The organism is Psychromonas sp. SP041, assembly GCF_000470315.2.
Classification (GTDB): Bacteria; Pseudomonadota; Gammaproteobacteria; order Enterobacterales; family Psychromonadaceae; genus Psychromonas.
This window is the reverse complement of the sequence record NZ_CBRF02000015.1, coordinates 57,672-105,372: the sequence shown is the minus strand read 5'-3', so window position 1 is coordinate 105,372 and position 47,701 is coordinate 57,672. Positions and strand designations below refer to the sequence as shown.

At 37.0% G+C, this 47,701-nt stretch carries 39 protein-coding genes and 3 tRNA genes; 24 read left to right on the top strand and 18 right to left on the bottom strand.

Going from position 1 to position 47,701, the window contains the following annotated elements; genetic code table 11:
* Nucleotides 1-215: 215 nt before the first annotated feature.
* Nucleotides 216-1,628 carry an alanine/glycine:cation symporter family protein gene (locus SP041_RS10300; RefSeq protein ID WP_137297702.1) on the bottom strand — a complete coding sequence of 471 codons (1,413 nt, stop codon included), beginning with the start codon at nt 1,626-1,628 and terminating at the stop codon, nt 216-218.
* Nucleotides 1,629-2,362: 734 nt separating this feature from the next.
* On the opposite strand from SP041_RS10300, the gene SP041_RS10295 reads away from it, so the two are divergent.
* Nucleotides 2,363-3,982 carry a GGDEF domain-containing protein gene (locus tag SP041_RS10295; RefSeq protein ID WP_137297701.1) on the top strand — a complete coding sequence of 540 codons (1,620 nt, stop codon included), beginning with the start codon at nt 2,363-2,365 and terminating at the stop codon, nt 3,980-3,982.
* Nucleotides 3,983-4,106: 124 nt separating this feature from the next.
* Here the strand turns inward: SP041_RS10295 and SP041_RS10290 are convergent, their stop codons facing one another.
* Together SP041_RS10290 and epmB are read right to left on the bottom strand one after the other, a co-directional pair.
* Entirely contained in the window at nt 4,107-4,427 is a 321-nt protein-coding gene (locus SP041_RS10290; protein ID WP_137297700.1) for a hypothetical protein, read from the bottom strand.
* A gap of 133 nt (nt 4,428-4,560) precedes the next feature.
* Nucleotides 4,561-5,577: an EF-P beta-lysylation protein EpmB gene (gene epmB, locus SP041_RS10285; protein WP_137297699.1), complete on the bottom strand. Its 1,017-nt coding sequence runs from the start codon at nt 5,575-5,577 to the stop codon at nt 4,561-4,563.
* A 29-nt stretch (nt 5,578-5,606) separates the two neighbouring features.
* Here epmB and efp point away from each other — a divergent pair, with 29 nt between their 5' ends.
* Nucleotides 5,607-6,176 carry an elongation factor P gene (gene efp, locus SP041_RS10280; RefSeq protein ID WP_137297698.1) on the top strand — a complete coding sequence of 190 codons (570 nt, stop codon included), beginning with the start codon at nt 5,607-5,609 and terminating at the stop codon, nt 6,174-6,176.
* Nucleotides 6,177-6,285: 109 nt separating this feature from the next.
* On the opposite strand, the gene frdD is transcribed toward efp, so the two are convergent.
* The 4 genes from frdD to frdA all read right to left on the bottom strand — a co-directional run bounded on the left by frdD (nt 6,286) and on the right by frdA (nt 9,712).
* Nucleotides 6,286-6,687 carry a fumarate reductase subunit FrdD gene (frdD, locus tag SP041_RS10275; protein ID WP_137297697.1) on the bottom strand — a complete coding sequence of 134 codons (402 nt, stop codon included), beginning with the start codon at nt 6,685-6,687 and terminating at the stop codon, nt 6,286-6,288.
* A 10-nt stretch (nt 6,688-6,697) separates the two neighbouring features.
* Nucleotides 6,698-7,087 (bottom strand): fumarate reductase subunit C, encoded by a 390-nt coding sequence (locus SP041_RS10270; RefSeq protein ID WP_137297696.1) that lies wholly within the window; start codon nt 7,085-7,087, stop codon nt 6,698-6,700.
* A gap of 79 nt (nt 7,088-7,166) precedes the next feature.
* Nucleotides 7,167-7,940, bottom strand: coding sequence for a succinate dehydrogenase/fumarate reductase iron-sulfur subunit (locus SP041_RS10265; RefSeq protein WP_137297695.1), 774 nt, complete (start codon nt 7,938-7,940; stop codon nt 7,167-7,169).
* Between the two features lie 2 nt (nt 7,941-7,942).
* Complete coding sequence (gene frdA, locus SP041_RS10260) at nt 7,943-9,712, bottom strand: fumarate reductase (quinol) flavoprotein subunit (protein WP_137297694.1); 1,770 nt, start codon at nt 9,710-9,712, stop codon at nt 7,943-7,945.
* 220 nt (nt 9,713-9,932) lie between these two features.
* On the opposite strand from frdA, the gene epmA reads away from it, so the two are divergent.
* The 3 genes from epmA (at nt 9,933) to SP041_RS10245 (ending at nt 11,541) form a co-directional block, all read left to right on the top strand.
* On the top strand, nt 9,933-10,913 hold the full coding sequence (gene epmA, locus SP041_RS10255; protein ID WP_137297693.1) for an elongation factor P--(R)-beta-lysine ligase: 981 nt from the start codon (nt 9,933-9,935) through the stop codon (nt 10,911-10,913).
* A gap of 40 nt (nt 10,914-10,953) precedes the next feature.
* Complete coding sequence (locus tag SP041_RS10250) at nt 10,954-11,181, top strand: hypothetical protein (RefSeq protein WP_137297692.1); 228 nt, start codon at nt 10,954-10,956, stop codon at nt 11,179-11,181.
* Between the two features lie 99 nt (nt 11,182-11,280).
* Complete coding sequence (locus tag SP041_RS10245) at nt 11,281-11,541, top strand: DUF4404 family protein (RefSeq protein WP_137297691.1); 261 nt, start codon at nt 11,281-11,283, stop codon at nt 11,539-11,541.
* A 193-nt stretch (nt 11,542-11,734) separates the two neighbouring features.
* Here the strand turns inward: SP041_RS10245 and rpsT are convergent, their stop codons facing one another.
* A complete protein-coding gene (gene rpsT, locus SP041_RS10240; protein WP_028867309.1) occupies nt 11,735-11,995 on the bottom strand; it encodes a 30S ribosomal protein S20 in 261 nt (86 codons plus the stop codon).
* Nucleotides 11,996-12,301: 306 nt separating this feature from the next.
* Here rpsT and murJ point away from each other — a divergent pair, with 306 nt between their 5' ends.
* The 13 genes from murJ to glnB all read left to right on the top strand — a co-directional run bounded on the left by murJ (nt 12,302) and on the right by glnB (nt 28,413).
* Nucleotides 12,302-13,861 carry a murein biosynthesis integral membrane protein MurJ gene (murJ, locus tag SP041_RS10235; protein ID WP_137297690.1) on the top strand — a complete coding sequence of 520 codons (1,560 nt, stop codon included), beginning with the start codon at nt 12,302-12,304 and terminating at the stop codon, nt 13,859-13,861.
* Between the two features lie 109 nt (nt 13,862-13,970).
* Entirely contained in the window at nt 13,971-14,915 is a 945-nt protein-coding gene (gene ribF, locus SP041_RS10230) for a bifunctional riboflavin kinase/FAD synthetase (protein ID WP_137297689.1), read from the top strand.
* 25 nt (nt 14,916-14,940) lie between these two features.
* Complete coding sequence (gene ileS, locus SP041_RS10225) at nt 14,941-17,775, top strand: isoleucine--tRNA ligase (RefSeq protein ID WP_025564874.1); 2,835 nt, start codon at nt 14,941-14,943, stop codon at nt 17,773-17,775.
* A gap of 93 nt (nt 17,776-17,868) precedes the next feature.
* Nucleotides 17,869-18,411: a signal peptidase II gene (gene lspA / locus SP041_RS10220; RefSeq protein ID WP_051368561.1), complete on the top strand. Its 543-nt coding sequence runs from the start codon at nt 17,869-17,871 to the stop codon at nt 18,409-18,411.
* Nucleotides 18,401-18,883, top strand: coding sequence for an FKBP-type peptidyl-prolyl cis-trans isomerase (gene fkpB, locus SP041_RS10215; protein WP_025564872.1), 483 nt, complete (start codon nt 18,401-18,403; stop codon nt 18,881-18,883). The genes lspA and fkpB overlap by 11 nt, the downstream gene beginning before the upstream one ends.
* Before the next feature lie 117 nt (nt 18,884-19,000).
* A complete protein-coding gene (ispH, locus tag SP041_RS10210) occupies nt 19,001-19,945 on the top strand; it encodes a 4-hydroxy-3-methylbut-2-enyl diphosphate reductase (protein ID WP_025564871.1) in 945 nt (314 codons plus the stop codon).
* A gap of 278 nt (nt 19,946-20,223) precedes the next feature.
* A complete protein-coding gene (locus SP041_RS10205; protein ID WP_025564869.1) occupies nt 20,224-20,739 on the top strand; it encodes a GspH/FimT family pseudopilin in 516 nt (171 codons plus the stop codon).
* Nucleotides 20,740-20,741: 2 nt separating this feature from the next.
* Complete coding sequence (gene pilV / locus SP041_RS10200; protein ID WP_025564868.1) at nt 20,742-21,233, top strand: type IV pilus modification protein PilV; 492 nt, start codon at nt 20,742-20,744, stop codon at nt 21,231-21,233.
* Nucleotides 21,221-21,982 (top strand): PilW family protein, encoded by a 762-nt coding sequence (locus SP041_RS10195; protein WP_025564867.1) that lies wholly within the window; start codon nt 21,221-21,223, stop codon nt 21,980-21,982. The genes pilV and SP041_RS10195 overlap by 13 nt, the downstream gene beginning before the upstream one ends.
* A gap of 4 nt (nt 21,983-21,986) precedes the next feature.
* The gene (locus tag SP041_RS10190) at nt 21,987-22,469 is read left to right on the top strand and encodes a PilX N-terminal domain-containing pilus assembly protein (RefSeq protein ID WP_025564866.1); all 483 of its coding nucleotides are present in this window, start codon (nt 21,987-21,989) and stop codon (nt 22,467-22,469) included.
* A gap of 7 nt (nt 22,470-22,476) precedes the next feature.
* Nucleotides 22,477-22,896 carry a type IV pilin protein gene (locus tag SP041_RS10185; protein WP_037049388.1) on the top strand — a complete coding sequence of 140 codons (420 nt, stop codon included), beginning with the start codon at nt 22,477-22,479 and terminating at the stop codon, nt 22,894-22,896.
* A gap of 17 nt (nt 22,897-22,913) precedes the next feature.
* Entirely contained in the window at nt 22,914-27,500 is a 4,587-nt protein-coding gene (locus tag SP041_RS10180; RefSeq protein WP_025564864.1) for a PilC/PilY family type IV pilus protein, read from the top strand.
* Between the two features lie 574 nt (nt 27,501-28,074).
* Nucleotides 28,075-28,413 (top strand): nitrogen regulatory protein P-II, encoded by a 339-nt coding sequence (glnB, locus tag SP041_RS10175; protein WP_025564863.1) that lies wholly within the window; start codon nt 28,075-28,077, stop codon nt 28,411-28,413.
* Between the two features lie 139 nt (nt 28,414-28,552).
* On the opposite strand, the gene SP041_RS10170 is transcribed toward glnB, so the two are convergent.
* The gene (locus SP041_RS10170) at nt 28,553-29,344 is read right to left on the bottom strand and encodes an outer membrane protein assembly factor BamD (RefSeq protein ID WP_025564862.1); all 792 of its coding nucleotides are present in this window, start codon (nt 29,342-29,344) and stop codon (nt 28,553-28,555) included.
* A 158-nt stretch (nt 29,345-29,502) separates the two neighbouring features.
* Here SP041_RS10170 and rluD point away from each other — a divergent pair, with 158 nt between their 5' ends.
* The 3 genes from rluD (at nt 29,503) to clpB (ending at nt 34,105) form a co-directional block, all read left to right on the top strand.
* Complete coding sequence (gene rluD / locus SP041_RS10165; RefSeq protein WP_025564861.1) at nt 29,503-30,483, top strand: 23S rRNA pseudouridine(1911/1915/1917) synthase RluD; 981 nt, start codon at nt 29,503-29,505, stop codon at nt 30,481-30,483.
* A 9-nt stretch (nt 30,484-30,492) separates the two neighbouring features.
* A complete protein-coding gene (gene pgeF, locus SP041_RS10160; protein ID WP_025564860.1) occupies nt 30,493-31,233 on the top strand; it encodes a peptidoglycan editing factor PgeF in 741 nt (246 codons plus the stop codon).
* Between the two features lie 295 nt (nt 31,234-31,528).
* Complete coding sequence (gene clpB / locus SP041_RS10155) at nt 31,529-34,105, top strand: ATP-dependent chaperone ClpB (RefSeq protein ID WP_025564859.1); 2,577 nt, start codon at nt 31,529-31,531, stop codon at nt 34,103-34,105.
* A 209-nt stretch (nt 34,106-34,314) separates the two neighbouring features.
* Here the strand turns inward: clpB and nagA are convergent, their stop codons facing one another.
* Nucleotides 34,315-35,469 (bottom strand): N-acetylglucosamine-6-phosphate deacetylase, encoded by a 1,155-nt coding sequence (gene nagA / locus SP041_RS10150; RefSeq protein WP_025564858.1) that lies wholly within the window; start codon nt 35,467-35,469, stop codon nt 34,315-34,317.
* A gap of 94 nt (nt 35,470-35,563) precedes the next feature.
* Nucleotides 35,564-36,364, bottom strand: coding sequence for a glucosamine-6-phosphate deaminase (nagB, locus tag SP041_RS10145; RefSeq protein WP_025564857.1), 801 nt, complete (start codon nt 36,362-36,364; stop codon nt 35,564-35,566).
* A gap of 264 nt (nt 36,365-36,628) precedes the next feature.
* Between nagB and nagE the strand changes: the two genes are divergently transcribed.
* Together nagE and glnS are read left to right on the top strand one after the other, a co-directional pair.
* Nucleotides 36,629-38,095, top strand: coding sequence for an N-acetylglucosamine-specific PTS transporter subunit IIBC (nagE, locus tag SP041_RS10140; RefSeq protein WP_025564856.1), 1,467 nt, complete (start codon nt 36,629-36,631; stop codon nt 38,093-38,095).
* Nucleotides 38,096-38,437: 342 nt separating this feature from the next.
* Nucleotides 38,438-40,099, top strand: coding sequence for a glutamine--tRNA ligase (gene glnS / locus SP041_RS10135; protein ID WP_025564855.1), 1,662 nt, complete (start codon nt 38,438-38,440; stop codon nt 40,097-40,099).
* A gap of 205 nt (nt 40,100-40,304) precedes the next feature.
* Here the strand turns inward: glnS and SP041_RS10130 are convergent, their stop codons facing one another.
* The 4 genes from SP041_RS10130 to SP041_RS10115 form a co-directional block, all read right to left on the bottom strand.
* Nucleotides 40,305-41,000, bottom strand: coding sequence for an exonuclease domain-containing protein (locus SP041_RS10130; RefSeq protein WP_037049379.1), 696 nt, complete (start codon nt 40,998-41,000; stop codon nt 40,305-40,307).
* On the bottom strand, nt 41,000-42,844 hold the full coding sequence (locus tag SP041_RS10125; RefSeq protein WP_025564853.1) for a DUF294 nucleotidyltransferase-like domain-containing protein: 1,845 nt from the start codon (nt 42,842-42,844) through the stop codon (nt 41,000-41,002). The genes SP041_RS10130 and SP041_RS10125 overlap by 1 nt, the downstream gene beginning before the upstream one ends.
* Nucleotides 42,845-43,080: 236 nt before the next feature.
* Complete coding sequence (locus SP041_RS10120; protein ID WP_025564852.1) at nt 43,081-44,799, bottom strand: sodium:solute symporter family protein; 1,719 nt, start codon at nt 44,797-44,799, stop codon at nt 43,081-43,083.
* Between the two features lie 15 nt (nt 44,800-44,814).
* Nucleotides 44,815-45,078, bottom strand: coding sequence for a DUF4212 domain-containing protein (locus tag SP041_RS10115; RefSeq protein ID WP_025564851.1), 264 nt, complete (start codon nt 45,076-45,078; stop codon nt 44,815-44,817).
* A 555-nt stretch (nt 45,079-45,633) separates the two neighbouring features.
* Between SP041_RS10115 and SP041_RS10110 the strand changes: the two genes are divergently transcribed.
* Complete coding sequence (locus SP041_RS10110) at nt 45,634-46,797, top strand: PilT/PilU family type 4a pilus ATPase (protein ID WP_025564850.1); 1,164 nt, start codon at nt 45,634-45,636, stop codon at nt 46,795-46,797.
* A gap of 506 nt (nt 46,798-47,303) precedes the next feature.
* Here the strand turns inward: SP041_RS10110 and SP041_RS10105 are convergent.
* The 3 genes from SP041_RS10105 to SP041_RS10095 form a co-directional block, all read right to left on the bottom strand.
* Nucleotides 47,304-47,380, bottom strand: a tRNA-Asp gene (locus SP041_RS10105).
* A gap of 64 nt (nt 47,381-47,444) precedes the next feature.
* Nucleotides 47,445-47,521: transfer RNA gene (locus SP041_RS10100), tRNA-Asp, on the bottom strand.
* Between the two features lie 74 nt (nt 47,522-47,595).
* A tRNA-Asp gene (locus tag SP041_RS10095) sits at nt 47,596-47,672 on the bottom strand.
* Nucleotides 47,673-47,701 lie beyond the last annotated feature (29 nt).

The window sequence follows — 47,701 nt, the reverse complement described above, 5'->3', positions numbered from 1 at the left end:
GCGCATAGGTCAGTTGTTTATATGTTTTCATTGTTGCACCTCTTGCCGGAGAAAAAGCGATAAGCATATCTTCAGCTGATCGTCTTTTCTACCAATTCAAGTTATGCACTTATGATCTGAATCCAAGACTTAAATAAGAGGTTCTAATAACTGATTAAATAAAACCAGAGAATCCATTGCTCTGGTTTTATTTATAATAGAAGCTAAGTAAGGAGTTACTTTTTAGCTTCCCATATTCCTGGCTCTATTTTCTTATCTAACTCTGGCATTTTAGTACGGTCGAACGTAGGTACTTTGCCCGCATTAAGTTGCTGGTTGTAATCTTTCGCTAATTTAATGACTTCATTAGACAGTAATAAAATAGCGATAAGGTTAACGATTGCCATTAAGCCCATCGATACATCAGCTAAAGACCAAATAACACTATTACTCTGTGTTGCACCAAACAAAATCATACCCAGCACTGCAATACGTAAAACGATTAAACCACGTGTATTTTTATGTTGTAAAAATACTAAGTTTGTTTCTGCGTAAGAGTAGTTTGCAATGATTGAAGTGAAGGCAAAAAATAACAATGCAATCGCAACAAAAGAGCCACCCCAGTCACCGACTTGGATGTCCAGTGCACGTTGTGTTATTTCAACACCGCCCATTCCAGAGAATGACTCTAAGCCACCTGATAACAAGATAATCGATGCTGTTGCTGTACAGATAATAATAGTATCGATGAAAACACCCAACATTTGTACATAACCTTGTGAAGCAGGATGTGGCGGATAAGGAGAAGCCGTTGCTGCTGCATTAGCGGCACTACCCATACCTGCTTCATTCGAGAACAATCCACGTTGAACACCGGTCATGATCATTGCACCAAATGCACCACCGGTCGCTTCTTGCCAACCAAAGGCTGAGTCAAAAATAAGACCAAAAATACCAGGCAGTTCAGTGATGTTAATTAGCACAACGTAAGCAGCGATAAGTAAGTAAACTAATGCCATTGCTGGCACAATTTTTTCAGCTACTTTTGCAATACCACGAATACCAGTAAAAATAACGGCTGCCGAAATAAGCGCTAAAACAATACCGACAGTTAATTTATCAAATTGGAATGATTCATGTAATGCGGCTGTAATTGAGTTTGCTTGCACAGCATTAAATACTAAGCCAAATGCGATAATCAGGAAGATAGCGAATAAACTACCCATCCAGCGTGCATTTAAACCACGTTCCATATAATAAGCAGGACCGCCTCGGAAGTTGCCTTCTTCGTCGTGTACTTTATAAGCTTGAGCCAGTGTACTTTCAGCGAAGCTGGTTGCCATCCCTAATAATGCAATTAACCACATCCAGAAAATAGCACCTGGACCACCTACAGTAATAGCGATCGCTACACCTGCTAAGTTACCTGTCCCTACGCGTGCTGCTAAGCTGGTGGATAATGCTTGGAAAGAAGAAATGCCTTCTTTGTCGGACTTGCGACTTCCTTTCATGACCGTAAAAGTATGAAAGAAATGACGGAATTGAATAAAACCTAATCTTATTGTGAAATAAATCCCTGTTCCGATTAATAAATAAACGAGGATTTGCCCCCATAATAAACCATTCAAAGTATTGAGAAGCGATAACATAAGGATACCTTTTTATTATATTGCGCGAGTCCCTTTAAATTATTAAAACGCAATTGGATAATGAATAAGCGCGCGATATTAGCAAATATCATGTTGTTTTGCTGATTTTTATAATTGAAAGGTAAATTGCTTAATAAAGCGCTTATTATTTGCTCATACTGCTTCGTTTCAACCCGCTTTTAATCGTCACTGCTAACTTAAAGAACGAACTTTTAATCTTTACAGATGATTAATATCATCAGCCAAATAAGAGGATTTATTTAAACAAGTTTTGGTGATTAAAAGGGGAGTACTTTACGTCATATTTAAATAATACATTTTATATTTGGGCATAAAATTGAAGTAGTCGCATTAAGATATATTCAATTAAATATTTGTTTTTATTATAAATATTTGATTTTATTTGTTTTTTAGCTTGTTAGGTGAAAATGGAAGCTTGATGCTATTTCAAAATGTATTAAATTTATTTTTATTTCATTTTCTAGTTTAATACCTCTAATTTGTTGGCTTTATTTGAAAGTGTTTACTAACTTTATTTTGTTTTTTTAAAAGTGAATCATTGCAATTAACTCAGAAGTTATTATAAAAATATCAGTGATGATCATAATTTACTCAGTTTATTTGATGTTTAATGTATAATCATTTTTCATCTGATTTAATTGGCGCTTTATTTATTTATTATTTTATAAGTTTAGGTAACAGGAAGCCAATAAGAAATTAAGCTCAAGGAAGATATGCCTCGATTACGACATAGATTAAGTTTACGCGTAGTTACGCTGACGATTATGCTAGCAATTATGACTGCGATAGTAGGAGTTTCTGGCATTCTGTCATTAAAAGAATTTCAAGAAGACTATGGAAAAGTAAAAGATAACAACTTTGAAATGCTGCTCAACATGACAATGCTGAAAGTACAAAGTAATGAAGTGCTTACTGCCACTACCGATATGTTCTTAGCTGAAAATGAAAGTGACCTACGACGATTCAATCTTTACATCAAAGATAGAGCTGCTTGGATAGATCAATTATCAGAAGAGTTGGCTAATCGAGTTGATAATGCTCAAGAGTTGTTTCTTTTGAAGTCCCGTCTATATGAACAAGTTAAAGATATTTCTGATGGAATGTTTAAAAAAATAGCGTTGTCAGAGGCGTTATTAATTGAATATAAAAAAGTAGAAACCTATAAGCGTTTACAAATGAAAGGCGGTAACTCAGAGATTGCGTTGATGGCTGATAATGTAATGTCCCTGTTTAATTCAATGGACCAGAAAAGTTTATTGAGCCAAGAAAAGCCGACTATAGAAAAAGTTAAACAATTTATTTTACCGCTTAAAAACACCATTTCAGAACAAGAATATAATCAATTATCTACTTTGTTTCTGGATACTCCTTCTTTAACGTCTACTTATCAACGCTATTTAGTGCAACTCGAAGTGCTCAATGTACTGAAGTCAGAAAATGCGCAACTGAGTCAATTAGTCACTTCTGTGACTGGTGAAGCTATTTTAGCGGCACAGAAAAGCTTTTTGAATAATTTGAATAAAGTAGAAGAAAAAATAACGGTCCGTAAATCTCATTTATATCTGCTTTTGTTTGCCTCTTTTATCATTACATTAATGTTAGTGTTATTGCAGATAGGCTTTTTACGTCGAGTACATCTTATTCGTAAAATAATTGATGCGGGCGATGCTAAAAATCAATTTCAAATTCCAGTTAGTGGACGAGATGAAATTAGTGAAATGGCGAAGTCAGTTAAAAAATATATTCAAGAAATATTAGAAAAAGAACAACAAGTTACTGAAACCAATAAAAAGCTAGAGCACTTGGCGATGCATGACGGATTAACTAATATTTATAATCGTCGCTATTTCGATGCCAATCTTGAGCAAGAGCATCTTCGCTATTTACGTTATAAAGAGCCTTATTGTTTAGCGATGTTAGATTTAGATCTCTTTAAAAGTATTAATGATACTTATGGGCATGATATAGGCGATAAAGTGTTAATCGATTTTACGAGTCGCGTTTCTAAACAACTTCGTGAAACCGATCTCTTTGCTCGCTTAGGTGGAGAAGAGTTTGGTCTGTTAATGCCTCGTACTTCTGAAAGTAGTGCGCTTATTTTGATGGAGCGTATTAGAGGTCATATTAATTCTATGCCGTGTATTGCCGATGATTTCCATATTGATTTTTCTGTCAGTATTGGATTAGTTGAGGTGCAAAATATTGATGACATGCATGATGTGCTAAAACAACTAACGTTGGCCGATAAAGCATTATATGATGCGAAGAAAACTGGGCGTAATAGGGTGTGTGTGTATCAAGGTGAGCCGTTGATTACTCACCAAATAGCGTAGTCATTTATATCGCTATAGTTAAATATACCTATCTAACTAATGATTCATTTCACTCTTTAAGTCGCTATTTAAGTGACTATTTATAAGTAACTATTCAACTAGTTACTTAATAGTTTTTAAATAGTTATTTCGTTTTTAAATTTTCTTTAAAAGCATTCAACATTTTAAATAATAATTCAATTTTAACGACGATAGCAGGTAATTGCTTCATGTAATGTTCTTCTGTATCTGTTTGAATCGCTTGTAAATCTGCTGCTAATTCTTCTACATACGGTAAAAACGTATCTGCATGTTTTGTAAATGGCGTATCGTCTGCAAAAATATGTGCAAAACCTGCCGTTTTTTGTTTACGTAATTCACTTAATGCTTGGTCGGCATCTACCGCTCGATGGTAAATGATTTTAATGTTTTCTTGAAGCTGTGCTTGCACGCTTTCTTTGCTCATCATTGTCTCCTGTGCAATTTAGTCATTTAACTTAGCCATTTAACTTAGTCACTTAACTTAGTCACTTAACTTAGCTATTTAACTTAGTTATTTAACTTGGCTATTTAACTTGGTCATTTAATAATATTGGTCATTATAACGAATGTATTAAGGTTTTGCTTTGTTGTCCTGCAATTTCTCTACTTAAGCGCGGTACTAAGTAACCGGGTAGTTCGCTTTGCATGGCTTTGTGTAATTGCTGTGCTTGTTTTTCAACGATATCAAAATGTGCCGCACCTTGGACTTTATCAAGTAAAAATAGGTAATAAGGCAGAATATTAACTGAAAATAAAGCTTCACTGAGTGCGACAAGCGATTCAGCATCATCATTCACACCTTTTAACAGTACGCTTTGGTTCAATAGCTGGATGCCAGCTTGATGACAGCGTTGCATCGCTTGTGCAAAGTCATCGTCAATCTCTTGTTGATGATTAATATGCAATACTAAGACGATTTTGAAGCGGCTTTGTTGTAAACGATCGGCCAGCGCTTGAGTGATACGAGAGGGGATCACGACAGGTAATCGAGTATGAATGCGTAAACGTGTTAATTGTGGCAACGCTTCTAGTTGCGTTAGTAATTCAAATAACTGTTTATCTTTACTCATTAGTGGATCGCCACCACTGAGGATCACTTCATTTACGTCAGGATGTGCTTGTATATAATTAATAATCTCGACTATCTGAGATTTGTTAATATTATTATCAGCGTAAGGGAAATGACGTCTAAAGCAATAGCGGCAATTGATCGCGCATCCTGTTTTTAAAATGAGTAAAACACGGCTTTTATATTTGTGTAATAAACCTTGTTGATTGTTGTTTTGTTCTACTAATGGATCCGTTGTAAACCCCGATACTATCAATTCTTCGTCGTTAATCGGTAGGACTTGTTTTAATAAAGGATCGTTAATATTACCTTTTTGCATTTTCTTTATGAACGGTAAAGGCACCAACATTGGGAATTGTTTTCTAGCAAGTTGACTAATTAGGTCATTTTCCTGCTCAATCTCCAATATTTCCAATAGTTGTAGTGGATTTTTAACCGCATTCGCGAGTTCCTTTTGCCATGTTGGCAAGTCAGCGGTATTATTCACGTTAATTATTTCAGGCATTTTTTATCAGTTTAGTAATAGAGGTTATAATGGCAACATATAGTACCAGTGATTTTAAAGGCGGGCTAAAATTCATGCTCGATAATGAGCCATGTGTGATCATGGAAAACGAGTATGTTAAACCTGGTAAAGGCCAAGCATTTAGTCGTGTTAAATATCGTAAGCTAATATCTGGCAAAGTGGTAGATAAAACATTCAAATCAAATGAATCAGTTGAATCTGCTGATGTCATGGATTTCGACTTAGCTTATCTTTATAACGATGGTGAGTTCTTCCATTTTATGGATAACGATACATTTGAACAGATTGCTGCTGATGCAAATGCAGTGGGCGATATGGACAAATGGTTAGTAGAACAAAATATTTGTACTATCACTACGTGGAACGATGCACCGATTGCTGTTATGCCACCTAACTTTGTTGAGTTAGAAGTGACTGAAACAGACCCAGGTCTTAAAGGCGATACTGCTGGTACTGGCGGTAAACCAGCTACGTTATCAACAGGCGCGACTGTACGTGTTCCTTTATTCATCCAAATTGGTGAAACCATTAAAGTTGATACACGCAGCGGCGAATATGTTGGTCGTGTAAAAAAATAAGTGATTGAATGCATTAGCGATTGTTAATGTTTCATCGAAAAAGGAAAACCAGCATTCAGCTGGTTTTTTTATGTGTGGTGTTTTTTAATCATCGTCATATTAATGCAGGCTACTGAGTTAGCATTTGCAATAATAAGGTAAAAACAAACACACTGACGGCGAATGCGAATCCATAGCAAATCACCTGTTGCCAATCTCGACCACGCTTAATGCCAAGGTCATGTAGTGAATGAAAGATACGGTGTAGCGTATGCCATAAAGGTAATGCGACTAATACCAAGATGATAGCGGCGCCATACCAACTACTGGCAAATCCGTGTAACTTATCGTAACTTAGATGGTCAGCATCAATGATCCCTAATGGAATTAATAACCCTGTCACTAATACCATTACTGGTGTTAGAAATGCAGTTAACATGCCGCCTGCACCAAATAGCCCCCAAAAGACAGGTTCATTTGAGCGAATATATTTTTTCTCTTGTAATGCATTGGTTGTTGGTTGAACGTTCATGGAACCTCCTTTAAAGCATGATGACGATTAAGCAAAAGATAGTAACAATAGTAAATGTTATGTAGTGACCCGCTACAATCAATTTTCCATCTAATGGTTTACCTTTGATATAAAGGTCGACTGCTTTCGGTGCTAATGAAAACCAAGTAATGGTGTGGTACAAAGCAATCAATAGCACTAGTAGATGGAAAACGATTGAAACTGGGTGTTGTAAGGCACTTAACCAAGCATTGAAGGCTTCTTCTCCTTGGCTTAAACGGAAAACTCCCCAAGCTAAGATAAGGCTATAGAGTGTGATGAAAATACTGCTGCCTTCTCGAATCATATATTTACTGTAAAATATGTTTTTTAACCACCAGTCATTGTTCATTTCACGTCGATAAGGTTTACGTTTACTCATTTTATTTACTCCAAAATAACGTCACGTCAAAAGCATTCGCTTCTTTGTGGTCTCTAATATTAGCAATGTACTTGTCACATTAATCAGGTTTGAACATGCCAATTAAGTAGTCTTTACTGCTTTCGACTTTTAATAATTGGATAGCAGCAGCGGGGTCAACTCCCTTAGGGCAAACTACCGAGCAATAACCAACAAAAGTACAGGACCAAACGCCTTGTTCTTGGTTTACTATTTTCATTCGTTCAGCGCTACCTGCGTCGCGGCTATCACGGTTATATCGTGCTAATAAAGCTAAGGCGGCGGGGCCTGTAAAACTTTTATCTAATCCATATTGTGGGCAAGCCGAATAGCAGAGGCCACAGTTAATGCACATGGAGAATTTTGCGTATTTTTCCATTTGTTCAGGTGTTTGTTGGTAAGTGCCTTCCGATAGACATTTCTCATCACGTTCAGGAATAATGTAAGGTTTGATTTCTTCTAGTTTTTTAATGAAGTCATCCATCACCACCACAAGATCGCGTTCAATTGGGAAGTTAGCTAAAGCTTCAAGTGTCACTTTCTGTGGGTAATAATCTCGTAGGAAAGCCTTACAACCTAGTTTTGGTATGTTATTAACCATTAACCCGCAACTGCCGCAGATAGCCATTCTGCAAGACCATCTGAAGCTGACACTACTATCTAAATGATCTTTAATATATTGCAGTGCCTCTAAGATCGACATATCGGGGTGGTAGGGGATTTCAAACCCTTGTGGAAACGGTTTTTCATCTTGTTCTGGACGATAACGAAGGATCTCTATTTCAATGACTTTATCGACGACTGCTTGTTGAGCATGAGTAGCTTGAGTTGACATGATCATTTCTCCTTCGTTTCAGAAGCTGCACCGTATACTCGTTCAGCAGGTTGGCTTCTGGTGATAGTGACATCGGAGTATTTTATAATGGGTGCTTTATCCGCTTGATAGTAGGCTAATGAGTGTTTTAAGAAATGCACATCATTGCGTGTATTAAACTCATCAATACGTTGATGTGAGCCACGTGATTCTTGACGAGCAATCGCACTATGGGCAATCGCTTCTGCGGTATCTAATAAATAACCTAACTCAATGGCATATAAAAACTCTGTATTGAAGACGCTGGATTTATCATTTATTTTAATGTGTTGATAACGCACTTTTAATTCAGCTAATGTATCAATCGTTTTCTGCATTGAGGCTTGTATTCGATAAATACCAACACCTTCTTCCATACAGTCGCCCATTTCTTGGCGTATATCGGCCATTTTTTCGCTGCCATTACTGTTTAATAAGGCTTCTGTTCTAGCGATGATCTTTTGTGCTTTTTCTTGTAGTGGCTGGGTAGCTTGATGTTCTGTTTGTTGCGCATACTCTGCAGCTTGTTGACCTGCTAATTGGCCAAAGACAGCGAGTTCTGACAGTGAGTTTGACCCTAAACGATTTGCGCCATGTAAGCCGACTGAAGCACATTCTCCAATGGCATATAATCCCGTTAAGCTGGTGGCTGTTTTAGCATCAGTTGCAATACCGCCCATCGTATAATGCACGGTTGGTCGAACTGGGATTGGTTCATGGACAGGGTCAACACCGACATAAGCTTTAGCGAGTTCTCGAATAAAGGGTAAGCGCTCATTAATTTTAGCTTTACCTAAATGACGTAAATCGAGATAAACCACATCACCTCGGTCGCCAGTGATCACATTGCCTTTTTGTTGTTCTTGCCAGAAGCATTGGCTTATTTTATCTCTTGGGCCTAATTCCATGTGTTTATTTTTAGGCTGTCCAAGGGGCGTTTCTGGGCCTAGACCGTAGTCCTGCAAATAGCGGTATCCATTTTTATTGATTAATACACCGCCTTCACCACGGCAACCTTCCGTCATTAAAATGCCTGAGCCGGGTAAACCCGTTGGGTGGTATTGTATGAATTCCATATCTCGCAATGCAACACCGTGTCGGTAAGCGAGAGACATTCCATCTCCAGTGACGATGCCGCCGTTAGTGTTATAGGTATATACTCGACCTGCACCCCCGGTGGCCATGATCACTGATTTTGCTTGAATTAGTTTTGCTTCACCTTCTGCAATATCAAGAATGACCACGCCTTGAATTTTGTTATCTTCAACCACTAAATCAAGACAAAAGTGTTCATCAAAGCGTGTTATTTTAGGATGTTTAAGGGAGGTTTGGAAAAGCGTGTGTAGAATATGAAAACCACTTTTATCAGCGGCAAACCAAGTCCGTTCTTTTTTCATTCCACCAAAAGCACGAACATTAATATTGCCGTCGGCTTTGCGGCTCCAAGGGCAACCCCAATGCTCTAATTGAGTTAATTGCTTCGCTGCGTTTTCGACAAAATATTGCACTACATCTTGCTCGCACAACCAGTCACCACCTGATACGGTGTCATCAAAGTGTTGATCTAATGAATCACTGTCTTGTACTACGCCTGCTGCACCGCCTTCAGCTGCAACAGTGTGACTACGCATGGGATATACTTTGGATATAAGCGCGACATTAAGCTGTGGGTAGTTTTCAGCGATTTCTATAGCCGCTCTTAACCCTGAACCACCTGCACCGATAATAGCGACGTCTGTTTTGATTATTTGCATAATTTTCTCCAACAAAATGACAAACTGCTTAATATTTAGTCTATCAGTTAGCTTGGAGAAAACTTTGATCGAAACAGGGTAAAATTAAAACTTTCATCGGCAATATAAATTAAGGGATTAGCGAGTAAATAAAATGCTTTAAACATGCTTAAGTTGGAGCAGGATAGATTCCAGAAACCGCAAAGGTTAGGTAAACTAGGCTTTTAAAAAAGGAGCTCCAATGAACTGGTTACCAAGTGCTTCGCTGGCACAATTAAGTGCGCGTGCGGTTATGTTAAAAACGATTCGAGATTTTTTTAGCGACTTACAAGTATTAGAAGTTGAAACGCCTTCTCTCAGCCAAGCCGCAGTGACGGATGTACATCTTCAATGTTTTAAAACGCAGTTTGTTGGTCGTAATATTAGTGATAAGCCGTTAGTCGATGGTGGTGTGCCATTATATTTACAAACCTCACCAGAGTTTCAGATGAAGCGTTTATTAGCGGCTGGTAGCGGTTCAATTTATCAAATATCAAAAGTATATCGAAATGAAGAATCGGGACGTTTTCACAACCCTGAGTTTTCTTTGTTAGAGTGGTATAAAGTAGGCTTTGAGCATCATCAATTAATGGATGAAATGGCGACGTTATTAATGTTGATTCTAAACTGTAATACACCGAGTCGTTGTAGTTACCAAGAGGCCTTTTTATCTATTTTGCAAGTTGATCCATTAACGGCAAGTATCGAAGAGCTGAAGTTAGCAGGCGCACATTTGCAGTTAGGTGACGTGCTTGATAATGAAACAGATAAAGATACGATTTTACAGCTGTTATTTTGTATCGCGATAGAATCTAAAATAGGGCAAGACGAACCTTGTTTTGTTTATGATTTTCCTGCCTCACAAGCGGCTCTCGCTAGAATTAATACACAAGATGATCGTGTTGCTGATCGTTTTGAGGTGTATTATAAAAGTGTTGAGTTAGCGAACGGCTTTCATGAACTCAATAACAGTGAAGAGCAATTAAAGCGTTTTCAAGCGGATAATCAATTACGAGTAACGATGGGCCTACCGGAAATGCCGATAGATCATAAATTTGTCGCTTGTTTAGATCATTTACCTGATTGTGCAGGTGTCGCTTTAGGCTTAGATAGATTGTTAATGCTCTCTACTGAACAAAAGCACATTAATGATGTATTAAGCTTTAGTGTTGATAATGCGTAAACGTATTACATTAAAACCGTCGATAAGATAAGGGATTAAAATGGCAAGGTTATGGCTAACGGATAAAAGCTATCCTATTTGGAGCTATGTTTTACGTATTGCTTATTGGTTGATGGCGATTTATTTATCAAGCCTGTTTTTGCAAGCTTATCAAGATCAAAGCTGGTTTAAAGTTGGGTTGATAGTGATCAGTATTTTGTTTGTGATCATCTTTTTAGTGTTCACTCGTTTTATCGACCGATTTTTAAAGGTGCCTGTAAAGGACTGATGCTACAATGAAAATAAGCAGTTTAAGTGTTCAGTGTAGAAATGCTTACCACTTAATCATGTTTCGTATCACTATCTATTATTTAAAACTGAGGTGTGTATGCCAATCAAAAAAGTACAATCTGAATTTAAGAAGTTATCTGATGTGTTATCTGAAGGTTTAGTTGCAGATGAATGTACCGCAGGTGAATTACAAAAAGTACATGACCAATTACAACAAGCTATTATGTCTGGTGATCCTGCTCAGTTAATTCGTGATAAGAAAATATCACAACAATTATTAATGTTTGAAGAAACAAATCCAGTTGTTGGTAAAGTTGTTAAAGATTTAATGAATGCATTATCAGGAATGGGTATTTAATTGAGCTCTACCTTTTGTGAAGTCTTTCTTGAAAGGTAGCTTTTTAAGATTTGATATTGAAAGTGAATATTTAAAACTAAATATACACAGCTAAATATACAAAAGAAGTAAATTTGAAAATATAGACATAAAAAAACCGACACTAGGTCGGTTTTTTAATATCTTAAAAAAAAGGCAGATTCTTAAATAAGAATTAAAGCGCTTTAATTTTAGCAGAAAGACGGCTTTTCTTACGAGCAGCCATGTTTTTGCTGATCAGACCTTTAGTTGCGTAAGCATCTAAAACTGATTGTAATTTAACGAACTCAGCTGTAGCTAGTTCTTTGTTTGCAGCTTCGATTGCAACAACAACTTTCTTGATGAAAGTACGCATCATTGTACGACGACTTGCATTATGTTTACGGCTTTTTTCAGATAATAAAGCACGTTTTTTAGCAGACTTGATATTAGCCAAGACCTTAACTCCTAAATTCTGTATAACAAGGGATAATCAAAGGTCGTGGAATATGCCTTGTAACACGTATATTGTCAAATGGTTTCTTATTAACCAATAAAATAACTGGTAACGAACCAGGTGGATGGTTAAACTGCGCGCATTTTATACTCAACCCATTACAGATGCAAATGAAGAGTCGAATGTTTTGACGATATATTGCCTGTTAAATCTATTAAATTTAACTAAAGCGTGTATTTTATCATTCTGAATCTCATCTTTTAATACGTTGAGTCTTATTCCATCTTTGCCTTTAGGAAATCAAGTGTGAGTAAAAAGCTAATAAAATCAGGCATGATCGTAAGTTCTATGACCTTAGTCTCTCGCGTTTTAGGGTTAGTCCGCGATATTGTTATTGCAAATTTGATGGGAGCAGGAGCCGCAGCAGATTTATTTTTCTTTGCTAATAAAATTCCTAACTTTTTACGTCGTTTGTTTGCAGAAGGTGCATTTGCACAAGCTTTTGTTCCTGTATTAACCGAATATGAAAAAACACAGTCACGAGATAAAGTAAAAGAACTCATTTCTGCTGTTTCAGGTACTTTAGGTACTATTATCACCGTTATTACCATTTTAGGTGTTATCGGCTCTTCGGTTATTACGGGGTTATTTGGTTTTGGCTGGTTTTTAGAATGGTGGAATGGTGGTCCTGAAGCGTATAAATTTGTATTAGCGTCAGACATGTTAAAAATTACTTTCCCGTATTTATGGTTTATTACGTTTACTGCCTTATCAGGTGCGATTCTTAATACGTTAGGGAAGTTCGCTGTCGCTGCGTTTACACCGGTATTTTTAAATATTGCGATTATTTCCTGTGCTGTGTTTCTCTCTCCACAACTCGCTCAACCTGAAATTGGTTTAGCGATCGGTGTATTCATCGGTGGTTTGATTCAGTTCTTATTCCAAATTCCTTTTTTGAAAAAAGAAAAATTGTTAGTGAAACCAAGTTGGCAATGGCATCACCCTGGCGTTGTTAAAATCCGTACCTTAATGATTCCTGCTTTGTTTGGGGTGTCAGTGAGCCAAATAAACCTGTTGTTAGATACGTTTATTGCCAGCTTTTTACAAACGGGCTCTATCAGTTGGTTATATTACGCTGATCGTTTATTAGAGTTTCCGTTAGGGCTGTTTGGTATTGCGATTGCGACGGTTATTTTACCAAGCTTGTCTTCTTCTCATGTTAATAAGTCTGCTGAAGGTTTTTCTAAAACCTTAGATTGGGGCATTCGCAGCGTGTGTTTTTTAGGTTTTCCTGCGATGTTAGGTTTAATCGTGTTAGCAGAACCCATGTTGCGTGTTTTATTTATGCGTGGCGAGTTTGATATGCAAGATGTCAGTATGTCGGCGATGAGTTTATGGGCTTATGCCAGTGGCTTATTAAGCTTTATGTTAGTTAAAGTCCTCGCGCCAGGCTATTACTCGCGCCAAGATACCAAAACACCGGTTAAATTTGGTGTGATAGCGATGGTGAGCAATATGGTGTTAAATGTCATCTTTGCTGTGCCTTTTGGTTATGTTGGGTTAGCGATTGCCACGTCATTGTCTGCTACGTTAAATGCTGGTTTATTATGGTTTGGCCTCTATAAGAGCGGTGTTTACCAAGTACAGAAAGGCAGCGTGGCTGTATTAATTCGAATTATCGCATCAGGTTTAGTGATGGTTGCTGCTTTGTTGTATATGACACCAAGTCTTGTCATGTGGGCGGGTTTTGGTTTACTTGAATCAATCATGCAATTAATCGCTTTGATTTTAGGTGGTGCAGCTATCTATTTAGTGAGTAACTTTATTTTTGGATTACGACTAAAGCATTTTAAGGTAAGTCGTTAGAATTAATCTTAAATCGCTAAAATGAAAGCTGATTACTTTGCAGCCTTAATATATAATCAGCTCTTTTATATTTTCAACGCTATTTTTGGCAATTAATTATGACATTATCATGGAATTAATACGCGGAATTCATAATCTACAGCATCAACCACAAGGTTGCGTGTTAAGTATTGGCAATTTCGATGGCATTCATCTTGGCCATCATGCTGTTTTGTCTCGCCTGCTAGAGGAAGCTAAACGCTTACAAGTGCCTGCGACGGTCATGACCTTTGAGCCTCAACCTGCTGAATTGTTTGCAGGTAAAAATGCACCTGGTCGATTAAGCCGTTTACGTGATAAGTTCGTACAACTTGAAAAATTAGGTTTAGATAGCTTACTGTGTGTGTCTTTCACGCATAAATTTGCGAATCTTAGTGCGAATGATTTTATTGAGCAGTTATTAATTAAAAAATTAAATGTTAAATTCCTAGTGATTGGTGATGATTTTCACTTTGGTTACCAACGTTTAGGTGATTTTGCACTGCTAAAAGAAGCAGGCGAAAAATATGGCTTTGAAGTTGTTGATACAAAAAGCCTGTCGCAAGATGCTTGTCGTGTTAGTAGCACTCGTATACGTAGTGCATTAGCAAAAGGGCAATTACAACAAGCAGAGCAAATGCTAGGTAGAAAATATAGTATTGCTGGCCGTGTTGGACATGGTAAGAAGTTGGGCCGTACAATAGGTGTTCCAACTGCAAATTTATTTTTAAAGCGTCGCGTTTCACCTGTTTCGGGTGTGTTTGTTGTGTCAGTACTGGGTGTTGGTGAAGAAAGTATTGGTGAGCAAGTTTATCGTGGCGTTGCAAATATTGGTTGTCGTCCGACCGTTAATGGTGAAAGGCAACAATTAGAAGTGCATATATTTGAGTTTGAAGGCGATTTATATGGCCGCCAGCTTGAAGTGTTACTTGAGAAAAAATTACGTGATGAAGTGCGTTTTGATTCATTCGCGGAACTAAAAGTACAGATTGATAAAGATATTCAGCAAGCTAGAGAATGGCATCAGCTTAATTAATAGAACGTTAGATGGAATAAAACCGATGAGTGATTACAAAAGTACATTAAATTTACCAAAAACTGGTTTCCCGATGCGTGCAAACTTGGCTAATCGTGAGCCTAACATGCTTAAAAATTGGTACAAACAGGATCTTTACGGAAAGATTCGTGCTGCCAAGAAAGGTAAAAAGACATTTATTCTGCATGATGGTCCTCCTTATGCAAATGGCGATATTCATATCGGTCACTCGGTTAATAAAATTCTAAAAGATATTATTGTTAAATCTAAAACATTATCTGATTTCGACGCGCCTTACATTCCTGGTTGGGATTGTCACGGTCTGCCTATCGAGCTTAAAGTTGAGCAAAAGCATGGTAAGCCAGGTAAAAAGTTAACCGCTGCTGAATTCCGTGTTAAGTGTCGTGAATACGCTGCGCGTCAAGTTGACGGTCAACGTAAAGACTTTAAACGTTTAGGTGTGTTAGGTGAGTGGGATAACCCATACCTAACGATGAACTTTAAAACGGAAGCAAATATTGTTCGTGCATTAGCGAATATCATTAAAAATGATCATCTACACAAAGGTTCTAAACCTGTTCATTGGTGTACAGATTGTGGTTCTGCATTAGCGGAAGCTGAAGTTGAATATGAAGATAAATTATCGCCAGCCATTGATGTTGCCTTTAATGCCGTTGATAGCGATGCGCTACTTGCTTGTTTTGATAAGCAAGCTGACGACTTTGGTCAAGGTGTTATCTCAGCAGTTATCTGGACAACAACACCTTGGACTTTGCCAGCTAACCGTGCCATTGCATTAGCTGCAAAAGTTGAATACTCTCTGATCGAGGGGGGTGGACGCCGCTTTATTCTTGCAACTGACTTAGTTGCTGATTGTATGACACGTTACGGTATTGAAGAGTTTACTACGTTAGCAATCGCAACAGGTGCCGCGTTAGAGAAACAATTATTCCAACATCCATTCTTAGATTTACAAGTACCAGCGATTGTTGCTGATCATGTGACTATCGATGCGGGTACGGGATGTGTACATACTGCTCCTGGACATGGCCAAGACGATTATTCTGCTGGTTTGAAATACGATTTAGAAGTGGCTAACCCTGTTGGTGATAACGGCGTATTCCGTGAAGATACTGAATTTTTTGCTGGTTTACATGTATTTAAAGCTAACGATACAGTACTGGAAGTATTAACTGAACGTAATGCATTAATCCATCACGTTAATATTAAGCACAGTTACCCACATTGCTGGAGACATAAAACACCAATCATCTTCCGCGCAACGCCACAATGGTTCATCTCTATGGATCAAAAAGGGTTACGTGACAGTGCATTAGCAGAGATCAAAGATGTTAAATGGATCCCAAGCTGGGGCCAAAACCGCATTGAAAAAATGATTGAAGGTCGCCCTGACTGGTGTGTTTCTCGCCAACGTACATGGGGTGTTCCAATTACGTTGTTCGTGAATAAAGAAACAGATGAATTGCACGAAAACTCTATAGAAATGATGGAACTGATTGCACAAAAAATCGAAAAAGAAGGTATTCAAGCTTGGTTCGATTTAGAGCCTGAATCTTTATTAGGTTTTGAAGCAGAAAAATTCCGGAAAGTAACGGATACGTTAGATGTTTGGTTTGACTCTGGTACTACGCACGCATCAGTTGTTGGCGTTCGTGAAGAGTACACGAAAGAAGATGGCACACAGGCGTCTGCTGATTTGTATTTAGAAGGCTCAGATCAACATCGTGGTTGGTTCCAATCTTCACTATTAACGAGCACTGCAATCAATGGTGTTGCACCTTACAAAGAAGTGTTAACGCACGGTTTTGTAGTGGATGGCGATGGTAAGAAAATGTCTAAATCACTCGGCAACGTCATGTCGCCACAAACAGTGATGAATGACCTAGGTGCTGATATTTTACGTTTATGGGTAGCTTCAACAGATTACACCGGTGAAATTACCGTTTCCGATGAAATCCTAAACCGTAGTGCCGACAGTTACCGCCGTATTCGTAATACGTCACGCTTCTTATTATCAAATTTAAATGGGTTTGACCCGCAAACTGATTTAGTCGCACCAGAAGAAATGGTGGCGCTGGATCGTTGGATAGTGGCTAAAGCATTAACCATGCAAAATGAAGTGATTGAAGCGTACGATAACTACAATCTACATGTTGTTTACCAAAAATTAATGCATTTCTGTTCAATTGACTTAGGTAGTTTCTACTTAGATATTATTAAAGATCGTCAGTACACAGCGAAAACAGGCAGCAATGCTCACTTAAGTTGTCAGACTGCTCTTTACCATATTGTTGAATCATTAGTACGTTTAATGGCGCCTATTCTAAGCTTTACCGCTGACGAAATCTGGGGACGTTTACCGGGTGAGCGTAACGAGTTTGTGTTCACTGAAACATGGTACGAAGGTTTATTTGGTCTAACTGATAATGAAGTATTAGATAACGATAAATGGACTCAAATTATTGCGGTACGTGCTGAAGTGAATAAAACACTAGAACTAGCTCGTAAAGAAACAGTGATTGGCGGTGGGTTAGAAGCAGAAGTCACTTTATATGCTTCTGAAGAAATTAGCACATTATTAAGTACGTTAGACGATGAGTTACGTTTTGTCTTGATTACTTCACAAGCGGCTGTTAAACCTTTAACTGACGCACCTGCTGAAGCGGTAGCAACTGAACTTAAAGGTTTATCTGTACTCGTACAAAAAACTGAAGCGGCTAAATGTGACCGTTGTTGGCATCATCGTGAAGAAGTTGGCCAAGATGAGAAGCACCCTGAGTTATGTGGACGTTGTATTACTAACGTTGACGGTGAAGGTGAAACGCGTCAATTTGCTTAATTAAGCCATGACTTTGTGAATTAGTTTGTATTAAACGCCTTAGTTATGAAAATGATTTAAGGCGTTTTTTTTAAACTTTTTATTGGAAATATTATGACTCAAACATCATCAGCCACTATCTTGAAACCTCGTTCAGGTTTACCTTGGTTATGGTTAACAATAGTGGTTTTATTACTCGATCAGTTAACCAAATATTTGACGGTACAAATGTTAGATTTGTACCAATCATATGAAGTGTTATCATTTTTTAATTTCACTTATGCGCGTAATTACGGCGCTGCTTTTAGCTTTTTAGGTGATGCAGGCGGTTGGCAAAAATACTTGTTTAGTGGCATTGCATTCGTTGTTTCTGCTTATTTATTATATTCCATGAAAACGACCAGTGCTAAACAACGTTGGATGAATTGTGCTTATGCATTAGTTTTATCGGGCGCGGTGGGCAATGTATTAGATCGGTTAATCTTTGGTTACGTTGTTGATTTCTTAGATTTTGATTTAGGTTTTTACCGTTGGCCAACCTTTAATATTGCAGACATTGCTATTTTTATCGGTGCGGCAATGATTATTATCGACTCATTATTTTGGGCTGAAAAGCGCGAAAAACAAAAAATAAAGGACAGCAGTAATGACAGTTAAAATGGCAAATGAAGCGGCAGTTAATAAAAATGAAAGCAAAACTATCGGTGCAGATAGTGAAGTGTTAATGCACTTTTCAATTAAATTATCAGATGGTTCTGCAGTTGATAGTACTAAAGTTGATAATAAGCCTGCTAAATTTGTAATGGGTGACGGTAGCCTAACGCCTGGTTTTGAAGAGTGTTTATTAGGTTTAGTTGAAGGAACATCTGAAAGCTTCACTTTAGCGCCAGAGTCTGCTTTTGGTTTGTCTAACCCTGATAATTTTCATTATGTAGACCTCAGTAAATTCTCAACGGACGTACCGGCAGAAATCGGCACCATCATTACCTTTAATCAACCAGACGGTACTGAACTGCCTGGTATTATTCGTGAAATTGTTGCTGATAGTGTGACGGTTGATTTCAATCATCCTTTAGCTGGCCAAACAGTTACTTTTGAAGTTGATGTGTTAGAAGTTTTACAAAAGTAGTTGTTATTCGTTATGTGCTTAAGTATTTTCTAGTGATGTGCTAGTCATATTCTTCGGTATATTATTAATAAAATCTGCCCATTACCTTATTAATCAAAATGTTATATTGAGAGTGTTATGAAAATTATTTTAGCTAACCCACGTGGCTTTTGTGCCGGTGTACATCGTGCGATCAATATTGTTGAGCGTGCATTAGAGCTATTTCCTACGCCAATTTATGTGCGACATGAAGTTGTACATAACCAATATGTCGTTGATGATTTAAAAGCGCGTGGTGCTATTTTTGTAGAAGAACTTGATGAAGTGCCTGACGATAATATTGTTATTTTCAGTGCTCATGGCGTAGCACAGAGTGTGCGAGAAGAAGCTAAACGTCGTGAATTGAAAGTATTCGATGCAACTTGTCCGTTAGTCACCAAAGTCCATATGGAAGTGACGCGTGCTAGTCGCCGTGATCAAGAATGTATTTTGATTGGTCATCATGGTCACCCTGAAGTAGTGGGCACAATGGGTCAATACGACAGTGAAAAAGGCGGTATTTACTTAGTTGAATCAGCAGAAGATGTTGCATTGCTTGACGTTAAAAACGCTGAAAGTTTATGTTATAGCTCTCAAACAACTTTATCGGTAGATGACACTGCAAACGTTATCGATGCTTTGCGTGTGAAGTTCCCTATGATTGAAGGACCGCGTAAAAACGATATTTGTTACGCGACACAAAATCGACAAGATGCTGTTAAGGATCTTGCTGATAAAACAGACTTAGTCTTAGTGGTGGGATCTACCAATTCATCAAACTCTAACCGCTTGCGAGAGAAAGCCAATAGCGCCGGTGTGGATGCTTATTTGATCGATAATGAATTCGATATTCAAGCGGAATGGTTTGAAAATGTAAAATGTGTTGGTGTGACAGCTGGTGCATCTGCACCTGATGTTTTAGTACAAGCCGTTATTAAAAAGCTGCAAAAAATGGGTGGCAACGTAGTTGTTGAAAATCCAGGTGTAGAAGAAAATATCGTGTTTGAAGTCCCAGCTGAATTGCGTATTAAACAAATCGATTAATACTTATAAAAATGATTTATAAATCATTTTTTATTGTCTTCTTGTACTACTTAATAGGTGTTAAAATAACATTTTACACCTATTGGAACCCATTGTTTTATAACATAAAAGTAAAGATATTTGTTGTTTTTAGTTTATATAATTTGAATTTGATCTCATTAATTGAGCGAGTTTATTTAAAGGGCTAATACAATATTTTTTTTATATAAAAATCGTTATATAAGGAGTAATCTAAGAATCATTATCCAGAATACTCTCTCTATATAACAAAGGATGTTATGAATTGTTTTCACCACACAAGTTCTAAGCATGGCTTCACATTAATTGAAATACTCATTACGATTGCCATTGCCGCTATCTTGCTAAGTATCGTTGTTCCTTCTTTTACTAGCCTTATCGAATCAAGTAAAGCGCGTACTACGCGTGACAGTTTGATCAGTTCAATCTATGCAGCTAAACAACAAGCCCAAAGTGAGCGAGTAAATGTTTATCTTTGCTCATCATCAAATGGTACTAGCTGTGATGCGACAACAAGCTGGGGAACCGATTGGTTAGTTTATGAGGATAATGATAGTAGTGGCGGTTTAAATAACAATGATATTATTATTATTAATGGCAGTTCTAAAACTAGCTTAATTAAAAGCACAGAAAGCCAAATTAAATTTACACCCACTGGTCATTCATCTGCTAATACATTTCAAGTCTGTGGTAATACTGATAACAGTGTCGTTTATGTAATAGAACTAAATCGAATGGGGCGAGTTAGTCATGAAAACGCTGCAGGGAATTGTTAATAATGAATAAAAATAAAGGCTTTAGCCTCATAGAAGTATTAATTGCTCTGATTGTTGTTGCTGTTGGAGTGCTCGGCCATGCAAAAATGCAGGCAAAGTCAATGAGTTTAGTTCAACAAGGATTCTTTGCTCAGACTGCTAACACTGCTCTTTTGGATCTCGCCCAACGGATACGTTCTAACCCAGACCTAGCTGGTAGCTTTGTTTACAGTAATTTATCTAGCGGGGATGATATAACCTCTAATAAAAACTGCTCAACTAATGCGTGTACTGAAAGTGAATTTGCCACCGCAGAGCTAGCTGAATGGTTTGATCACCTACAAAATAATTTACCTTCACCGCGCTTTTCCATTGCGGTTGATTCCTCAGACGTCAACCTTTACAACTTAATGTTAATTTGGGATGCAGCAAAAACTGGGGTGGGCAGTGCGACTTGTGATACGTCAGTATTAAACTCATATCAATGTGGGAGTATGTCTGTATGGGTTCTGTAAATAAATTAAATAAAGGCTTTAGCTTAGTAGAATTAATGATCGCAATGGTTGTGTCTTTGTTTATTTTGGCTGGTTTGTTTTATTCTGTTATGGGAGATATGCGTTCTTATGAGTCTGCTAGAAGTTCTCAAGAATTAGTTACAAAAGGCAGGATGGCAGTACAGACACTAAGACTATATATACAACAAGCAGGTTTTAGAGATATCACCGCTTTAAAAAATGAAACCGTCTTTAACGCTGGTACTTCTAATGTAGGAGGTACTTGGGGATATGGTCAAGTCGTACAAGGAATGACCAGTTCCGATGATATCGATGATGAAAAAGTAGACTCTGATATTTTAGTTGTTAGGTTCTTAGGGGCGGCTGACATTGGCATTGTATCCTGTGTTGGAGATGATTTAGATGAAAGTACTAGTAACGAAGTTACATTGTATGTAAACAGCAGTAATCAACTGATGTGTAAAGATAATGATGATGCTGCTGAAGTTTTAGACGAGGGCATAGAGTTTTTAGAAATACTGTATGGAACTGAAGATGATTATCGTTATTTTACTGCTTCTGAAGTCACTGATTGGACAGATGTAAATCGAGTTAAGGTTGGTTTATTGCTATCAACGGAAGTAAGTGCTCATGGTTTAACGAACAGTAATAGTTATACTATTTTTAATCAAACGATTGATGCTGCTAACGATACTAATTATAGATCTGTTGTCATGGAAACCGTACTTATTGGCAACCAAGGAGGATAATGTAATGAAAATAAATAAAAAATCAGAAAACGGAGCTGCATTAATTACTTCGTTATTAATGGTGCTCGTTATTTCTATCTTAGGGATTGCTGTTAGCCAACAAGTGATTGCATCGAGAAAAGTCAGCACTGCAAATTATGACCAAACTTTAAGTTTTAATAGTGCAGAGTCAACATTAGCTGCTGCGCATAGTGTTATTGCGGAAAATTTTTTAGATCCACCAACTCTTTTGTCATTAGCTATTGATAAGAACACGACAAGTAATTGGTGGAGAACCGATGCTAATTGGAATGCAGCTACAGCGTTAAGCTCTGCTATTTCGGAGGGTAGTGTGACGCCTTCTTACTTAATTGAGAATGATGGAACCGGTGGCCTAGCTGTTGGTACTGGAGAACTTTCAAAGCGTTTTTACCGTGTCACTGTAAAAGCGCAAGGGAAAGGTGACTCAGTTGCTTATCTACAAAGCTATTATGTTACTTTGGAGTAATTTTAAGATGCTTCGTCGTAATAAAAGAAAAAGTATGGGGTTTACGTTAATTGAGTTGTTAATTGCTATCGCGATTGTTGGTATTTTAGCTTCTATTGCTTACCCTAGTTATAAAGGGGTCTTAGAGAAAACAAGAAGACAAGAAGCAATTAGAACATTATTAGAAGCGTCACAATTAATGGAAAGTTATTATGCAATGAACTTGAATTATAGTGGTGCTATATCGGGTGGGGTTATTACCGTATTCACAGAAAGTGACGAATTCAGCGAATTATATACGTTAACTGGAACGGCAGCGGCAGGCTCATCATCTTTTACATTGTCAGCTACACCAATCACTACTGGTGCACAGGGCGATGATGAATGCGGTACATTAACAATTACACATACTGGTAGCACTGGTGCTGATACATCTGATTGCTGGTAGTGAATAAGGATATTCTTGTGAAAAAAATATTATTAAATAGTTTTATATTGTCATCAAGCTGTTTGTTTTCAGTTGTTTCTGTTCATGCAGGAAACTTGGACCTAGCGACTAAGCCGCTTTATACCGGTACAACAGAAGCACCGATGATGATGCTAGTAATGGGACGAGATCATACCCTTTTTTATGAAGCTTACAATGATGCGTCAGATCTTGATGGTGATGGTGAATTGGATACCAAATTTAAACCTAGATATAGTTATGAAGGGTATTTTGATCCCGCTAAATGTTATCAATATAGTGAATCAAAAAGTATTTTCGAGCCTAAAGTTATAGCTACGACTGACGATAAAATTTGTATTACTAATAGTGAATATTGGAGTGGGAACTTCCTAAATTATCTAACGATGACTCGTATGGATGTATTAAGAAAAGTACTTTATGGTGGAACGCGTATTACTGATACATTATCTGATACCGTATTAGAACGGGTTTTTATTCCACAGGATGCCCATAGTTGGGCTAAAGCTTATACATCAGAAAGTGTTGATGGCTATGATATTCGAGATTATTCTCCATACGAACTTCCTAATTCAAATATAAAACAACACTTTTTTGCTTCAGTAACCTACACCAGTTATGACAGTCCGCCTTCATTACAAGTTATAGAAAATGCTGAAAATGTTAATAATGATTCCGATTGGGGCGTCTGGAACTGGGCGTCCACAGAACGTCCTGTTTTAAATTTAGATAAAGATAAGAAGAATAATGGCGATCAAAGTTCTCTCTATGATTTACATTTTACAGGTGATGTTGATACCGATAATTACACTGTACGAGTTGAAGTTTGTGTCACAGGCCTGTTAGAAAGTAATTGTAAAGCTTACGATAATAATAATTATAAACCGACAGGACTACTTCATGATTATGGTGAGAAGGATCAAATGTTATTTGGCCTGTTAACTGGTAGTTATAATAAAAATTTATCTGGCGGCGTATTACGAGAAACAGCTAAGGAGTTTTCTAAAGAAATTAATTCAACGACAGGACAATTTTCATCAAGTGATAGTGGAATAGTTGCAACAATTAATAAACTAAAAATTTATGGTTTTAATTATACTCAAGGTAGTTCTAATAATAATTATAAATATCAAGACAATTGTGGCTTCATTACTACGCGATCATTTAATGAGGGTGAATGTGTTTCATGGGGAAATCCAGTTGGTGAAATGCTTTATGAAAGTATGCGTTATTATGCAGGAGAGTCTTTCGCTAGTAGTTCTTATGCAGCTTCTGGTGATGAAGATGAAGAGTTAGGACTACCAGCCCCTACTTGGGACGACCCGTATGATGGTCGAGGAACTTGCGCTCGCCCAAATGTTTTATTGATTAGTGATATTAACCCCTCTTTTGATTCAGACCAATTACCTGGAGCTTATTCATCATTCAGTAAATCTTATAATGGTAGTGTTTTAAAGACAGATGAGGGTGATAATTTTAGCATTACTACATTATTAAATACTATTTCATCAACGGAAGGAAAAACGTCGGGGCAATATTTTATTGGTCAATCGAAAGATGTTAACGATGGAGCTCCTACTGTGAAAACAATTAATGGGCTTGCTTCTATTCGAGGACTTGCTCCTGCTGAACCAACTAAACAAGGAAGTTATAGCTCAGCGGCTGTCGCATATTATGGCATTAACAATGATATTAATAAGAGTAAACCAGAAGAGCAAAATGTAACAACCATGGTGGTTGCTTTAGCTTCTAATCTTCCTGAAATTAATGTAGATGTTGATGGTGAAACAATTACTATCGTTCCTTTTGCTAAGTCAGTAGGAGGAGGGAGTATTAGTAAAAGTAATGGTGATTTTCAACCAACAAACACGATTGTTGACTGGTATGTAGAATCTATTACGCCTACTAAAGGTATTTTTCAAATCAACTTTGAAGATGTAGAGCAAGGTGGTGATCATGATATGGATATGATCGTTAAATATACCTATGAAGTGATCAATAATGCCTGCCTTACTTATAACTCAAATGGTAGCTGTGCTACTGTAGGTAAAGGGGTACAAGTTTCACTTGATTCAACTTATGCTGGAGGTGGAGTTGATCAACATGCAGGCTATATCATTTCTGGTACAACTAATGATGGTGTTTATTTAGAAGTTAGAGATCAGTCTGGAAGAGAAGTTGAATATTATTTAGATACACCCATTGAGTCTATATATAAGAATCGTGAACAAATTAAAGCCGATCTAATAGGGACAACATCTACAATAGATGAAACATTATTAGGTTTAAATTCAACAAGAACCTTTATTCCTAATTCAAGTGATGCTGCTGAATTTTTACCTTCCCCACTCTGGTATGCGGCTAAATGGGGAGGCTTTAATGATAGTAATGATAATGGTAAGCCTGATTTATCATCAGAGTGGGATATAAACTCTGATGGGAATCCAGATAATTACTTCCCTGTAACCAATGCCGGTGAATTAAAAGATCAAATTGCAGCCGCATTTGACTTAGCTTATGACGGCTTGTTGACCGGTTCTTCACCCGTTTATTCTTCTAACTTATTAACTACCGGTACACTTGCTTATAAATCTTCATTTGAAGAAAAAAATTGGAATGGGGATGTTACTGCTTATACAGTTAATTCTAATGGTCAATTTTCAACTTCTAATACATGGAGTGCTGCTGATCAATTAGATGCGATGGATCCTGATGATCGTCATATTTTTACTCGTAGTATTGATGGAAATGTATTTGAATTTACAAAGCCTCAAAGCAGCAGTTCTTTAATCGGATTTGTCCTTTCTTCAGCGACATCTTTATTGGACATATTAACAACTCCATTGTCAGAGAGTCAGTTAGCTGGTTTATTAGGAAGTACATTAACATCAGCTTCATACGTAGACAAAGCAGCCTATATACAAAATGCAGTCAGCTATATTCGAGGAGATCGTGATAATGAAACGACTACTTTGGGAGATGGTTTCAGAGAAAGAACTAGTCTCTTAGGTGATATTGTTAATTCAACACCTTATTATGTATCTTCAGCTAAAGGACATTCGATAGGAACAGAGATTGTTGCATTTGCTGCAAATGATGGAATGGTACATATCGTTGATGCTAATAATGGCAAAGAACTTGTAGCATATATACCGAGTACTGTTTATGAGACGTTAGGTAAGATAATTGATAATGCTTATATTCATGAATATTCAGTTGATGGTGGCTTGAATGCTTATTCAGATAAAAATGATTTAGTTGATATTAGTTTTGATGGTGTTACTACTGAAGTATCAAGAACAACCTTAGTTGGGCGTTTAGGCTTAGGCGTTAAAGGGCTTTATGCTATTGATGTCTCTAATGTATCTAAAACTAACCCTACGGCTGATATGATGAGATGGGAGATAACAACAGATACTAGTGGGTTTGAGGATATAGGTTATAGTGTTTCCGCTCCGACATTAGTAACACTGGCAAATAATAAAGCGAGCGTTGTTTTTGCCAATGGCTACAATTCAACTGATAATGATGGCGCTATTTATATCGCTGATCTTAAAGATGGAAGTTTAATTAAAAAACTCAGTGTTGGCGCACAAACTGATCCAACAGGATTGGACAGGCCTAATGCGCTCGCCCAACCATTATTGATCGATAATAATAGTGATGGTATTGCTGATTATATATATGCAGGTGATCTTTTTGGAAATATGTGGGTATTTGATATCTCTAGTGATGATCCTAATGACTGGGGAATTAAAAAAATAGGCGGGGCTCCATTGTTTACTGCAATCAGTCCAACATTGAATGGCGTTGAATATAGATCCCAATCGATTACTACGAGACCAACAGTAGTGCGTCATCCTGATGGTGTCGGTGTGTTAGTTGCATTCGGAACTGGTAAGTATGTAGAGTCACATGATATTTCTACGACGGATCAAGCCACTCAGAGTTTTTATGTAATTGAAGACAAACTGGGTACTTCTAGTGTTAATGCTACACGTAATTCATCTGGTTTTAGTAATTTACAAAAGCAATCTATTCTCAAGGAAAGTAGTACCAATCGTTTACTTTCAAGTCACCCTCTTAATTGGAATGAGATTAGTGGCTTCTATATTGACTTAGTCAATACTGAAGATGGGAATATTGAAAACCATGGAGAGAGGCAAGTGGTTGGTAGCACTGTTTTAGGTAATAAAATTAGCTTTGTTACTTTAATCCCGGGTATAGATCCTTGCGTTGCTGGCGGCACAGGTTGGTATATGGAATTGGATTTATATACAGGACAAACTTGGAATGCAGGGACTGAAGTAGAAGATGATCCCTCAACTGCAGAAGATGAGTCTGAAGAAATACCTACTGATAGCTCGAATCAGTTTATCGATGGTGTTGCAACAGGAATTTCATCAGTGGCTTCAGTAACAACAGGTACTGAAACAATTACGAAGGCTGATGGTACAACAGAAGAGATTACTGTATTTGAAAGCGCTGTTGGTTTAACTTGTATTACTCTAAGTACTAATAAACAGACCTGTTACGATGATGATCTTAATATAACTGGCCCACAAAGCTGGAGAAACTTATATTAATTAATATAAGTTTCTGAAAAGGCAGTTTCGATTAATGTAATAAGCGAATCGATACTGCCTTTTTTATTAAATGTTTACCTTACGTCGAACATATTAATCACAGTTAATAGCCACTTTACTTTGTTGGCTAAAATAATTTATACCAACCACACCAATTAGCTTATTGCTTCGTTGTCAGTTTTGTAACTGGAGCAACAACTAAAGTATTAACATACTTTAGTTCACTCTTCGAAAGGTTTCTATTTACACCTTAAACTAAGTCACTTTTCCTGCATAAAATGTAGAACACTTATTTAATACAATTAGTATAAGAATACTTTTAGTTAATAATATTTTTTATTGATATACCGATCAATGACGTATCTATCAGTGACATATACGACAGACTTGCCATAATAATAATGGATACAATGAAGTAGGTTAAATTAACACTGAAAGTTTGTTTTTTATTGATTTGCTAATAGTGTAATATTAGAGGTCATATTCAGCCTGAAGATCATGGCACAAAGTGATTTATTGAGATCTCTTCGAGATTGACAACACTTTACTTTGAAATCAACATTAAGAGTTTATTATGAAAAAAATAGAAGCAATCATTAAACCATTTAAAATGGACGATGTACGTGAAGCACTTGCGGATATTGATATTACAGGTATGACAGTATCAGAAGTAAAAGGCTTTGGTCGTCAAAAAGGGCATACTGAATTATATCGTGGTGCAGAATACATGGTGGACTTTTTACCAAAAGTTAAAATTGAATTAGTGGTAAAGAAAGAATATGTAGATCGTTGCATTGAAGCGATTATGAAAACAGCGCAAACAGGTAAAATTGGCGATGGTAAAATTTTCGTTACTTCTGTTGAGCGTGTTATTCGTATTCGTACTGGTGAAGAGGACGGTGAAGCAGTTTAATCTTTTACAGATTAGTTATTCTGTCTAAATAAGCAATAAAAAAGGAGAACTCAGTTCTCCTTTTTTATTGCTTTATCGTTAAGTTATTATCGTTAACTAATCATAACTATCGGAATAAATAACTATCGGAATAGTTTAATTACCAATTAAAAAGACTAAACGATTCGCTTCTTTTAACTACCTTACTGTCAGGGTAATTTAATTTTAACACTGACAATGCGTTGTTCTTAGGCTCTTCTAAGCCTAGTTCATCGTAGCCTTGAATCATGATTTCTAACGCGCTTTTTACTGAGTTAGTATCAGGGTAATTATTTAAGACTACTTTACTGCGATTAATCGCTGCTATATAAGCCTCACGTTTAATATACCATTCTGCAATTGATATTTCATAACGAGCAATTCGATCTTTAAGGTAGACCATGCGTTGTTTTGCGTCTTTTGCATACTCACTTGTAGGGTAATATTTTAAAATGCGGTTGAAGTCTTTAAATGATCTTTGAGAATAGCTTTGATCACGATTGAATCGATCAACGCCAAATAAATTTTGAAAGAATTGATCATCAACAAGCAAGTTTGTTAAGCCACGCATATAATAGACATAATCTAAATCTTTATGTGTAGGATTTAAGCGGATAAACTTATCAATATTGGCTAAAGTCAACGCCATCTCATTGCGTTTGTAATAAGCATAAATTAAGTCTAATTGTACTTGGTCTGAATGTGGACCAAATGGATAGCGACTATCTAATGCTTCAAGAATTTCTGAGGCTTTTTCAAAATTAGCAGATTCTAATGCTAATGAGGCATCTTCATATAATGCCATCGGAGGCTTATCAGCAATCTTCGGTTTGCTACTTTTTTTAGATGAACAGCCACTAATGACAATGGCGATGAAAAAACTGGTCGTTATTAGTCTAAGGATCTTATTCATAAGTGTTATAATGTCGGCCAATATTAAAAAGTACAGTATCGACTATCGTCGAAAGAAATAAAAGTAAAAAAAGATAAAATGTGACAAGATAATACTGTCAGACTAAATACTTTTTAAAAATCAATTACAATAGCACAAAATACAAAGAAGAGAGCACTATGAGCCAAGCAATAAACCTAACTGCAGAAGTTACAGATGAACAGTTAGGATTTCGATTAGACCAAGCGGTTGCCGCATTGTTCCCTGATTATTCTCGTTCACGTATAAAAGAATGGATTTTAGCGGGCCTGGTACAAATTGATGGCACAGTTTCTTTAACGCCGCGTGAAAAAGTATTTACTGGTCAAATGCTAGAAGTAAATGCGGTATTAAAAGATGAAGTCACTTTTATTGCACAAAAAATTGAAATTAACATCGTTTATGAAGATGATGATATTTTAGTTATCAATAAACCTGCTGGGTTAGTTGTTCATCCAGGGGCTGGTAACGCAAGTGGCACATTATTAAATGCCTTATTATACCATTACCCAAGCATTGCAGAAGTACCGCGTGCAGGTATCGTACATCGGTTAGATAAAGAAACATCTGGTTTGATGGTGGTTGCTAAAACAGTACCGGCACAAACGCATTTAGTGACAAGTTTACAAGCACGTCAAATGACACGTGAATATGATGCGATTGCTTCAGGTTGTTTTACTGCCGGTGGTAAAGTTGATGCACCTATCGGTCGAGATAAAGTCCACCGTACTAAAATGGCTGTTAACCCAACGTCTGGCAAAGATGCAATAACGCATTACCGAATTGCTGAAAAATACCGAGCTCACACTCGTTTACGTTTGCGCTTAGAAACAGGCCGTACTCACCAAATTCGTGTACACATGATGTCTATTGGGCACGTGTTAACAGGTGACCCTGTATACGGCGGTCGTCCTCGTCCACCAAAAGGCGCATCAGCAGAGTTAAGTGAAGTGTTGCGTGGTTTTAGACGCCAAGCACTCCATGCAACCATGTTACGTTTAGATCACCCAATCACAGGTGACGAAATGGAATGGCATGCTGAACCACCGGAAGACTTTAAAGCCCTTGCTGCTGCATTACGTGCTGATACTATTTCGCATGAAAATGAACTCGATTTATAGTTTTTTTATATGCAATTAATTAAACCTAATTGGGCAGCACCTGCCCATGTTCATGCTTATTCAACGACACGCTTAGATGGTGTTAGTGAAGGTGAGTTTGAAGGGTTGAATTTAGGAACACATGTTAATGATAATCCTCAACATGTGTTTCAAAATCGCTTGTTATTATCCAATCAATTTAATAATGCACCTGATTTCTGTTGGTTAAATCAAACTCATAGTGATGATTTAATTAAATTATCTGAATCCACCGTTCAAAATTTAAATGCAGATGCTAGTTGGACTGATACTAATCAACGAACGAGTGTAGTGATGACGGCCGATTGTTTGCCTGTGTTAGTTACCGATAAGCAAGGAAGTTTTGTTATTGCGATTCATGCTGGTTGGCGTGGTTTATGTGACGGTATTATTGAAAAAAGTATTCAGAAAGTCAGTGATGAATTAGCGATTAAAAGTGATCAATTATTAGTGTGGCTAGGTCCTTGTATCGGTCCTACTGTATTCGAAGTCGGTGATGAAGTGCGTGAAGAGTTTGTTGCTCATGATGTGAATGCTAGCCGTGCTTTTGTTGCTGCTAATGGAAAATGGTTAGCAAATTTGCACCTATTAGCCAAACTGAGGTTAGCCGATTTTAAAGGTGTCACTATCACCGAAAATGAATCGTGTACTTTTAATGATCCTGCATTATTTTATTCTTATAGAAGAGATGGGAAAACCGGACGCTTAGCCACTTTTATTTGGTTAGATTAACGTTTTATTGTTGTAAGTTTGTTGCAATCAATATGAATGTTATTTATTAAAATAATAGGCTTTGATGTTATTAATAAAGAAACTTAATATTCTATATTCTAACCTTTTCACAACCCTTAATGATTTTTCTGCTACGTTTTTACTGCGCTTTTTATTACACTTTTATTACTCATCCTTTTCAAAAAATTAACGACTATTATTGTTCATTATTTATTCCATATATTATGTTCATGGCCTTGATATTTATTTGTAAAACCCCATCTATATAAGTGTAATCATTTCGGGAGAAATTCGTATGCGTTTAGATAAATTAACTAGTAAATTTCAATTAGCGTTGGCCGATGCTCAATCTATTGCATTAGGTCGTGATCATCAATATATCGAAGCGACACACGTATTGCTGGCCATGCTTAATCAAGATGGTGGCGCGATGCGTGGTATCTTGTCTGATCTTGAAATTAATATAAATCTACTGCGTTCACAGCTATCAACGATGTTGGATAGGTTGCCTAAAGTATCTGGAATAGGTGGCGAAATTCAAGTCTCTAGCCAGTTAGGTAATACCTTTAATCTTTGTGATAAATACGCACAAAAAGCGAAAGATAAATTTATTTCGTCGGAAATGTTTTTAGTTGCTGTTTGCGAAGATAAAGGTGAGTTAGGGCAAGCTCTTAATAAGCTTGGGTTAACAAAAAGCAAAGTTGAAAGTTCTTTAAAGAAAGTTCGTCAAGGGCAAACTGTTAACGACGTCAATGGCGATGGTCCTGAACAAGCATTAGATAAATACACTATCGACCTTACTGAGCGAGCGGCAGCAGGTAAGCTTGACCCGGTTATTGGTCGAGATGACGAAGTACGCCGAATTATACAAGTGTTACAACGTCGTACTAAAAACAACCCTGTCATTATTGGCGAGCCTGGCGTGGGTAAAACGGCAATCGTTGAAGGGTTAGCGCAACGTATTATTAATGGTGAAGTACCCGAAGGCTTAAAAGGTAAACGAGTGTTATCTTTAGATATGGGGTCTTTAATTGCAGGTGCTAAATACAGAGGGGAATTCGAAGAGCGTTTAAAAGCTGTATTAGCAGAGCTTAATAAAGAAGAAGGGCAAGTCATACTATTTATTGATGAACTACATACCATGGTTGGCGCTGGTAAAGGCGACGGTGCGATGGATGCGAGTAATATGCTTAAGCCTGCACTTGCTCGTGGTGAGTTGCATTGCGTTGGTGCCACTACCTTAGATGAGTATCGCCAATATATTGAAAAAGATGCGGCATTAGAGCGTCGTTTTCAAAAAGTAATAGTCGATGAACCAACCGTAGAAGACACGATTGCAATCTTACGTGGTTTGAAAGAGCGTTATGAATTACATCATAAAGTGCAAATTACGGACCCAGCTATTGTTGCTGCGGCGACCTTATCACACCGTTATATTTCAGATCGTCAGCTACCTGATAAAGCGATTGATTTAATTGATGAGGCGGCTTCTAGTATTCGCTTACAAATAGACTCTAAACCTGAAAGTCTAGATAAGCTTGGGCGTAAAATCATTCAGTTGACGGTAGAGCAAAAGTCGCTACAAAATTCTTCTGATGAAGCGAGTATCAAGCGTCTAAGTGATTTAGAGCAAACCCTAAAATCGAAAGGTACTGAATATAAAGAGTTAGATGAAATTTGGAAAACTGAAAAAGCAGCATTATCCGGCACACAAAATATTAAACAAGCTTTAGAGCAAGCGCGTTTAGATTTGGAAGTGGCTAGCCGAGCATCTGATTTAACACGTATGTCAGAATTGCAATATGGCCGTATTCCAGATTTAGAAAAACAGTTAGACCTTGCCTCTCAAGCTGAAATGCAAGAGATGACATTGTTAAAACATTCAGTAACAGAAAATGAAATCGCCGATATTCTTGCTCATTGGACGGGTATCCCTGTGTCTAAAATGCTCGAAGGAGAGCGTGATAAACTATTGAAAATGGAGAAACATTTACATTCTCAAGTGGTTGGACAAAATGAAGCGATTGAAGCCATTTCAAATGCGATTCGTCGTAGTCGTGCTGGCTTAAGCGACCCTGACCGTCCTATTGGTTCGTTTTTATTCTTGGGTCCTACTGGTGTTGGTAAAACAGAGTCTTGTAAAGCCTTGGCCAATTTCCTATTTGATAGTGTTGATAATATGGTGCGTATCGATATGTCTGAGTTTATGGAAAAACATGCAGTGTCACGTTTAGTTGGTGCACCTCCAGGTTACGTAGGTTACGAAGAAGGGGGTTATTTAACGGAAGCGGTTCGTCGTAAACCTTATTCAGTCATTTTGTTAGATGAGATAGAAAAAGCACATCCTGATGTTTTTAATATTTTATTACAGGTGTTAGATGATGGGCGTTTAACTGATGGCAAAGGGCGCACGGTTGATTTTCGTAATACGGTTATTATTATGACCTCTAATATTGGATCTGAAATTATTCAAGAAGCATTTCCTCGAGCTTCTTATGATGACGTTAAAAATACATTATTAGGAATATTAGCAAAACAATTTAAACCTGAGTTTTTGAATCGTATTGATGAAACAGTCGTTTTTCATCCTTTAAGTGAAAAACACATTAAATCCATTGCGACGATTCAACTTCATGCATTGCAAGCACGACTTAAAGAAAGAGGTTATCTACTTACATTTAATGATGCTTCAATAGAATTGTTGGTCGAAGCGGGCTATGACCCAATGTATGGTGCTCGTCCATTAAAAAGAGCGGTACAACAACTCTTAGAAAATGCATTAGCACAGAAAATATTATCAGGAGAGTTAAGTGTAGGTAATAATATTCTAGCTGATGTGGAAGATGGAAAAATAGTGTTTGTACAAAAATAAAAGTACAAAAATAAAAGTACAAAAATAAAAGTACAAAAATAAAAGTACAAAAATAAAAGTACAAAAATAAAAGTACAAAAATAAAAGTACACATATAAGCCGTTAAACGGCTAAAAGTGAAACGATTAAAAGGAGCGACTTAGGTTGCTCCTTTTTTAATAAAACGTAGCTGATTAATGTATCACGCTCAAGGCTTTACTATTTGTTATTTATAAGACTTTAGATGATTTATAAATGCCATTTACCACGGTTGCTGTAACTTGGTAATCATTATTGAAAATGGCTAGGTTAGCGATTTTACCTGAATGAACACTGCCTAGTTTATGGTTAACTGAAATTGCTTTGGCCGGGTATAGTGTGGCCATTCGAATCGCTTCATCTAATGGTATGCCAACACACTTAACGCATTGTTGTATGGATTCAATCATAGTGACTGCTGACCCACCCAAGGTGCCATCTTCACCAAAACATTTACCGTCTTTATAATAAACAGTGGTGCCAACAAAATCGAATTGATTGCTGAATCGTTCGATATCTGCTCCTGCAGGCGCAGTGGCATCGGTTACTAATATTAATTTCTCTCCCATGATTTTTTTAGACAGTCGCACATTGACATAATCAACATGAAATCCATCAACAATAATACCTGCATAAATATTGTTATCATAAACGGCACCTACTATGCCTGGCTCTCGACCTGTGATTGACGACATAGCATTGAATAAGTGTGTAGCGCAAGAAGCCCCATGTTTGATTGCGTTTGTTGCTTGCTGGTAAGTACCGTTACTATGACCTAAAGAAACCACAATACCTGCATTGCTTAACTGAGTTATCACATTATCAGGCGTCATTTCGGGCGCAAGAGTAATTTGACTAATGATGTCTGCATTCGCGCAAATAAGATCAATCATTTCAGTATTGGGCTCTCGTATAAACTCTGCTCGGTGAATACCTTTTTTTACCAAATTAATATAAGGACCTTCAAGATGTAAACCTAAGACTTCATTATCTGTTGTCTGCATATATTCACGTACTACATCTAATGCCTTTTTCATTCCTTGATCGCTGTCTGTGATAAAAGTGGGGAGGTAGCTAGTTGTACCAGATTTTAAATTAGCAGCCTGCATTGTTAATAGTGTTTGTTGTGTCTCGGCACCATTAAACATAACACCACCACAACCATTGAGTTGTAAGTCGATAAAGCCAGGTGTTAAGTTGTTGCCATTTAAATCTATGCAACGAGTATCGGAAGGGAGGTCATTGATAGGAATGATGCTTTTGACCAATTCATTTTCAATAATGACTGCATGATCAACAAGAATGGATTCAGTTGTGTAGATCACGCAATTAGTGAGTGCATACATGGAAAACAGCTCCGTTTAATAAAATAAATTGATATGTTCAATGATTTAGTAAGTACTGAAATAGGTATGTTCTAAGTCATTTAATGGGGTTGAGCTATAAGCCATGAATATGTTCAGCTTCTAATTCCTGAAAATACTTAAGCGTTTTAACTTTAAGCTCCATGGTTGATTCTGCATCACAGACAATAATTGCTTTTTGATGTAATTGTAAGGCACTAACTGTCCACAAATGATTAACACATCCTTCAACTGCGGCTTGTAATGCTAGTGCTTTATGGCGACCAGTGACAAGTGTTAAAACTTCAGTCGCATCTAATAACGTAGCAACACCAATAGTTAATGCTAACTTGGGTACTTTATTGATATCGTTATCAAAGAAACGGGAATTAGCAAGTCTCGTTTCCTGGGTGAGCGTTTTAACCCGTGTGCGAGAAGCTAATGATGAGCCGGGTTCATTAAATGCAATATGGCCATCACTTCCTACTCCGCCCATAAAAAGGTTGATTTTACCGTAGCTTTTTATCTTATCTTCGTAGCGCTGACATTCTGCTGCTAAGTCGTTAGCTAAGCCATTTAATAAGTTGATGTTTTGCGGTTGTATATCGATATGGTTAAAAAAGTTGTTATGCATGAAGTTATAATAACTTTCTGGATGTGAAGATTCGATACCGACGTATTCGTCCATATTAAAAGTCACTACATGCTTAAAGCTAACTTTTTCTGCTTTATATAATGCAATCAAATGTTCATAAGTTGCTAATGGAGAGCTACCAGTCGGTAAACCTAATATAAATGGGCGATCTTTTGTTGGAGAGAATTTGTTAATTTTGTTCACAATATATTGAGCGGACCAACGGCCAACATCGGATAAATTTTTAAGTGGAATTAAACGCATTTTTTCTCCAAATAGTTAAAATTTAAGCTTAATTCTTCTTGTAAGTTAAGTTTAATGGTAATGCTTGTCTTGTTTTTTTTCAAGTTGAACCTTGAGTGATCTGCGTCACATAATAAACTCATCGAGTTTGCGGGCTTTGATAAAAACTTTAGAGTCATAACTTAGCTAGATTATTAAAGTCTTTGTATTTAGAGGCTTTCTTTAACGAGTTAAAATGGATAATAATCAATGTGAATTAAGTTTGCATCTCAAGGGAGAGTGACAATGAATATTTTAGGTTATATGCAGAAAGTAGGTAGAGCCTTGATGGTGCCAGTAGCCGTTTTACCTGCTGCCGCCATTCTGATGGGGATTGGTTATTGGATTGACCCTAATGGTTGGGGAGGTGATTCTCAGCTTGCTGCTTTTTTAATTAAAGCAGGCGCGGCGGTCATCGATAATATGGCGTTGTTATTTGCTGTTGGTGTTGCTTATGGACTGTCTAAAGATAAAGATGGTGCTGCCGCTCTTTCAGGATTAGTGGGTTGGTTAGTGGTGACTACTTTATTATCTCCTGGAGCTGTTGAACAAATTACCGGTGTTGCTGCGGATGCTTCTTTCGGTAAAATTGAAAACCAATTTGTTGGGATTTTAGTCGGTATTATTTCTGCTGAATTATATAATCGATTTTCAGATGTTGAACTGCATAACACATTAGCTTTCTTTTCTGGTCGTCGTTTAGTGCCTATCGTCGTTTCTATAGTGATGATTGCAGTGTCATTTGTCTTAATGGCTATTTGGCCACTTATTTTCACTGGTCTACAACACTTTGGTGAAACGATTGCTGGTATGGGGGATATTGGTGCAGGCATCTATGCTTTTTTTAACCGTTTATTGATTCCAGTTGGTCTGCACCATGCATTAAACTCCGTATTTTGGTTTGATGTGGCAGGTATTAATGATATCCCGAACTTTTTAGCAGGTCAGGACACTATTACTAAATTTGCCGCAGAAGGTAAAACGGCGATTGGTACTGTTGGTATGTATCAAGCAGGTTTCTTTCCTATCATGATGTTTGGTTTACCTGGTGCTGCGTTAGCTATTTATACAACAGCAAGGTCAGAGAACAAACAAAAAGTTGCCTCTATTATGTTAGCGGCTTCTTTAGCTTCGTTCTTCACAGGCGTGACAGAACCGTTAGAATTCTCATTTATGTTTGTTGCACCATTATTATATGTTGTACATGCTATTTTGACTGGTGTTTCAGTGTTTATTGCCGCTAATATGGAATGGATTGCTGGCTTTGGGTTCTCTGCTGGTTTAGTTGATATGGTGCTTTCTTCGCAAAATCCATTAGCCAAACAATGGTATATGTTGCTAGCACAAGGTGTTGCCTTTTTTGCGATTTATTACTTTGTTTTCTTAACATTAATTAAAGGCCTTAACCTTAAAACACCTGGACGTGAAGATGCTGACGATGAAGCTATCAATATCGTTGCTGAGAGTAGTGACGATAGTGATAGTTTAGCCAATGCTTATGTTGTGGCGTTAGGTGGTATGAAAAATATTGAAGTCATTGATGCTTGTATTACTCGTTTACGTCTAACGCTAAAAGATCGTAGCATTATTAAAGAATCTGATCTTAAAGGCTTAGGTGCAATGGGGGTTGTTAAGTTAGGAGAAAATAACCTTCAAGTTATTATTGGACCACAAGCTGAAAGTATTGCAAATCGTATGAAACTAGCCGAGTAGTGGTTAATTTTTTATTTTAAAAGGCACTCATTGAGTGCCTTTTTTGTTTCTTGAATTCAAGTAATTATTGCTAATCTCAATTTAATTAAATATTTACGCCAAATTTTATGGTCGAAAATGATTTATTTAAGCGATTACTTGATACGTATAATAGTTCGTTTTACTAAGCTTATAACAAACAGAACAGTTATTTTAGCGCTAAAATAGGGTTGCTATTTAATCTGATTAGTATTATTCGCACATATCCTTACGATACCTTGCATTTGCTATTATTTCACTTGAGCTTAGCGCTAGAATATACGATGATTGCCCCTTTATGAATCATGTATTTTAGAGGTTACAATGTCTGAACTGGAAACACGCCCAAGTAATTTTATTCGCACTATTATTGAAAACGATCTTGAGAGTGGAAAACACCAGACAATTCATACACGCTTTCCACCTGAGCCGAATGGTTATTTGCATATTGGTCATGCTAAATCTATCTGTCTAAACTTTGGTTTAGCTCGTGATTACCCGAATGCTGCCTGTAACCTACGTTTTGATGATACAAACCCGGTTAAAGAAGATGCTGACTATGTTGCCGCGATTGAAAAAGACGTAACGTGGTTAGGTTTTGAGTGGCAAGGTGATGTACGTTATTCATCGAACTACTTTGAACAGCTTTTTGATTATGCTGTTGAGCTTATTGAGAATAATAAAGCGTATGTTTGTGAGTTAAATGCAGAACAAACTCGTGAATATCGCGGTACGTTAACGTCTGCGGGTAAAGATAGCCCATTCCGCGATCGTCCTATTGCTGAAAGCTTAGATCTGTTTAATCGTATGCGAGCAGGTGAGTTTAAAGAAGGCACTATGATGTTGCGTGCCAAAATAGATATGGCTTCACCTAATATGAAAATGCGTGATCCGGTTATTTACCGTATTCGCTTTGCACATCACCATCAAACGGGTGACAAATGGTGCATCTACCCAATGTACGATTTTACACACTGTATTTCGGATGCGATTGAAGGCATTACGCATAGTTTATGTACGTTAGAGTTTGAAGATCATCGTCCTCTTTATGATTGGGTTTTAGCGAATATCAGTATTGAGTGTAAACCACGTCAAATAGAGTTTTCTCGTTTAAATTTACAATACACATTAACGTCTAAGCGTAAATTGAATGCATTGATTGAAGAAAATATAGTGACTGGTTGGGATGACCCTCGTATGCCAACTATTTCAGGTATGCGTCGACGTGGTTATCCTGCTGCTTCATTACGTGAATTTTCAAAACGTATTGGTGTGACTAAGCAAGAAAACACCGTTGAACTAGCCTCTTTAGAAGCTTGTGTTCGTGAAAACCTAGAAGCGAATGGCGCACGTGCAATGGCGGTCATTGACCCAATCAAAGTGACGATTTCAAACTATGAAGAAGGTAAAATAGAACAACTAGTTGCACCTGCTCATCCTAAAGATGAAAGCATGGGCACACGTATTGTTCCTTTTACACGTGAAATTTATATTGATGCTGCAGACTTCCGTGAAGAAGCGAATAAAAAGTATAAGCGTTTGGTATTAGGTAAAGAAGTTCGCTTGCGTAATGCTTATATGGTTAAAGCAGAAGAAGTAATTAAAAATGATGCCGGTGAAATTACAGAGATTATTTGTTCATACGATCCGACAACATTGGGTAAAAATCCTGAAGATGGTCGTAAGCCAAAAGGGGTTATTCATTGGGTAAGTGCAACATCAAACCATCCTGCTGAGTTCCGTCTATATGATCGTTTATTTACAGTAGAAAACCCTGCTTCAGTTGAAGATATTCATTCAGTTCTTTACGCTGACTCATTAGTTATAAAGCATGGTTTCGTTGAAAATAGTTTGATTGATGCTGAAGCTGAAGTAGCGTATCAATTTGAGCGTGAAGGGTACTTCTGTGCTGATAATAAAGATTCAACTGCTTCTAAGCTGGTATTTAACCGTACGGTAGCATTACGTGACTCTTGGGTTGGTTAATTTAAACTAACCTCGATTCTGAAAAAGGTTTACTGAAAAGTAAGCCTTTTTTTATGCCTATCAATTAATTTTTTGCTGGTGGCTAGAGCCATACTAGCTGATGGCTAGGCTCATACTAATAAATATTTACTGGTATTTTCTGCATTCACTTTTGATGCGTTGCTATATCAAATAAGTTTTTTAAAAGTAAGACTCTCAATGAATATCAATGACTTTCAAGTAATTTAGCTAACGTTATAGTTTCTAGCCCTCCCATCTTATTTAATTGAGCCAATAGTAATTCAGCGCAAGCTAATGCGTCTGTTAATGCATTATGTGCATTATAAATAGGTAAGTTGTAGCGTTCCCTACAGGCGTTCAAGCGTAAGCTACCTGTATTTAAAAATTGATGTTTACGAAATTGCCTTCTTTTATCAATAAGTAATGTATCAATTGCGAATAACGGCAACGGTTGTAGACCTATTTTACGTAATGATTGCTGTAAGAATTGTAAATCTAATTGTGCATGATGTGCGACTAACACTTTGTGTTGGCATTGTTCAAAGAGCCACTCTAGCGCCTCTTGTTGTGTTAAAGCATTGTTTAAGTCCTTATCTAAAACACCATGAATAACAGCGCTTTGACCAACACTACCTTGAATTTTTATAAATTTATGTTGTGCAAATTTAGGCTGTATTTGGCCATTAATAATAGGAATAACACCGATGCTGACCATTTGATCTTTCTTCGGGTTTAATCCTGTCATTTCAATATCTAATGCGAGTAAATCAGTTTTTGAAATAGGTTGATTAAGGTTTGTTAACAGATATTGATAATGGGTTTGTAAGTGTTCAGGTTTCCCTAACTTATTATTGTTAATAAGTCGTTTTAATTTTTTATTTAACCACCATTGCTGCAACATTAAAATTGTCTTAAAAATTTGTGTTTCACGGTGCCTTGGGCTTCATGAATGACTTTAAAGGCATCTTTTAATTGGTGTCTGACTAATGATGAAAGACTATCAGGCAAAATATAATTAGAAACGGGTTGCGTGTTATTAAATTGCTGTCCTTGATTCGTAAGGCGTTTATGAGCAATAAATTCCCAAGAGTCTAGTAAGTTCATGGCAATATCCTTATCGATGGCTGATAACGCAATTAATGCTTCAATACGTTTGATTGTATTTACTTCTTCTATTCCTACAGATAAAGCATAGATCCTGACAATATCATTAATGAGTGCATTACCTTTATGTTTTAAATCGATTCCTTTTACTTCACTACCATCTCGTTCCAGTACAAAACTACGGAAGAAACCAAGTGGTGGGGTTGATTGCAATGCATTTTGGCTAAGCGCAGCAATGAATATATCGTTGTTTTTTGTATTCTTTAATACAGTGGTTTGTAATTGCTTAAATAAACTGAGATCACCAAATACAGGTCTCATATCAAAGAAGATTGTGGCATTTAATAAGGCACTGGGGTCGGGTGTTTTAATCCATTTAGAAAATGCTTGTAACCATTGTTGTAATGTTAATTGCCACTTTGGGTTTTGTGCCATGATATTACCAGGGCAAAATGGAAAGCCACATTCATTCAGGGCACTACAAACATATTCTGACAATTGTTTGAAATAGTCTTTTTCTACTTTAGTCGCTTCTCTTTCTAGTATTAATGCATTGTCTTGATCTGATCCTGCCATTTGATCTTGACGACCTTGAGAACCAAAAGCAAGCCAACAGAATGTCATTGGTGCGGGTCCTAACTGTTCTTGTCTTAATGCAATTAAGCGACGTGTTAATGAATCTGTCACAGAGGTGAGCACTCGACCTATCTCCATTGCTTTAGCATCACTGCTAATCAGGTTAAATAATAGATCGGGTATTTTTTGACTGACTTGAATTAACGACTCTAAATTATTTTGGCGATCTATTTGGCCAATTAACAATAAAGGTTGAGAACTTTGACTGCGGATTAAATCAGTACTCGTAATAATAGCAATAGGTTTATTCCCTTTTACGACGGGTAAATGATGAATATTTTTTTCACTCATTTTTAGCATGGCTTCAAAAATCAACGCCTCAGGCTTAATCGTCGTTGGGTGTTCAGTCATTGCTTGCTCGACTAATAAAGCACCTGTCAGACCCTTCGCTAATACACGGTTACGTAAGTCTCGATCGGTTAAAATACCGCATAGTTTGTCTTCATTGACGACAATCAGTGATGAAAGACGCTTCTCTGACATTAATAATGCTGCTTGATGGATAGTTGCATCACGAGTAATAGTAGTGAGTTCTCGTGACATAATATTAGTAATACGTGCAGTGCTAATATGATTATGTTTAAGTGAGCCTTGATTACGTAGACGTTTGGCAAAAGCTTGATTAAAGAAGCGATCAAAAGAATGACAATTGGCTCGTAATTGGTCGAACATAACGGCGGGCAAATGATAAACCAAACCATCTTCTAATATATGGACTTGATTAACGACTTTCTCACCCGAAAGCATGCCACTAAATCCAAAGTATTGACCTTCGCCTATTCGATCAATTAATTCACCTTCTTGCGTACTAACTTCAAAAGCACCACTACGAACAATGTAAAGTTGTGGGTCATTACTATCAACATGTACTAATTTCTGCTGTTGACTGTAATAGGCAATGGTCAATACCTTACAACATTGCTTAAGTGTTTGTTCTTGCAATGAATCAAAAGGCGCTAACCTGCGCATGAAATCAAAAATGGGCTGTAATTCACTATTATCCATATGTACCTAATTACCTATTATGTGGGCTGATAGTTAACTCATAACAGTACTTAATAAAAAGATGTTTGATGAAACCGTATCTCTTTAATAGGGCATGGTAAAAGTCACTTTATAAATGGTCATTTAGCTAATAGTTGCTCCGTTTATTTTCTTTTATAAAGGGGCTCCTATAAAAATATCATTATAAAAATTAATGAAAAAAAAAGCGCCGAAGCGCTTTTAACATTCAATCAATTTTAATGATCTTGTGCTTCACCTGCTCCTTTAGGGAAACGAATTGATTCGACCATATCAACCACGGCTTGCGGTGTTGGTGCTGTTATTCTGCAGACTAGAATAGCGACTGCAAAGTTAATCACCATACCTAACATACCTATGCCTTCTGGCGATACACCAAATAACCAGTTCTCAGATACATTTGCAGCAGGGTTTACAAATTTAAAGTAAACAATGTAAATAGTCGTAAATGATAAACCTGCTAGCATGCCAGCGATAGCGCCTTCTTTATTCATTTTCGTTGAAAAGATACCCATCGTAATAGCTGGGAATAAAGAGGAGGCGGCAAGACCAAAGGCGATGGCCACGACGGCGGCTACAAATCCTGGTGGGTTAATACCAAAGTAACCTGCCATAATAATACCGGCACCTGATGCCATACGCGCATACATTAACTCCTTATTATCAGAGATATTGGGCATTAAGTTCTTTTTCAATAAATCATGAGAAACAGACGTTGAAATAACTAATAGTAGACCTGCGGATGTTGATAACGCGGCTGCTAGACCACCGGCAGCCATTAACGCAATAACCCATGCTGGTAAGTTTGCCATCTCTGGTGTTGCCAATACGATAATGTCACGGTCAACATTCATCTCATTTCTTTCATCATTTGAGTAGAACATCTTACCGTCGCTATTCTTATCGTCCCATTTGATTAAGCCTGTTTTTTCCCAGTTTTCAATCCATAGTGGCGCTTCGGCATGTGGTACACCTTGGCTTTCTGGACCGTTGATTGACTGAATCATGTTTACACGTGAAAAAGAAGCTAATGCAGGAATAGTGGTGTACATAATCGCGATAAATAATAATGTCCAACCAGCAGAACTACGTGCATCTCTTACTCTTGGTACTGTAAAGAAACGAACGATTACATGTGGTAAACCGGCCGTACCAAACATTAATGCACCTGTAATAAACAGTACATCAATCATGTCTTTAGAGCCTTCAGTATACTGAGCAAACCCTAATTCCGTAGAAAGACCATCCAATTTATCAAGTAAATAAACACTTGAACTATTACCCGTTGCATCCAGTAATTCTGCACCGAACCCTAATTGAGGGAAGATATGACCTGTCATCATGATTGAAAGAAAAACAGCAGGTACCATGAAAGCAAAAATCATGACACAGTATTGCGCTACCTGAGTATAAGTAATCCCTTTCATGCCACCTAAAACAGCATAGAAAAATACGACACACATACCGATATAAACGCCGGTATCTACTTCTACTTCAAGGAAGCGAGAGAATACAACACCTACACCACGCATTTGACCTGCAATATAGGTAAAGCTGATGAAGATGGCACAGATAACTGCAACAGTACGTGCTGATTGTGAATAGTAACGATCACCAATAAAATCTGGCACGGTAAACTTACCAAATTTACGAAGATAAGGAACCATCAAGAGTGCAAGCAGTACATAGCCGCCAGTCCACCCCATAATGTATACGCTACCATCATACCCAACGAAAGAAACAATCCCCGCAAGTGATATAAATGAAGCCGCTGACATCCAATCCGCCGCGGTTGCCATACCATTTAAAATAGGTGGAACACCACCGCCTGCTACATAAAACTCTTTTGTTGAACCCGCTCGTGTCTTAATTGCAATGCCGATATAAACAGCAAATGTAACCCCAACTACCAAATAGGTTAATGTTTGAACATCCATTTTTATTACTCCTTGTTATTCGTCAACACCATATTTTTTGTCGAGGGTATTTGATTTTTTTACATAGACAAAAATCAATATTAAAAAGACGTAAATGGAACCTTGTTGAGCGAACCAAAATCCTAATTTAAATCCCATAAAACTGAATTCATTCAATATATCAACGAGTAATATGCCGCACCCAAATGAAACAAAAGCCCAAATAACCAATAATTTTATTACCAGTTTGAGGTTTTCGTTCCAATATCCCTTTGCTTTATCTGAATCTTCAAAGCTCACTGCCACTCTCCTTAATCTTACTAATGAGAAAGAAATTAAAGCTAATTACGTTATTTTGTATTTAAATTAACCATCAATTAAACAAAAAATAAGCATTCACTTTTAATCACTTATTAGTTTTACTGAGAAAGTTATTTATCTTCTAAGTAAATGTGTTGTTAATACTATGTTAATTTATTTACTTTGCTACGGAGAGACAAAGAGCTAGATCATGTTTTACTGAATAAAAAGTGAGCATCTCATCACATTAGTTATCTATAATATTGTTTTTGTGAACAAAGGTTGTTTCCCCATAATTTTTTATTACGTGAATGAGTAAATAATTCAACTTTTTTGTGGGTTGATTAAAAACAATTTAAAATGATTTTTTATGCATTATTTTTGATTTTAAATTCATTTGTATGTAATTAGTAGTAGATTGACTAGGCTGTTATGCAGAAAAAATATAAAATCAAGTTACGTGCTAGGATTAAAGCAATAGCAATTAAATTATTAATAAAATAAAAAATCATATAGCAATACAGCATATATAGATTTTAGATGGATATATAAGTTATGGAATTTGAAACAATGTTAAATGAGTTAGCGAGTAAAGATGGGTCAGATCTTTATTTAGCGACTGGTGCTCCACCTTCTGCAAAATTTCAAGGCTCACTTATGCCTTTAAGTGATGTTTGTTTTAAGCCAGGTGAAGTTGGTAAAATTGCTAACGAAATAATGGATGAGGAACAAAAAGAAGAGTTTGCCCACACATTAGAGATGAATCTTGCTATTTCATTGGCAAGCATCGGACGTTTTCGCGTTAACATATTCAAACAACGAAATGATATCTCGATCGTTGTACGTAACATAAAAATTGACATTCCAAAGTTTGAAGATTTGAGGTTACCTGAAGTATTAAAAGAAGTGATCATGTCTAAAAACGGGTTAGTTTTGTTTGTTGGTGCGACGGGATCGGGTAAATCAACATCATTGGCTGCATTAATAGATTATCGTAATAGCAATTCTTCAGGCCATATTATTACTATTGAAGATCCCGTTGAGTTTGTACATAAACATAAAAAAAGTATTATTAATCAAAGGGAAGTAGGTGTTGATACGCGTAGCTTTCATGCTGCCTTAAAGAATACTTTACGCCAGGCGCCTGATGTTATTTTAATCGGTGAGATACGTGATAAAGAAACAATGGAACATGCTTTAGCTTTCTCTGAAACAGGGCATCTAGTGCTGTCTACATTACATGCTAATAATGCAAACCAAGCCATCGACCGTATCATTAACTTTTTTCCTGAAGAGCGACGTTTACAATTATTAATTGATTTAGGTAACAACCTTAGATCTTTTGTTTCACAACGTTTGGTGCCAACTATTGATGGTAAAAGGTGTGCTGCCATTGAAGTAATGATGGGAACGTTAACTATTCGAGATATGATCAAACGAGGTCAATTTGAAAAGCTAAAAGAGATAATGGAAAAATCTAAAGAGTTAGGTATGCAAACTTTTGATGGTGCGTTATTTGAATTAACGAATGAAGGTTTGATCAGTAAAGAAGAGGCGATTAAAAACTCTGACTCCCCAACTAACTTAGCACTTAAATTTAAGTTAGATAAAAGCAATGCCGAAGAAGCAGAAGAAGATAATACAAAACCAGTCAGTAATCTAAGCCTTGAAGAAGATCGTCCCAGTATGCCTGATATAAACGATCTCACTTTTTCATAACCTATTATTAATTATTTATCTAAAAAATAAGCGCTTCGGCGCTTTTTATTATAAAAAATTTAATAAAAACTTATGGAGTGCTTATACCAAAAGAATTAATAAGGTGATCATTCTTGCTGGTTAAAATAACCCCTAACTGCGTTGTGAGTTTTTAAGTGAGAACAACTATCTCCTACAACTCACGCCTTATTAGTGTTAATTTTTCCTGCGCAATCTCTGATCACTTATTTAATTCCATTGGTATTATTAGCAATTTATAGTCGATTTTTAGATTTATTTAATTAAACAACTAAATGCTGTTAGGTGCTGTTCGTTATTTTAAAATATAGAGAATATAGAGAATATAGAGAATATAGAGAATATAGAGAATATAGAGAATATAGAGAATATAGAGAATATAGAGAATATAGAGGTATAAGAATTAGATGAGTATTTTTGTACTAATTTAATATTGAAGTATTGAACTAAAGAATTTAGATAAGATAATAATAACTTTTATACACTGTTGGCGGAGTGGACGGGACTCGAACCCGCGACCCCCGGCGTGACAGGCCGGTATTCTAACCAACTGAACTACCACTCCTCCGAGTGTATAACAGTTTTACCACTTTATTTTATATCGCAGTGATAACGATTTAACACACTGTTGGCGGAGTGGACGGGACTCGAACCCGCGACCCCCGGCGTGACAGGCCGGTATTCTAACCAACTGAACTACCACTCCACGAGTGTGTTACAGTTATTTCTTTGTAAATTAATACTGGTGAAATAAACCATTTAGCTTTCATATAATACTGTTGGCGGAGTGGACGGGACTCGAACCCGCGACCCCCGGCGTGACAGGCCGGTATTCTAACCAACTGAACTACCACTCCACTGGAGTATTACAGTTCAAGCTTTGATA

What these genes read in the sequence shown, in the direction of transcription:
- SP041_RS10300 (WP_137297702.1), bottom strand. Translation starts at nt 1,628, where the DNA reads ATGTTATCGCTTCTCAATACTTTGAATGGTTTATTATGGGGGCAAATC.
- SP041_RS10295 (WP_137297701.1), top strand. Translation starts at nt 2,363, where the DNA reads ATGCCTCGATTACGACATAGATTAAGTTTACGCGTAGTTACGCTGACG.
- SP041_RS10290 (WP_137297700.1), bottom strand. Translation starts at nt 4,427, where the DNA reads ATGAGCAAAGAAAGCGTGCAAGCACAGCTTCAAGAAAACATTAAAATC.
- epmB (WP_137297699.1), bottom strand. Translation starts at nt 5,577, where the DNA reads ATGCCTGAAATAATTAACGTGAATAATACCGCTGACTTGCCAACATGG.
- efp (WP_137297698.1), top strand. Translation starts at nt 5,607, where the DNA reads ATGGCAACATATAGTACCAGTGATTTTAAAGGCGGGCTAAAATTCATG.
- frdD (WP_137297697.1), bottom strand. Translation starts at nt 6,687, where the DNA reads ATGAACGTTCAACCAACAACCAATGCATTACAAGAGAAAAAATATATT.
- SP041_RS10270 (WP_137297696.1), bottom strand. Translation starts at nt 7,087, where the DNA reads ATGAGTAAACGTAAACCTTATCGACGTGAAATGAACAATGACTGGTGG.
- SP041_RS10265 (WP_137297695.1), bottom strand. Translation starts at nt 7,940, where the DNA reads ATGTCAACTCAAGCTACTCATGCTCAACAAGCAGTCGTCGATAAAGTC.
- frdA (WP_137297694.1), bottom strand. Translation starts at nt 9,712, where the DNA reads ATGCAAATAATCAAAACAGACGTCGCTATTATCGGTGCAGGTGGTTCA.
- epmA (WP_137297693.1), top strand. Translation starts at nt 9,933, where the DNA reads ATGAACTGGTTACCAAGTGCTTCGCTGGCACAATTAAGTGCGCGTGCG.
- SP041_RS10250 (WP_137297692.1), top strand. Translation starts at nt 10,954, where the DNA reads ATGGCAAGGTTATGGCTAACGGATAAAAGCTATCCTATTTGGAGCTAT.
- SP041_RS10245 (WP_137297691.1), top strand. Translation starts at nt 11,281, where the DNA reads ATGCCAATCAAAAAAGTACAATCTGAATTTAAGAAGTTATCTGATGTG.
- ribF (WP_137297689.1), top strand. Translation starts at nt 13,971, where the DNA reads ATGGAATTAATACGCGGAATTCATAATCTACAGCATCAACCACAAGGT.
- ileS (WP_025564874.1), top strand. Translation starts at nt 14,941, where the DNA reads ATGAGTGATTACAAAAGTACATTAAATTTACCAAAAACTGGTTTCCCG.
- lspA (WP_051368561.1), top strand. Translation starts at nt 17,869, where the DNA reads ATGACTCAAACATCATCAGCCACTATCTTGAAACCTCGTTCAGGTTTA.
- fkpB (WP_025564872.1), top strand. Translation starts at nt 18,401, where the DNA reads ATGACAGTTAAAATGGCAAATGAAGCGGCAGTTAATAAAAATGAAAGC.
- ispH (WP_025564871.1), top strand. Translation starts at nt 19,001, where the DNA reads ATGAAAATTATTTTAGCTAACCCACGTGGCTTTTGTGCCGGTGTACAT.
- SP041_RS10205 (WP_025564869.1), top strand. Translation starts at nt 20,224, where the DNA reads ATGAATTGTTTTCACCACACAAGTTCTAAGCATGGCTTCACATTAATT.
- pilV (WP_025564868.1), top strand. Translation starts at nt 20,742, where the DNA reads ATGAATAAAAATAAAGGCTTTAGCCTCATAGAAGTATTAATTGCTCTG.
- SP041_RS10195 (WP_025564867.1), top strand. Translation starts at nt 21,221, where the DNA reads ATGGGTTCTGTAAATAAATTAAATAAAGGCTTTAGCTTAGTAGAATTA.
- SP041_RS10190 (WP_025564866.1), top strand. Translation starts at nt 21,987, where the DNA reads ATGAAAATAAATAAAAAATCAGAAAACGGAGCTGCATTAATTACTTCG.
- SP041_RS10185 (WP_037049388.1), top strand. Translation starts at nt 22,477, where the DNA reads ATGCTTCGTCGTAATAAAAGAAAAAGTATGGGGTTTACGTTAATTGAG.
- glnB (WP_025564863.1), top strand. Translation starts at nt 28,075, where the DNA reads ATGAAAAAAATAGAAGCAATCATTAAACCATTTAAAATGGACGATGTA.
- SP041_RS10170 (WP_025564862.1), bottom strand. Translation starts at nt 29,344, where the DNA reads ATGAATAAGATCCTTAGACTAATAACGACCAGTTTTTTCATCGCCATT.
- rluD (WP_025564861.1), top strand. Translation starts at nt 29,503, where the DNA reads ATGAGCCAAGCAATAAACCTAACTGCAGAAGTTACAGATGAACAGTTA.
- pgeF (WP_025564860.1), top strand. Translation starts at nt 30,493, where the DNA reads ATGCAATTAATTAAACCTAATTGGGCAGCACCTGCCCATGTTCATGCT.
- clpB (WP_025564859.1), top strand. Translation starts at nt 31,529, where the DNA reads ATGCGTTTAGATAAATTAACTAGTAAATTTCAATTAGCGTTGGCCGAT.
- nagA (WP_025564858.1), bottom strand. Translation starts at nt 35,469, where the DNA reads ATGTATGCACTCACTAATTGCGTGATCTACACAACTGAATCCATTCTT.
- nagB (WP_025564857.1), bottom strand. Translation starts at nt 36,364, where the DNA reads ATGCGTTTAATTCCACTTAAAAATTTATCCGATGTTGGCCGTTGGTCC.
- nagE (WP_025564856.1), top strand. Translation starts at nt 36,629, where the DNA reads ATGAATATTTTAGGTTATATGCAGAAAGTAGGTAGAGCCTTGATGGTG.
- glnS (WP_025564855.1), top strand. Translation starts at nt 38,438, where the DNA reads ATGTCTGAACTGGAAACACGCCCAAGTAATTTTATTCGCACTATTATT.
- SP041_RS10130 (WP_037049379.1), bottom strand. Translation starts at nt 41,000, where the DNA reads ATGTTGCAGCAATGGTGGTTAAATAAAAAATTAAAACGACTTATTAAC.
- SP041_RS10125 (WP_025564853.1), bottom strand. Translation starts at nt 42,844, where the DNA reads ATGGATAATAGTGAATTACAGCCCATTTTTGATTTCATGCGCAGGTTA.
- SP041_RS10120 (WP_025564852.1), bottom strand. Translation starts at nt 44,799, where the DNA reads ATGGATGTTCAAACATTAACCTATTTGGTAGTTGGGGTTACATTTGCT.
- SP041_RS10110 (WP_025564850.1), top strand. Translation starts at nt 45,634, where the DNA reads ATGGAATTTGAAACAATGTTAAATGAGTTAGCGAGTAAAGATGGGTCA.